General features: G+C 44.9%; 47 protein-coding genes, 1 pseudogene and 2 riboswitches (2 of these 50 running past the window's edge). Of the genes and pseudogenes, 17 read left to right on the top strand and 31 right to left on the bottom strand.

What is annotated here, in order from left to right; translation table 11 throughout:
* Positions 1-2,039: the 5' portion of a DEAD/DEAH box helicase gene (locus EBO34_RS14960; RefSeq protein WP_122899941.1), read on the bottom strand. The gene continues 1,111 nt to the left of window position 1, outside the view; only the first 2,039 of its 3,150 coding nucleotides appear in the window; the start codon lies at positions 2,037-2,039; its stop codon lies off the left edge, out of view.
* 238 nt (positions 2,040-2,277) lie between these two features.
* Positions 2,278-2,772 carry a hypothetical protein gene (locus tag EBO34_RS14955; RefSeq protein WP_122899939.1) on the bottom strand — a complete coding sequence of 165 codons (495 nt, stop codon included), beginning with the start codon at positions 2,770-2,772 and terminating at the stop codon, positions 2,278-2,280.
* A gap of 41 nt (positions 2,773-2,813) precedes the next feature.
* Positions 2,814-2,898: riboswitch (cyclic di-GMP riboswitch) on the bottom strand.
* 292 nt (positions 2,899-3,190) lie between these two features.
* Here EBO34_RS14955 and EBO34_RS14950 point away from each other — a divergent pair.
* The 4 genes from EBO34_RS14950 to EBO34_RS14935 all read left to right on the top strand — a co-directional run bounded on the left by EBO34_RS14950 (position 3,191) and on the right by EBO34_RS14935 (position 6,132).
* On the top strand, positions 3,191-3,940 hold the full coding sequence (locus EBO34_RS14950; RefSeq protein ID WP_122899937.1) for a methionine ABC transporter ATP-binding protein: 750 nt from the start codon (positions 3,191-3,193) through the stop codon (positions 3,938-3,940).
* Complete coding sequence (locus tag EBO34_RS14945; RefSeq protein ID WP_122899935.1) at positions 3,933-4,595, top strand: methionine ABC transporter permease; 663 nt, start codon at positions 3,933-3,935, stop codon at positions 4,593-4,595. The genes EBO34_RS14950 and EBO34_RS14945 overlap by 8 nt, the downstream gene beginning before the upstream one ends.
* Positions 4,596-4,613: 18 nt before the next feature.
* On the top strand, positions 4,614-5,444 hold the full coding sequence (locus tag EBO34_RS14940; RefSeq protein WP_122899933.1) for a MetQ/NlpA family ABC transporter substrate-binding protein: 831 nt from the start codon (positions 4,614-4,616) through the stop codon (positions 5,442-5,444).
* A 292-nt stretch (positions 5,445-5,736) separates the two neighbouring features.
* Positions 5,737-6,132, top strand: a complete 396-nt coding sequence (locus tag EBO34_RS14935) for a GNAT family N-acetyltransferase (RefSeq protein WP_122899931.1) — start codon at positions 5,737-5,739, stop codon at positions 6,130-6,132.
* A gap of 383 nt (positions 6,133-6,515) precedes the next feature.
* Here the strand turns inward: EBO34_RS14935 and EBO34_RS14930 are convergent, their stop codons facing one another.
* The 5 genes from EBO34_RS14930 to tenA form a co-directional block, all read right to left on the bottom strand.
* Entirely contained in the window at positions 6,516-7,412 is an 897-nt protein-coding gene (locus EBO34_RS14930) for a DUF899 family protein (protein ID WP_122899929.1), read from the bottom strand.
* A 165-nt stretch (positions 7,413-7,577) separates the two neighbouring features.
* Positions 7,578-9,008, bottom strand: coding sequence for an alanine/glycine:cation symporter family protein (locus tag EBO34_RS14925; RefSeq protein ID WP_122899927.1), 1,431 nt, complete (start codon positions 9,006-9,008; stop codon positions 7,578-7,580).
* A 201-nt stretch (positions 9,009-9,209) separates the two neighbouring features.
* A complete protein-coding gene (locus tag EBO34_RS14920; RefSeq protein WP_122899925.1) occupies positions 9,210-9,425 on the bottom strand; it encodes a hypothetical protein in 216 nt (71 codons plus the stop codon).
* Positions 9,426-9,544: 119 nt separating this feature from the next.
* Positions 9,545-9,922 (bottom strand): VOC family protein, encoded by a 378-nt coding sequence (locus EBO34_RS14915; RefSeq protein ID WP_122899923.1) that lies wholly within the window; start codon positions 9,920-9,922, stop codon positions 9,545-9,547.
* Positions 9,923-9,990: 68 nt separating this feature from the next.
* On the bottom strand, positions 9,991-10,656 hold the full coding sequence (gene tenA, locus EBO34_RS14910; RefSeq protein WP_122899921.1) for a thiaminase II: 666 nt from the start codon (positions 10,654-10,656) through the stop codon (positions 9,991-9,993).
* A gap of 109 nt (positions 10,657-10,765) precedes the next feature.
* Positions 10,766-10,869: riboswitch (TPP riboswitch) on the bottom strand.
* Between the two features lie 203 nt (positions 10,870-11,072).
* Here tenA and EBO34_RS14905 point away from each other — a divergent pair.
* A complete protein-coding gene (locus tag EBO34_RS14905; protein WP_122899919.1) occupies positions 11,073-11,300 on the top strand; it encodes a DUF1761 domain-containing protein in 228 nt (75 codons plus the stop codon).
* A 145-nt stretch (positions 11,301-11,445) separates the two neighbouring features.
* Here the strand turns inward: EBO34_RS14905 and EBO34_RS14900 are convergent, their stop codons facing one another.
* Entirely contained in the window at positions 11,446-12,306 is an 861-nt protein-coding gene (locus EBO34_RS14900; RefSeq protein WP_183163893.1) for a tetratricopeptide repeat protein, read from the bottom strand.
* Positions 12,307-12,438: 132 nt separating this feature from the next.
* Between EBO34_RS14900 and EBO34_RS14895 the strand changes: the two genes are divergently transcribed.
* Entirely contained in the window at positions 12,439-12,681 is a 243-nt protein-coding gene (locus EBO34_RS14895) for a glutaredoxin family protein (protein ID WP_236784645.1), read from the top strand.
* A gap of 249 nt (positions 12,682-12,930) precedes the next feature.
* Entirely contained in the window at positions 12,931-15,450 is a 2,520-nt protein-coding gene (locus EBO34_RS14890) for a DUF2339 domain-containing protein (RefSeq protein WP_122899913.1), read from the top strand.
* Positions 15,451-15,510: 60 nt separating this feature from the next.
* On the opposite strand, the gene EBO34_RS14885 is transcribed toward EBO34_RS14890, so the two are convergent.
* The gene (locus EBO34_RS14885) at positions 15,511-16,212 is read right to left on the bottom strand and encodes a DUF421 domain-containing protein (protein WP_122899911.1); all 702 of its coding nucleotides are present in this window, start codon (positions 16,210-16,212) and stop codon (positions 15,511-15,513) included.
* Positions 16,213-16,599: 387 nt separating this feature from the next.
* The gene (locus tag EBO34_RS14880; protein ID WP_122899909.1) at positions 16,600-17,811 is read right to left on the bottom strand and encodes an MFS transporter; all 1,212 of its coding nucleotides are present in this window, start codon (positions 17,809-17,811) and stop codon (positions 16,600-16,602) included.
* Positions 17,812-17,906: 95 nt separating this feature from the next.
* Here EBO34_RS14880 and EBO34_RS14875 point away from each other — a divergent pair.
* A pseudogene (locus EBO34_RS14875) lies at positions 17,907-18,228 on the top strand (antibiotic biosynthesis monooxygenase family protein).
* A gap of 60 nt (positions 18,229-18,288) precedes the next feature.
* Here EBO34_RS14875 and EBO34_RS14870 read toward each other — a convergent pair.
* Complete coding sequence (locus EBO34_RS14870; RefSeq protein WP_122899906.1) at positions 18,289-18,735, bottom strand: DUF421 domain-containing protein; 447 nt, start codon at positions 18,733-18,735, stop codon at positions 18,289-18,291.
* 63 nt (positions 18,736-18,798) lie between these two features.
* Here EBO34_RS14870 and EBO34_RS21100 point away from each other — a divergent pair, with 63 nt between their 5' ends.
* Positions 18,799-18,933, top strand: a complete 135-nt coding sequence (locus EBO34_RS21100) for a hypothetical protein (RefSeq protein ID WP_283234593.1) — start codon at positions 18,799-18,801, stop codon at positions 18,931-18,933.
* A gap of 77 nt (positions 18,934-19,010) precedes the next feature.
* Here the strand turns inward: EBO34_RS21100 and EBO34_RS14865 are convergent, their stop codons facing one another.
* The 3 genes from EBO34_RS14865 to EBO34_RS14855 form a co-directional block, all read right to left on the bottom strand.
* Positions 19,011-19,733: an amino acid ABC transporter ATP-binding protein gene (locus tag EBO34_RS14865; protein WP_122899904.1), complete on the bottom strand. Its 723-nt coding sequence runs from the start codon at positions 19,731-19,733 to the stop codon at positions 19,011-19,013.
* Positions 19,733-20,389: an amino acid ABC transporter permease gene (locus EBO34_RS14860; RefSeq protein ID WP_122899902.1), complete on the bottom strand. Its 657-nt coding sequence runs from the start codon at positions 20,387-20,389 to the stop codon at positions 19,733-19,735. Before EBO34_RS14860 ends, EBO34_RS14865 begins: the two co-directional genes overlap by 1 nt.
* Positions 20,390-20,477: 88 nt before the next feature.
* Complete coding sequence (locus EBO34_RS14855; protein ID WP_249414108.1) at positions 20,478-21,281, bottom strand: glutamine ABC transporter substrate-binding protein; 804 nt, start codon at positions 21,279-21,281, stop codon at positions 20,478-20,480.
* Between the two features lie 290 nt (positions 21,282-21,571).
* Between EBO34_RS14855 and gltB the strand changes: the two genes are divergently transcribed.
* Both gltB and EBO34_RS14845 read left to right on the top strand, forming a co-directional pair.
* The gene (gene gltB, locus EBO34_RS14850) at positions 21,572-26,158 is read left to right on the top strand and encodes a glutamate synthase large subunit (RefSeq protein ID WP_122899900.1); all 4,587 of its coding nucleotides are present in this window, start codon (positions 21,572-21,574) and stop codon (positions 26,156-26,158) included.
* A gap of 21 nt (positions 26,159-26,179) precedes the next feature.
* Positions 26,180-27,667 carry a glutamate synthase subunit beta gene (locus EBO34_RS14845; protein WP_122899898.1) on the top strand — a complete coding sequence of 496 codons (1,488 nt, stop codon included), beginning with the start codon at positions 26,180-26,182 and terminating at the stop codon, positions 27,665-27,667.
* 505 nt (positions 27,668-28,172) lie between these two features.
* Here the strand turns inward: EBO34_RS14845 and EBO34_RS14840 are convergent.
* Positions 28,173-29,411: a dicarboxylate/amino acid:cation symporter gene (locus EBO34_RS14840; RefSeq protein WP_122899896.1), complete on the bottom strand. Its 1,239-nt coding sequence runs from the start codon at positions 29,409-29,411 to the stop codon at positions 28,173-28,175.
* Between the two features lie 418 nt (positions 29,412-29,829).
* Entirely contained in the window at positions 29,830-30,069 is a 240-nt protein-coding gene (locus EBO34_RS14835) for a flavoprotein (RefSeq protein WP_122899894.1), read from the bottom strand.
* A 329-nt stretch (positions 30,070-30,398) separates the two neighbouring features.
* Here EBO34_RS14835 and EBO34_RS14830 point away from each other — a divergent pair, with 329 nt between their 5' ends.
* The 4 genes from EBO34_RS14830 (at position 30,399) to EBO34_RS14815 (ending at position 36,350) form a co-directional block, all read left to right on the top strand.
* Entirely contained in the window at positions 30,399-33,143 is a 2,745-nt protein-coding gene (locus EBO34_RS14830; protein ID WP_122900150.1) for a bifunctional diguanylate cyclase/phosphodiesterase, read from the top strand.
* Positions 33,144-33,156: 13 nt separating this feature from the next.
* Positions 33,157-34,800: a thiamine pyrophosphate-binding protein gene (locus EBO34_RS14825; RefSeq protein ID WP_122899892.1), complete on the top strand. Its 1,644-nt coding sequence runs from the start codon at positions 33,157-33,159 to the stop codon at positions 34,798-34,800.
* A gap of 127 nt (positions 34,801-34,927) precedes the next feature.
* Entirely contained in the window at positions 34,928-35,605 is a 678-nt protein-coding gene (locus EBO34_RS14820) for a hypothetical protein (protein ID WP_122899890.1), read from the top strand.
* An 85-nt stretch (positions 35,606-35,690) separates the two neighbouring features.
* Positions 35,691-36,350 (top strand): phosphatase PAP2 family protein, encoded by a 660-nt coding sequence (locus EBO34_RS14815; protein ID WP_183163892.1) that lies wholly within the window; start codon positions 35,691-35,693, stop codon positions 36,348-36,350.
* Between the two features lie 59 nt (positions 36,351-36,409).
* Here the strand turns inward: EBO34_RS14815 and EBO34_RS14810 are convergent, their stop codons facing one another.
* On the bottom strand, positions 36,410-37,516 hold the full coding sequence (locus tag EBO34_RS14810; RefSeq protein ID WP_122899886.1) for a metallophosphoesterase: 1,107 nt from the start codon (positions 37,514-37,516) through the stop codon (positions 36,410-36,412).
* A gap of 215 nt (positions 37,517-37,731) precedes the next feature.
* Between EBO34_RS14810 and EBO34_RS14805 the strand changes: the two genes are divergently transcribed.
* Positions 37,732-38,439 carry a DsbA family oxidoreductase gene (locus tag EBO34_RS14805; protein ID WP_122899884.1) on the top strand — a complete coding sequence of 236 codons (708 nt, stop codon included), beginning with the start codon at positions 37,732-37,734 and terminating at the stop codon, positions 38,437-38,439.
* A 147-nt stretch (positions 38,440-38,586) separates the two neighbouring features.
* On the opposite strand, the gene EBO34_RS14800 is transcribed toward EBO34_RS14805, so the two are convergent.
* The 10 genes from EBO34_RS14800 to ilvE all read right to left on the bottom strand — a co-directional run bounded on the left by EBO34_RS14800 (position 38,587) and on the right by ilvE (position 50,494).
* Positions 38,587-39,054 carry a hypothetical protein gene (locus EBO34_RS14800; RefSeq protein ID WP_122899882.1) on the bottom strand — a complete coding sequence of 156 codons (468 nt, stop codon included), beginning with the start codon at positions 39,052-39,054 and terminating at the stop codon, positions 38,587-38,589.
* Positions 39,055-39,680: 626 nt separating this feature from the next.
* On the bottom strand, positions 39,681-40,625 hold the full coding sequence (gene ilvA, locus EBO34_RS14790; protein WP_122900147.1) for a threonine ammonia-lyase: 945 nt from the start codon (positions 40,623-40,625) through the stop codon (positions 39,681-39,683).
* Between the two features lie 52 nt (positions 40,626-40,677).
* On the bottom strand, positions 40,678-41,259 hold the full coding sequence (gene leuD, locus EBO34_RS14785) for a 3-isopropylmalate dehydratase small subunit (protein ID WP_122899878.1): 582 nt from the start codon (positions 41,257-41,259) through the stop codon (positions 40,678-40,680).
* Positions 41,260-41,273: 14 nt separating this feature from the next.
* A complete protein-coding gene (leuC, locus tag EBO34_RS14780) occupies positions 41,274-42,695 on the bottom strand; it encodes a 3-isopropylmalate dehydratase large subunit (protein WP_122899875.1) in 1,422 nt (473 codons plus the stop codon).
* A gap of 386 nt (positions 42,696-43,081) precedes the next feature.
* On the bottom strand, positions 43,082-44,188 hold the full coding sequence (gene leuB, locus EBO34_RS14775; protein ID WP_122899873.1) for a 3-isopropylmalate dehydrogenase: 1,107 nt from the start codon (positions 44,186-44,188) through the stop codon (positions 43,082-43,084).
* Between the two features lie 15 nt (positions 44,189-44,203).
* Positions 44,204-45,748 carry a 2-isopropylmalate synthase gene (locus tag EBO34_RS14770; RefSeq protein ID WP_122899871.1) on the bottom strand — a complete coding sequence of 515 codons (1,545 nt, stop codon included), beginning with the start codon at positions 45,746-45,748 and terminating at the stop codon, positions 44,204-44,206.
* Complete coding sequence (ilvC, locus tag EBO34_RS14765) at positions 45,735-46,775, bottom strand: ketol-acid reductoisomerase (protein ID WP_122899869.1); 1,041 nt, start codon at positions 46,773-46,775, stop codon at positions 45,735-45,737. The genes EBO34_RS14770 and ilvC overlap by 14 nt, the downstream gene beginning before the upstream one ends.
* 141 nt (positions 46,776-46,916) lie before the next feature.
* Positions 46,917-47,441 (bottom strand): acetolactate synthase small subunit, encoded by a 525-nt coding sequence (gene ilvN, locus EBO34_RS14760; RefSeq protein WP_122899867.1) that lies wholly within the window; start codon positions 47,439-47,441, stop codon positions 46,917-46,919.
* Positions 47,438-49,159, bottom strand: coding sequence for an acetolactate synthase large subunit (gene ilvB / locus EBO34_RS14755; protein ID WP_122899865.1), 1,722 nt, complete (start codon positions 49,157-49,159; stop codon positions 47,438-47,440). Before ilvB ends, ilvN begins: the two co-directional genes overlap by 4 nt.
* Positions 49,160-49,582: 423 nt before the next feature.
* Positions 49,583-50,494, bottom strand: coding sequence for a branched-chain-amino-acid transaminase (ilvE, locus tag EBO34_RS14750; RefSeq protein WP_122899863.1), 912 nt, complete (start codon positions 50,492-50,494; stop codon positions 49,583-49,585).
* Between the two features lie 532 nt (positions 50,495-51,026).
* Here ilvE and EBO34_RS14745 point away from each other — a divergent pair.
* A complete protein-coding gene (locus EBO34_RS14745; protein WP_122899861.1) occupies positions 51,027-52,703 on the top strand; it encodes a glutamine--tRNA ligase/YqeY domain fusion protein in 1,677 nt (558 codons plus the stop codon).
* A gap of 52 nt (positions 52,704-52,755) precedes the next feature.
* On the opposite strand, the gene EBO34_RS14740 is transcribed toward EBO34_RS14745, so the two are convergent.
* The 4 genes from EBO34_RS14740 to EBO34_RS14725 all read right to left on the bottom strand — a co-directional run.
* Positions 52,756-53,925: a Ger(x)C family spore germination protein gene (locus EBO34_RS14740; RefSeq protein ID WP_122899859.1), complete on the bottom strand. Its 1,170-nt coding sequence runs from the start codon at positions 53,923-53,925 to the stop codon at positions 52,756-52,758.
* Positions 53,922-55,427, bottom strand: coding sequence for a spore germination protein (locus tag EBO34_RS14735; protein ID WP_122899857.1), 1,506 nt, complete (start codon positions 55,425-55,427; stop codon positions 53,922-53,924). Before EBO34_RS14735 ends, EBO34_RS14740 begins: the two co-directional genes overlap by 4 nt.
* Entirely contained in the window at positions 55,424-56,515 is a 1,092-nt protein-coding gene (locus EBO34_RS14730) for an endospore germination permease (protein WP_183163891.1), read from the bottom strand. The genes EBO34_RS14735 and EBO34_RS14730 overlap by 4 nt, the downstream gene beginning before the upstream one ends.
* Positions 56,516-56,872: 357 nt before the next feature.
* Positions 56,873-57,671: the 3' portion of a M14 family metallopeptidase gene (locus EBO34_RS14725; protein ID WP_122899853.1), read on the bottom strand. Its footprint extends 344 nt past the window's final position; only the last 799 of its 1,143 coding nucleotides appear in the window; the start codon falls outside the window, past its right edge; it ends in the stop codon at positions 56,873-56,875.

Below are 57,671 nucleotides of genomic sequence, written 5' to 3'. Positions count from 1 at the left end.
TCTTCATAGGAATAGTTCAGGTGAGCTTGTCCGACGAAGTCCAAAACAGTTAGACACTCTTTATCTTCATGAAGCCGAAGACCACGGCCTAGCTGTTGAAGGAAGACAGTTAAGCTTTCGGTTGGCCTGAGAAACAGGATCGTATTAATTTCCGGTATGTCGACGCCTTCATTGTATAAATCAATGACGAAAATAAAATGAATTTTCCCGGATACAAGCATCCTTTGCGCTTCTGAACGAACCTGATGTTTTGAGCCTCCATGCAACGCGATGGAATGGATACCCGATTTGGTGAAAAAGTCAGCCATATACTCTGCATGAGTAATTGAAACACAAAAGCCCATTCCTTTTACATCACGGACATCGGTCACATATTTCTGGAGACTTTTGATGATCTGGCTGCTTCGTAAATCATTTGACGTATACACGTGCTCGAGAGCTTTTGTGTCGTATCCTCCTCTTGACCATTTGAGATCTGATATATCAACAGTGTCTGTTACACAAAAGTATTGGAAAGGACTTAAAAGTTTCTGGTTTATGGCTTCCGTCAGCCTCATCTCAGCAGCAATATGGTGATCGAAGTAAGGCAGAATACTTTTTCCATCCATCCGTTCCGGTGTTGCGGTCAGTCCCAGGAGAATGTCCGGTTTAAAATGAGTGAGCAGTGTTTGATAGGAGTCGGCAGCTGCATGGTGAAACTCGTCGACAATGATCATATCGTAAAAATCATGCGTGATGTGCTGGTGAAGCTCTTTACTGTTTAAACTTTGGATACTCACAAAGAGATGATCAAAGGAAGCAGGGTGGTGGGAGCCTGTGAGCATGTCACCAAAGTCCGTTTCCCGCAAAATCGTTCGAAAGGTTGCGAGACTCTGTTTCAATATTTCTTCACGATGAGCCACAAATAATAGTTTAGCAGGCCCGTTGGTTAACTTACGGTACCGTTTATAATCAAAAGCAGAAATCACCGTTTTGCCAACACCGGTAGCAGCTACGAGAAGGTTTTTATACCGGTGATGAACCTCACGCTCAACGTGAAGCTTCTCCAGGATCTCTTTTTGATAATAATAGGGCTGGATATCAAACAAGTATTGAACAGCGGATTCAGCAACAGAGGTGCATTTTTCCAGGGCCAGCTTCAATGTTTTTTGATCTTCCTTATTTTCATGATGAAATGCTTTAAACTCCCGGTCATTCCAGTAGCTTTCAAAAGTGGCTTCACATTTTTTCAGTACATCAAAAGAATCCTTTTCTGTTATTTTCAGATTCCATTCCAAACCAGAGGTGAGAGCAGGATTTGAAAGGTTGGAAGAACCGATATAAGCTGTACTGAACCCCGTTACTCTTTTGAAATGATAGGCTTTTGCATGAAGTCTCGTTCTTTTCACGTCATAGGAGATTCGGATGTCTGTGTTTGACAGCCGGCTGAGCTCCTGTATGGCTTTATAATCCGTTGCCTCCATATAGGAAGTGGTGATAACTCTGAGGCTTCCTCCATTTTCAGTAAAGGTCTTCAGTTCATCCAGAATAATACGGAGACCGCTCCATTTAATAAAGGAAACAAGCATGTCAATCGAATCAGAAGAGAGGATTTCTTTTTTCAACTCACCTAGCATATTTGGCTCATAGCTGGAACCAGTGAACAAAGAACTCTCAGATATCGGTGTTACTGGACGAACGATGGACTGCTTCTTTATACTTCTTGTGGTGTTTAATTTTAAATAAACATGAGTCAGCACTTCACCTTCTTCAGCGATCCGTAGAGATTCAAACTCCTCTTCATCCAGTCTTTCACTGAGAAGGTCAATCACTTCATTACAGGTTTTAATCTGCTTAAGTAATGCGTGGTTATCATCTTGTTCTTGCTCACGGACATGCTTCAAAGCTTTTCTAGTAACAGTGCTTATGTAAGAAGATAAGACTTTTCTTGCCTCTTCCACATCCAAAGGCATTCGACCGATATCAAAATCTACACTTGTATCAGTTAACTCTCTTTGTAGTTTCTGACTAATGATTTCCTCATAGATTCCTGGTTTCATTCTGGCAGTCCTTTCTATGAGTATGGATTTAATTGGTATCATTGTACCAGAAGTAGCATACTGTTCCAATTGGGGATATGGGAGATTAGCTTAAATAGAGTAAGTAAAGTAGCTTACCAAACAAAAAGACCTCATCATAGTTCAAATGATAAGGTCTTTTCTATTTTTATTTATTTATCGTTTTTCAAAGTAACAAAGTCAGCATCTCAATTAAGTTACATGATTTTATGATTGGGACTTATTGAATTACTTTTCCATTTACGTATAGTGTACCGGTACTTGAAACATGCTCGACACTTTTAACTGTATGGCCTGAATTTCCAGGGAATTCATCACCATATTTTGGAACGTTTCCTTTCGTAGAGACATTATCGAAACCAATTAAATTAAACCCAGTAACTTGTTTCGCCTTTCTAGTGTCGTAATCAACATCACTTGAAAAAGTTGAATTTCTTGTGTGTTCAACAGTGTGAGTTTTTTCCCCTTTTGTTCCTTCACCGGTGGTCCACTCAACTGTAATTTCATACGTGTCTACAGATTCATAGGTGAATTTTAGATTTTCAGCATTCTGCTGTAATTGTGCATTATTGTACCCTAAAACAGACTGGACATCTCCTTTACCGACAAAGCCCTGTCCATTAGAATAATCGATTGTTCCACCTGCAAATGCTGAACCGATAAATAATGACATTGCCAATGCTCCTGCTGTTAATCCCGATAAAATCTTTTTCATGATCATTTCTCCTCTTAAATAAATTGTTATTTATAAAACTTAAGTAAGAGGGCCGGTTACACCACTGGCTTCATATAACCCAAGGTGTCCAATTAAGGGCTATACTTCATCGCTTCCCCTATATAATGCCTAAGACTTTGATCCTTCTTTTCTGTGGCCACTGAGAAAATAATGGTGCAATGTCTCTAATTTGAATTATATATGGGTGTAATGAAAATAGGTACAAAATGTTATCGACAATTAATTACACTAAAGATCATTGAAATCGAATGTTGGTTTAACCTGAAAAGATGTCTAAGGTTTAAAAACCGTTGTGCGAATGTTTATAGATAAAGCTCCCACAGTGACAACCCCCACCAAAATAAGCTATAATAAGGACCGTTGTGATCACCTTTCAACTGAAGAAAGGGGTTTTTTTATGATTCAATTGCATCACGTAAATAAACGGTTTGAACAGTTTGAAGCGATCAAAGACGTGTCGCTTACGATCGATAAAGGCGAGATATACGGTATTATCGGCGCGAGTGGGGCGGGGAAGTCGACGCTCCTTCGGTTAATCAATCTGCTGGAGGTTCCGGACTCGGGAGCGGTGGAAGTGAACGGTCGGGATTTGACCAAACTTCGCGGGAAGAAGCTTCGTGACGCCCGGAAATCGATTGGAATGATCTTTCAAGGGTTTAACCTGGTAGCCAATAAAACGGTCTATGAAAACATCGCTGTGTCACTTGAGCTCTCCAACTACCCGCGAAAAGAACGGCGGAGCAGGGTGGAGGAGTGTCTTCGCTTTGTCGGGCTTGAGGACTTTATGAAAAAGTACCCGGCCCAGTTAAGCGGAGGACAAAAGCAGCGTGTGGCCATTGCTCGGGCACTGGCGAACAAGCCCGAGTTTTTGTTGTGCGATGAGCCAACGTCGTCACTGGACCCGAATACGACGGCTGAAGTGCTCAAAGTACTGGAAGACGTGAACAAGCGGCTTGGTGTAACGATTGTGATTGTGAGTCACGAGATGGACGTGATTAAAAGCTTATGCACGCAAGTGACCGTCATGGCGAACGGGGAAGTGTATGAGACGGTGAGAACAAAGCCCAAAGGCATCCAGCATATCGACAACAATCCAAAGTACTTCGTAGACCAGCTCGCCAAGGATGGAGAAGTGGACCGTGCCTGACATTTTCGTTCAATATGAAGCTCAAATATGGCAGGCCATGGGTGAAACGTTCATTATGGTGGGCGTATCCATCCTCGCCGCGGTCTTGCTTGGCTTACCGGTAGGAACGCTGTTGTTCTTATGCAGAAAAGGAAATCTTCTTGAGAACCGAGTGGCCTTTTCCACGCTAAACCTGTTGGTCAATATCATCCGGTCGTTTCCGTTTTTGCTTTTGGTCGTGTTCTTGATTCCTTTTACCCGGTTCATTATCGGAACGGCGATCGGAACAGCGGCGGCGACAGTCCCGCTGGCGATCATTGCGATTGCCCATTACTCCAGGCTCGTGGAACAAACCCTGTTGGACGTGCCAAAAGGGGTATTGGAAGCGGCCGTTTCCATGGGAGCATCGGTGAAGTCTGTGATTTTTAAGTTTTTGTACGTGGAGGCCCGCTCTGGGCTTGTGGTTGGACTGACCACGTCCACAATCAGCTTTATTTCCTACTCGACGATTATGGGTGTCGTCGGTGGCGGCGGGATCGGAGACTTTGCGATCCGCTTTGGCTATCAGCAGTTCAAAACCGAGTTAATGATGTATATGATCGTGATTATGGTTATCCTTGTACAGACCATTCAATTTACGGGGATGACTATAGCAAGAAAGATTGATAAAAGGTAATACACAGGAGGAAATACGATGAAAAAGCTATTTTTACTCATGACGATGAGTGTGTTCTTTTTGGCTGCTTGTGGTGGTCAGGAAAATGAAGGAAACGATACAGAAGAAGCGCAGGACGAGCCCGAAGAAGAAGTGACATTAACGGTGGCTACTTTGATCCCGCCAATGACTGAAATTCTTGAGCTTGTTGAGCCAATGCTGGCAGAAGAAGGCATTGAGCTTGAAATTGAAGTGCTGGGGGACAATGTCCAGCCAAACACGGCTCTGGCGAATGAAGAAGTGGATGCGAACTTCTTTCAGCACGTCCCTTACATGGAAGAATACAACCTAAACAACGATGCAAACCTAGTCGGCATTGAAGAGATTTATTTTGCCAACTACGGGGTGTATTCCGAGCAGTATGATGAGGTCGATGACATTCCGGAAGGCTCTGTTATTGCGATTGCCAATGACGTATCAAACATCGACCGTTCACTGGCTATTCTTGATCAGCACGGAGTGATTGAGTTGCAGGAGAAAACAGGTAACTATTACACGAAAGAAGATATCATCGATAACCCGAACGACTATGAGTTTGAAGAAGTCGATCTTCTGATGCTGGCGAGAACGTACGATGATGCCGATGCTGTTGTCATGACACCGGCCTATGCGGCACCTCTCGGGCTTACTCCAAAAAGCGATGCCCTTCTCACTGAAGGAACCGATAACGAGTTTGCGATTACTCTGGTGGCCCGTGAAGACAATGCGGACTCCGAGGCCATTCAAAAGCTGGCTGAAGCCATGACAAGTGATGAAGTACGTGAATTTTTAGAAGAAAACTACGATGAGACTGCCATTCCGGCGTTCTGACTATCATCGTAACAGGGCATTCGTGTTGTGTTTTACAGCGAATGCCCTGTTTTTTTTTGAGCAGGGTAAGCAGGTGTGAAAATATATTCTTATTTGATAGAAGTTAACAATCTCCCAGGTACTGTCCTAGCGTCGGGTTTATCTGCTTTATCAATGAAAACATCAGTAATAAAAGAATCATACTCATTTTCGTTAGCTCCTTAAAAGGATCTGAAGTTAACTGTCCATACCATTTTCACATCTCAGAATATACTATTAAAAAGGTTCTATATTCCAAGGGGTGAGCTCGTAAATGGAGATCGTGATTAAAAGAATTAACTATAAAACGGCTCTCATATTAAAAAATGCCTATAAAGCAGAAGGTCTGAAATTAAGAGATTTTATAGGAATGTCCTGGCTGGGAGCTTACGATAACACTACATTAATTGGTGTTGTTGCCTATCGCAGAACAAAGAAAGGTATTGTTTTTAAAAGTGATATAGTGCTGAAAGAATATCGGGGTATGGGTGTTTATAGAAAGTTGTTTACTGAAAGGTTGAAGAGAATAAAGAAAATAAAGGGAACTGGATCCAAAAGGATGTACGCTTATTGTACCCAAAGCAGTCTATCGCTCTTTCTGGAATATGGATTTGTAAAGAAACGTACAGTAAGACGATACACCTATGTAGAATACAATAATATAAAGTAATAAAGACTGCCCCGACTTCAATTGAGGGCAGTCTTTCCTGTATCATATAAGATGATTATGAATGCTCCTTTATATTCAGCATGTTTTCTATTTCATGCTCCATTTGAATAATCTCTTCCTTTGAGTTTCCTATAAGAATGCTGCTGAGAATGATAGGATTATCAGCAGTGATGCGCTGAGGTTTATAAATACTCAGATGAAGAATTTTTTTATTAAAATGTTCAGTGTCTTTTCAAACTCAGGAAATTCAATTGTTGTTTTAAAAGTACGCAGCTTCATTGTGTTTACGTCAAAGGTCTTCATGATGTTATTCTATAACAACGTCTTTTTTACAGGGATGAATTTAATTTTACAACTGAAGAGGGTTTCTCAGGGTATCCCACTTATCCTGCTTCAAACACGTGAAACGCCATACCGTAGGGGTCTTCAATCATGACGCTGGTTTCGCTGTATGTTTTAGTGACCTTGCATCCTTCTTGAATTAACAGGTCGATAGCCGGTTGGAAGTCATCGACAGCAAATTCAAAGAAGGTACGTGATTGTGAAGGGTGGTTTTCTAAAAAGAAATGAGTTTGATTAATCGAAAGTTTTGCTTCGTTTTCGTTAATAGTATTGAGTTTCATGCCAATCACATTTTGGTAGAAGTGAAGGGCGTTTTCATAATCATTAACTTGTATCGCAACATTATTGGTAAGTTGGAAAGGTGATTTTTTATTTATTTTTTTCTCAGGATGATAGCCTTCGGACTCTGTAGGGAGGAGGTCGAATAATGACCAGACAACGCAGTACTCATCTCCCGGTCCAAACCTGGAGGAGGTGTGGTGAAAGAGGTTTTGATCCTTATCCTTTGTAAAAACAGAAACCCCGGGGGAGGTAAGGTCATCTTTTTTAAAGCCTGTATCTTCAGTAAAGGTGTTGTTTGTGGTTGAAACCATGGGAAAAATCCAGCTCCGTTCAGCTGAGATGTCTTCCTGCACCGAAGGAAGATCAGGAGAGGCAACGACAAAGGCGGCTCTTTTTCGAATATGGTGATAGATACTGTTAAACCCATCAGCCCACATCGTGCAGTATGGACAGCTTTTTCCCATATTGTGAATCACAATTAATTCATCGTGGTCACCAAACAGGTCGAGGATGGTAACTTCCTTATTATTAGAGGATAAAAAACAGTAGTTTCGGACAGGCTCTCCCTGGATCTGCCTGCGTAACTGCTTTATTTTCCGCTTCTTCTCCAGCAGTTCTTGTTCCAGCTGCATGATTTCATTTTTAATGGTCTCCATTATCTTCCTCCCATTTTTGCAGTTTACAGGAATGTCAATTTTGGTTTATTTGCTAATACCATTCAACGCTGATGTGTTATCACCTTTATTTTTACAAAAAAATGCAAATGAAAAAAGCTGCACGTGAGACTTGTCCCAGTGCAACTTTTTTATATCTAATGTAAATTAAGACACAATCCGCTCTTTCTTTTCTTCTTTCTCCTCCCAGCACTCCGTATTTTTAATACCGAGTCTGGAAGCGTTGAAGGTCGGATTGAGGCCTTGTTTCCGTTGTGCTTGATAGTCTTTTAGTGTTTTAACCGCAATTCCGCTTAAGAGGGCGATAGCCGCAAGGTTAATGATGGCCATCAGACCCATGAAGATATCCGCAAGCTCCCAGACAAACCCGAGACTTGCAACGGCTCCGATCATCACAAAACCCATCGTGGCGAAGCGGTACAAATTAAGAACCGTTTTGTTATCTTTAATAAACTGAATGTTTGTTTCCCCGTAATAGTAGCTTCCGATAATGGAACTGAAAGCAAACAGGAAGACGGCAACTGCGATGAAAATGCTCGCCCAGCCGCCGATTTGCGTACTCAGTGACGTCTGGAGAAGATTAATTCCTTCCTCATTTCCTGCCTGGGAAAGGTCGGTTGAAATGAGAATGATAAAGGCAGTAGCGGTACACACAACTAACGTATCGATATACACACCCAACGTTTGAATAAACCCTTGCTTGGCAGGGTGGGAAACATGTGCAGTCGCTGCTGCGTTAGGGGCACTACCCATACCAGCTTCATTCGAGAAGAGTCCCCGTCTCACTCCGTGCATAATGGCAGCTCCGATACCACCGCCGACAGCCTGCTCAAGACCGAATGCACTGTTTACGATCAGGCTCAGCACGGCTGGAAGCTGGGAAATGTTCGTTACTAAAACAAAAAGAGCGACAGCAATGTAAAGAACAGCCATAATCGGTACGACCACACTCGTTACGTTTGCGATCCGGTGCACACCGCCAAAAATGACGATACCGGATAGAATGACAAGGACAATACCTGTTGCTGTTGTATTGAATCCGAAGGCCCCTTCAAAAGCTGCGGAAATCGTATTACTCTGGACCGAGTTAAAGATAAGTCCGAAGGTAAAGGCGATAAGAACCGCAAAGATTACACCAAGCCATTTTTTGTTGAGGCCTTTTGTAATGTAGTAGGCAGGTCCGCCCCGGAATGTCCCGGGCGTGTCTTTGTCTTTTACTTTATAGACCTGCGCGAGGGTGCTCTCAATAAAGCTGGTAGCGCCTCCGAGCAAGCCTACAACCCACATCCAAAAGACAGCACCGGGACCGCCGAGCGTAACAGCTACAGCCACACCGGCAAGGTTCCCCGTCCCGATTCGTGTAGCCGATCCGATACAGAAAGATTTAAATGATGATATCGATTTTTCTCCCTTTTTAGCTTCAGGGGATTTCTCGAAGATGACTCTTACCATTTCTTTTAAGTAACGAAACTGAATGAATCCTGTTTTATACGTAAAGTAGAGACCAAGACCCAATAAACCGTAAATTACAAAGTAAGACCAGATAATGTCATTTAACATATCCATGACGTTTTGCATCCCTCCTGTATTTTCAGAAAATTATTTATTTATCATAGAATACTTTGTGTATAAAATCAACGCGATTCGACAAAAAACTACATAATTCTAGTTAATCACTTTTGTAAACAACCCACACATGACCGTCTTCACCTATCAAAACGTCTATTTCTTTCCCTTCTATTTCATAAGGAAATTGCAGATCCTCCAGAGCATCTGAGATCAGTTCACTTTTATAGCAGTGCCTTCCACTGGGCATTTAGTTTCACTTCTAAACTCGAGCTGTCTTATTAAATCCTTGATTTTTGCCGCCATTGGGCCGTCCCATATTACCAATGTATACGCCGTCAGATGCTGTTTTGAGATTATTTTTCTCGCAATCTTGTGTTTCCATTTTTTTATTGACTTGCCGTTGAAAAAATCTATGACATTGTCCATTTATTTACTCACTCCTTTATTTTGTGGCAACATACATATGGATAACGTAAACATCTATAGAGACAAAAAGAGAGCAACACACAGGGATTATCCCTTATGTGTTGCCCTCATTGACGACATTACTTCGCTTTAATTTCACTTATAAAAGCATGTGTATTTCCTTCTCCGTCCTTAAAAAAAGTCATCCATGTCTCCGTATTTCCCATTTTAGCGACCACATGCGGCTCATCAATAAATACAACGCTCTTTTGCTGTAAATCTTCATAAGCTTTTCGGATATCTTTAACCGTGAAATAGATAACCGAGCTTGGATGACCAAACGCTTCTTTTTCCGGCAAGGTCAGCATGAGCCTCAAGCCTTCACAGTCAAAAAAGGCCATGCTGCCGGTGCTGAACAAGAGGGGGAGACCGAGTTTTTCTTTGTAAAAGCGTACAGCCCGTTCGATTTCTTGAACAGGGATGCCGATCTGTCCTACCCTTTGAATGGCTGATTCCATAGGGGACCGCTCCTTTCCAATCTACCGTTAATGGATTCGCCAGGGAAAGAAGATATCCTTTTATATTATTAAATCGGCCAATCGTGTTTGTGATAGGCCATGTCAAAAAACATGTATTCAAGGCGGCAGGCAGTAAGGAAGTGGGAGCGCATTTTCTCACGCTCCTCGTGACCGGCTTTTTCAGCGAGTTCATCGAGCCATTCGGTTGTCTGGTTAATCCGGGGCATCTCCTGAGCTCCGTAAAAGGCGATCCAGTCAAAAAAAAGGTGGTTTTTGTTATGATTGATTTCTTTGATCATCCGCTCACCGATATCGAGGTAAATCCACGGGCAGGGAAGGGCTGCGGCCAAAGCCTCTCCCAAAGTGCCGTTACTGGCTGTCTGCATCATAAACTGGCTGTAGTGGTGGGCGACGGGAGCTAATGGCTGCCCTTGAAGATCTTCAAATGACACACCGGCCACGGAACAGAAATTATTGTGTGGATGGGTTTCATCGTTAAGGATAAAGCCGATGCCCTCGTTTAGCAGCGTCATCTCTTCTCGGGTTGTACATTTCGCCATTGTCAGCGCCCTTGTCTGAATCATGGCATTTAAATACTCATAATCTTGCTTTACATAGTGAATCAGCTGTTCTTTTTCCAGTGTTTCGTTACGAATTCCCTGAACGAAGGGATGTTCGTAAACCTTTTGAAATAACGGGTCTGCTTCTTCTCGCAATTGTTTTGTAAAACTCATCGATAATGCCCTCCTTTATATTTTACAAGCTCCAGTTGTAAGGAAGGAGGTAAAAAAACGCCCTTCTCATAAAGATAAGAAGGGCGAGGATCGCAAATAGGCATGCTGAAGTACTGCGATACCACTTCCCTACGCTAGTATGAACTAGATCAGGTTCAAAGGGATCAAGCCATGCTTGTCTCAGCCCTTGCCCGGGCACCCCTAGTGGAACTTGTATATGAAACTACTTGAAGCATAAATGAACAGAGGTGGAAAATCAAGCCATCAGGTTTCTTTAAGAACGAATAGTCAGACTGACAGGAACAAAGGGCTAAATTACTAGATGATCACTGCATTTTCAAGAATAAATGATAGTAGGTAATAAGAACCAACCGTAAAGAAAGGGGGACATGGGAGCTATTTTCGGGTGAGCCTTTGTGCTGTCCTTTGTCATTGCCTGGGTGCTTGTTGTGTTTCTTGGTCCTGAGAGGAATGCGGCGATTGGAGCTTCGGCAGGATTTATGGCAGGGCTTTTCTGGGTGGCGGCTGCTATGGGTATTACCTATTTGTTTGAACGAAAACCGGTAAAATTTTTTCTTATTAATGCCGGGTACCATGTTGTGACATTTACGCTGATAGGCTTTATTTTAGATGTTTGGCGTTAAAGGGAAATTCTCCTTTTGATGTGGAAAGAAGGGCTGTCTCCACTTTGGGTGAGACAGCCCTCCTTGCTTTTAGTCTTCCTTTTTGAACCCTTCCGTAAAAATCCGAATAGGTCTGGTAAGTCTCCAGGACCTGCTGTTCAATACATCATCCAAACGTTTTCATATAACGCCGTTCTTCTTCAAGCACTTCAATGCGATGTTCAAGCTGCTTGATATCGTTATAGGAAACACGCGTAAGTTTGTGTGAAGCCCTCACGGCCTGCTGTGCATGCTTTTTATCGCTGGGGGTGGCATTGATCATCTCAATCGTCAGATAGCTGAGACCGTCAAGATGCCGGGTGTTCACAAAACCCGGCACCAACGCTTTAAGCTCAGGGAAATCGGAACACACCTCCATATAAAAAGACTCCTCCCTGGCAGCTCCGTTCTTTTTCCCGGTCAGGCTTGAAATTTTCGTGAAATAGCGATGATGCGCATTTTCATGAAAAATAGCGCCAAAGTTATTTATACCGTCTACATAGCGGTAATGGGATGTGTATGAAGAAGACGAGTCAGGAAAACTGTCCTCAATTTTTTCAATTAATGAAGAAAAGGATGTAAGGTGCTTTCGTTCAAGTGCCTTTTTATATGTTTGTCTTGCTTTGGAGTAGTCATCAAGAAAGGAGTAGGTCCGTCCCATGCGAAAGAGGTAATCAGGTTTCCCGGGGTCTGATTTCACCAGTTTCTTTGCAACTGATTTTGCTTTTTTCCATTCAGCGGTAAAGTCATAATGCTGGTGCAGCTCCACTAAGAGAGTTTCGCTTTCCGGAAACTGGTTTAACCCCTGTTGAATAACAGTAAGGGACCTTTTCGGGTGTCCGTTAAAACGCAGTGCCCGTGCCAGGAGTTGAAACACCTGATCAGGAGCGGTACCTTTAGATTCTTTTATGTATGTTTCGTAGCACGCAATGGCTTTTTTCCATTCCCGCATACGGTGGTGCTGCTTCCCTTCATCAATCTGATTCACGTTCGTCACTTCCTTACATCTGTAATTTAACCGGAAGGAAGAGAGGCTGTCAATTAGAAGGTGGAAAGACCTTGGACAAAGTATATCCATGCCTTTACAATGGAAGAAAGTAAACATAACGGAGTGATAATCATGTCTCAAGTGATCGTTTATTCAACGCAAAACTGTGTGGAATGTGACATCGTCAAGCAAATGCTCAAGGAAAACAACATTGATTTTGAAGTGCGTGATGTGATGAGCAGCCGTGAGTATCAAAAAGAAGTAGAAGGGTTCGGCATTATGGGAGTACCTGTAACGGTCTTTGAAGGCGAAGCGGTTAAAGGGATGAACCCTGAACTTCAAACGCTGGTTGAAAAGATCAAACAAACACAATAGAACATTATCAAAGAGGACTGACCAGACTACTGCTGGTTGGTCCTTTTTTTGTCTTTGTTTCACGTGAAACAGAATTGAGATAGGCTTTCAGGCATATATTTGATTGGATTTGTCTTTCATAACTGAACAGAAGAGAGAAAAATAAAATATGTTTATGAAGTGGATAAAATTCAGAATAGTCAAACGTATTAGGCTATTTATGAAGTATAATGGAAAAAAGTAGAACTTTTCCATTGGGAGGATGCGGGGATGGAGCGGTTTGAAGCACAGTTAAAGCAGATGAAGTTGGCACAGGAGCAACTGACGAAAGAGTATGAAGCGCTTCTAATTGAATTCGAATCCAACGACGTCATTGGGGAAAATACGAAGCTTCGGGAAATGGCAAGTGAGTATAAAGGACGGGCGGACCGCTTAGGCAAAGATCACGAGAAGCTTAAAGAAGAAAACCAAAAAATGCGAATGGCTTTGCAGGAACAGATGTTAAACGAAAAGTGGAACATTGTGAACATCTCCAAAAAGAAGGTGCAAACCTATTTTGGCGAGGGAATGAAACCTCACGAAAACAGGCTCACAAACCTTGAACATGAGTCCCGGAGTAAAATAGCTGATCTCCGTAAGCGTGCCGAACATGAACTCGATGGTTTGAGCCTGGAGCTCTCAGCAAAAATGAAACAGCTTTCCAGGGAAGTTGAGGAGAATATCAGAATCCATAAAGAAGCCCTTCTTTTAAAGGAAAGAGAATGGAGGCAGGAGAACAGCGCGGCTTTCAATGCGATTGGAAATGAGCCGGTTTCAGAAAAAGTAATGCAGAAAAGAATGAAACAAAACCAGCTTGAAATGCTGATCGGTCTCAATTGGATTAATAAGATCGGGATTATTCTGATTGTACTTGGGGTCGCTGCGGCTTTCAGGCATTCTTATACAAACTGGTTTACAGAAGAGCTGAAAGGGGCAACGTTTTTTGGGCTGGGACTGATGATGCTGGCCGGGGGAGAGTGGTTTATTCGTAAACACAAGAAAACCTTTGGTTTGGGCCTTATAGGCGGAGGGACAGCTGTTCTGTATGGTTCGGTTTTCTTCAGTTATTTCCTCCTCAGTATTATCGGGCTGTACACAGCTCTTGGTCTGTCAGTTGCCGTAACTGCTGCAGCGGTTTTACTTTCTTTGCGTTACAGCTCAAGAACGGTGATCTCCCTGGGACTTGTGGGAGGCTACATTCCTTTTTATTCTTATATGTCCGCATTCGGGCTTGAAGTGTTTTCGGTCTATGCAGCGATGCTGTACCTGATTATTTTAAATGGTGCTATACTATGGATATCTTTTAAGAAGCGGTGGAACATTGTCAGCTATATCAGCTTTGCCTTCCACATTCCGGCGTTTCTTATCCTGATTGCGCTGGCGGGAAGTGCGGGAATCAGCATGATTTACGCTGTGCTCACATTTGCGGTCTATACAGTGGTGACGCTCGGGTATCCGTTCATTCACAAGCAAAAGCTCAGGTGGATGGATGTGACGATGCTCGGATTAAACACAGTCCTTGGATGTTCTGTGATGTATTATTTGTTTTACGATCTTAATTGGGGCAGTTTTACGGGTATACTTGCCGCTCTCTTTTGTGTTCTTTACGCAGGGTTGGGCAAATTTGTTGAGAAGAGAGTGCCCCGGGAAAAACAAGCCAGGATTTTGTTTTACGCTACGGCGGTTACATTTGCTGTGCTCGTGATCCCGTTCCAATTTGAAGCAGAATGGTTCGTCCTAGGGTGGTTAATTGAAGCCTTTGTCTTAATCGTTTATGCGAACCGGGAGAAACTTCCGAACCTTGAACGGGCGGGCTGGGGTATCCTTTTCTTAACAATGGCGGCGTTTATTATGGAAGTGCTGTATATTACGGCTTCACAGTGGGGGATGTCTGAGTCCTTTAATCTTCGCTATTTTGCTGTAACTGCCGGACTTCTCACGTTAGCTGTCTATTATGCACGTAAACGTCTGGAAGGAGAAGGAGTATTCAATTGGATGAAACAGCTCCCAAGGGCTGTAAAGTACCTGGCGGTGTTTAATCTTTGGGTTTATGTCATTTATCAGAGCAGCTACTATTATCATGAGTGGGTTCCCATGACGTTCAGCTACCTTACTTTTTATCACACTCTGATAGTCGCATTCATTACAGTTGGGACCGGCTACGTCCTCTCCCGTTGGAAAGTTCTTTATGATCGGGTAATCGGGTATTTCAGCACATTTCTTTACGGAATTGGAAGCTTTATCGGATTTATCATTACCCTCACAATGCCGGCACTGGAGCCGGTGATGACGGAAAATACGATTGTGAACGTGATGGCACTGGGGCTTTTGGTTGCGTTTAATATTTTGGTCTTCTTGATAGGACGGGAGTTGCTGGGAAGATTTCTGCGTGACCGTTACTCAGGCCTCTTTCCAACAATACTGGCTGTCTATTTCCTCATTGTTCTTGGCGCATTCGTAACTGTCCAATTCCAGCTCGGGGACGTTGGTTTTGTATTCAGCTCCATCTTTTTAGTGGTAGCGGTGGGTTACATTCTTTACGGGTTTAAAAAGAAGTACGTCTATATACGCCGGATCGGTCTTGGGTTGACCCTCTTTACTACGGGAAAGCTGTTTTTATACGATCTGTCGTTTTTAACCGAAGTAAGCCAGATTGCTGCCTACTTTGGTTTTGGAGTAACCTTGCTCGGGATCTCGTATATCTATCAAAAAGTATCAAGCAGCTATCAGGATATGGGGGAAGGGATATAAATAAATATAGGAGCCGTGGCAGGGAAAGAATTCAAGCCACGGCTTTTTTTGATAAAATCATCAGGAATTTTCTTTTACTCCCGACATTTTAACCACAAACAATCCGTCCCCTTCAAGGTAATCGGCGTACATGACGTTGCGGGGTTCGTAGATTCCCCGGGCACTGAGTTCGTTTGTGAGCCAGGGACGGGTCAAGCCCAGCTCCTGAAGGTTATCCTCAAGAACCTCCCCGTCTAAAATGACGCTCACAGGGAGGTAGACAGGAGGTTCCTGAAGCTTCAAGTCTTCAATGGTGACTTTTTGATACTTTGATTTTTTCAGTATGCTGATGCCGCCGTTTGATTCAAGAATAGCAAACGCGACCTCTCTCACAGAGAAAACTTCGCTCTGTCTAAGAAGGCTCATAAGCTGGTTGAGGTTCATCCGGTTTTTCTTCAGCTCTTTGCGGTCAATCTTCCCATCACGAATGACAATCGCAGGCTTTCCTTCCAACGGTCCCCTCAGCCCCTTCAACTTCAATAGTCCTTTTTCCATAATCACAAGGAGAATTCCCCATAGGAAAATCGAGTAGACGACGAAATAAACAGGAACGTTTTGTTCAAAGACGGCATTCCCAAGAAGCTCAGACAATACAATTGCTGAAACAAAGTCAAAAGGAGTGAGCTGGTTGATAGTCGTTCGTCCAAGCAGTCTTGTAATGAGAAAGAGAAAGAAGAATCCGAGAATGAGTTTGAATGTCATATCAAGAAAAGAAGGCTCCATGAGATGTTCTCTCCAAACGGGAAGTTTTTTCTAGTATTCTCATTTTTGGAGCATTTTATTCGCAAGAATGATAGATATGCATGACTAAATGTTTAATGAGTATACCCTTATGTCAGTTTATGTGTGATGAAGCTCCGCTGAACGCCATCCGCTCGCTTTCTGCGATGGTGCCGGCAGGGAGAAAGAACCTTGCTTTTTCCTCTAAAAGTAACGCTTCGAAGTGTTATGCGTCGAAGCAACTCGCAGAGGACTCACGATGTTTTGCTAGTCACTGTCGCAGGAGTCTCGCTGCTGGCGTTCAGCTGCTGCCCATTACACTTCCGGTTTAGTAAAAGAAATTTACTGACTTATAGGGATACTCATTAAATATTTTAACTGATCTGCTGTTTAGCCTGCCCTGCTTACTTCCATATTCCCCTCTTCCTTATTTCTTCTGAATACAATCAGGAACATGACGGTAGTCATAATCGAAACGATACCAATAATAACTGCCATATGTGATAAACCAATAATATCGAGCATGGCTCCTGTCATGATCAAGACAACTTGAAAAATAACCCTGTCCAACATATTTCTAAATGAGAAGAACCGGCCGTGGAACTCTTTCGGTACTTTCGTTTGGAAGATAGTGGCTGCCGAAGGGAAGAAGCATCCTACCGCAAATCCAAAAAGAATGAATGCAAGAATGGTAATCACAGGAATATGAGCAAAGTAGAGGAGCAACTGAGAAGCCCCGACTAAAAATGAACAAAAGAATAGAATGTGGTAGTGTGATTGCTTTTGACTGATCCATTTCACAAAAAAGGCACCAAGCATGAAGGCAGTACCTTCAGCAGCATAGAGTACCCCTTTTATTTCTGCACTGTTTTGGATTTCACTTATATTTATCACCATTAAGTTAAACCCTCCTAAAAAAAGGAGAGGAATAACGGCCATTGTGAGTGTCATATAAACGATTGGCATTCTTTTTATGACCGGGAAGACGTCTCTAAACGATGTTTCCATTTCTTCTGTGCTGTTGTGTTTTTGTCTCGGGTTCTCTTCTTTAATGGTCAGAAACAACGTCAATATAAATAGGGCCATGTATGCGATTAATGACGCTAAATAGAGCATAGTCAAGGAGATGACGACGAGGAGGGCACCAGCTGCAGCTGTTCCTCCTATCCGTGACAGGGTAGACACGTTCATATATACACCATTGAGTTCCATCAGGTCTTTTTCCTGCACAACAAGGGGGATCGCTGCTTGCAGTGCAGGAAAATAAAAAGCTGCTGAAAGCTGAATAGTAATAAGAAAAACGACCATCCATAAGACGGACTCATTATGTATTGCAACAAACATAAAACAAACGCTGATGGAACGAACAAAGCCTGCAGCGAGCATCACCGTCTTTTTCTTCAAGCGATCTGTTATCCGTCCGGCCCATGGTCCTATAGCTATACCTGCCACAAGACCGGAAGCAAGAATGAGAGACTTCATAAAATCAGAGGGAACAAGAGCCTGCATAAACTCCAGGTTTCCTATAATCCCTAACCATAATCCCACACCTGCGACGAACTCTCCTATTAATAAAATCCATACGTTTTTATTTTTCCACATGGTTCCATCCTCACAATTCTAAAACTTTGTTGATAGTGATAATCGTTATCAATTATAATAACAGACAATCTTATATGGCGTAAGGAGGAAAAGTAATGTTTATTCAATTGAAAACAACCACAGTAGTAGAGGGTCACAGTGAGAAAATGGTAGAGAGGTTTGCCGGGAAGGGAATTATTGAAGAACAGCCCGGATTTCTCGCTCAAAGTGTACTTAGAAAAAAAACAACGTCGGGGAAATGAAGAAGTGATTGTTATGATCCGGTAGGAGTCTGAAGAGGACTGGAAAGCCTGGGAAACAAGTGATGTACACCTTGCAGGACACAGGGAAAACCGCGGTAAACCAAAACCCTCTTTTATCGTCGAAAGCAAGCAGGATGTCTATCACGTACTCAGTCAAAAGGGAGCTTCTCTATAAATTGTTTGAGAGGAATAGGAGGAGAATCAATTGAGTGTGTTTCATGTTTCATCTTTTTCTCTAAAGCAGGGAGAGCAAAGAAGAATCAATCTTTGGCTGAGCTGAGAAGAGTAGAGTAGAGAAAATTTCACTCTGTATCAGAAGGCTCATAAGCTGGTTGATGTTCATCCGGGTTTTCTTCAGCTCTTTGCGGTCAATCTTCCCATCACGGATGACAATCGCAGGCTTTCCTTCCAAGGGTCCCCTCAGCCCCTTCATCTTCAATAATCCTTTTTCCATAATCACAAGGAGGATTCCCCATAGGAAAATGGAGTAGACGATAAAATAGACAGGAACGTTTTGTTCAAAGACGGCATTTCCAAGAAGCTCAGACAATACAATTGGTGAAACAAAGTCAAAAGGAGTGAGCTGGTTGATGGTCGTTCGTCCAAGCAGTCTTGTAATGAGAAAGAGAAAGAAGAATTCGAGAATGAGCTTGATGGTCATATCAAGAAAAGAAGGCTCCATGAGAGATACTCTCCAAACGTAAAGGGTTTTCTTTAGTAATTACAGATTTAGAGAGTTGTATTCTTGGAGATTGATAGAAGGGGAGGTTTTTATGGAGAGCTTTTGTGGATTTATGGAGAACTTTGGACGATTTATGCAGACTTAGCGGAAGTTTATGGAGAATTGCTGGTTTATTATGCAGACTTTCAGCCGATTTAAAGAGAATACGACATTTTTCGATACAAACTGGAAGAAGCACGAGTACCTCTGCCGGCCCCCGGGCTTCTTCTAAAATACTACAACACCATCCTCAGGAAATCCTGAGTACGCGGGTTCTGAGGGTTATCAAAAATCTCCTCCGGTTTGCCTTCTTCCATGATTTTTCCCTGGTCCATAAAGATTACACGGTCGCCCATCTCCCGGGCGAATCCCATTTCGTGTGTAACAACGACCATGGTCATTCCTTCTTTGGCAAGATCTTTCATGGCTTCCAGAACGCCGCCGACAAGCTCCGGATCGAGAGCCGAAGTAGGCTCATCGAAGAGCATTACTTTTGGATTCATGGCAAGAGCACGGGCAATGGCGACACGCTGCTTTTGTCCGCCGGATAAGCTTCCTGGATACACATGAGCTTTATCGGAAAGACCGACTTTTTCCAGTAAGGCAAGAGCCAGTTCTTCGGTTTCGGCTTTTTTCATTTCCTTCACTTTTAACGGCCCAAGCATGACGTTCTCAAGGACAGTCATATGAGGGAACAGGTTAAAATGCTGAAATACCATACCTACCCGGGATCTGAGTTTATTGATGTTCACTTTTGGATCGGTCAGCTTCTCTCCATCAATGACAACTTCACCTGAAGTAATTTCTTCAAGCATATTAAGACAGCGGAGAAACGTACTTTTACCTGATCCGGAGGGGCCGATAACACAGACCACTTCTTTTTCTTTCACATCTGCATCAATGCCTTTTAATACTTCCAGGTCACCAAACGACTTATGTAAATCTCTGACTTGTATCATTATACGTCCAACTTCCTTTCAATACGCCTCAGTATTACCATGGCCGGTATTGTAATTACCAGATATGCAAGACAAAGCATGATATACGGTACGAACGGACTCGCTGTGGTGCTTACGTACTGTCTGATGAGATAGGTTACTTCATTTAATGAAATAATCGCAAAGATTGATGTATCTTTCAAACTGATGATGAACTGGTTTCCAAGTGGCGGGATCATGCGGCGGAATGCCTGCGGCCAGATGATATACCGCATCGTCTGGGAAGAACTCAGGCCGATTGAGCGGCCGGCCTCGGTCTGTCCTTTATCAATGGATTCGACACCACCGCGGACAATCTCAGCGATATAGGCACCTGCGTTAATCGCGATGGCAATAATACCGGCTGTGACAGCACTGAAGTTAATACCGACAAAATCAGATATACCAAAGTATAAAAAGAGTGCCTGCACGAGAATCGGTGTCCCGCGTACAAGCTCGATATAAACGGTCGCAATGCCGTAAATGATTTTGTTATTGGACAGCCTCATCATTCCGGTGAGGGCTCCGATAATAAATCCGAAGAAGAAGCCGGAGAACGTGATGAAGATGGTTAATTGTAACCCTCGGTAAATAAAAGGGAGGGTACCTGAAATATGCGGGCTTAAAAAATCGAACATCCTGTTTTAACCTCCCGTATGAAAGTAAACGGCGCAACAAGCATGTTACTCGTTGCGCCGCCCTTAAAACTTTATTGAGCTATCATGATTATTCCTCGTTAGATGGGCGCTCACCGAACCATTCTTCATAAATATCACCGTACGAACCGTCTTCCATCATTTCAGCCAGAGCTTCGTTTACCTGCTCAGTAAGCTCGGAGCCTGATGGGAAGGCAATCCCGTACTGCTCACCTGTCAATGTGTCACCAACGGTCTTCATATCGCCAAGGGCTTCCGTTTCGATGTAGTAAAGGACGTTTGGCAGGTCATAGATAACTGCGTCCACACGGCCTGCAGTAAGGTCCTGATACGCATTCACGATATCCGGGAATGTCTGGATCTGAGCGTCCGTATTCTCTTCCAGATAATCGTAACTTGTTGTAGCAGCACGTGTGGCAACAGGTCTGCCGTCTACATCGTCAACAGACTGAATTTCCTCTTCATCAGCACGGACAGCCAGGATAAGACCTGCATCATAATAAGGGTCAGAGAAGTCGAAGTTCTCCGCACGCTCTTCTGTAATCGTCATACCGGCAATGCCGATATCGTAACGGCCTGTTCCCATTCCAGAAACAATTCCGTCAAACTCTACCGTTTCAAGGTTAATGTCAAATCCAACCCGGTCGGCAATAGCATGGATGAGGTCGATATCAAACCCTTCCATCTCGCCTGTTTCTGTGTTGAGAAACTCAAATGGAACGTAGTTTGTGTCTGTTGCGACTGTGTACTCGGGACGATCTTCTTCTGCCTCTGCTTCACCGGCTTCGTCTCCGCCTGTTTCATCGGCTCCTCCACAGGCTGCAAGTACGGCAGCTGCCATAAAAAACGGCAGACCAAATAGTCTTTTTTTCACGTCGTAATCCCCCTCTGTTTTTATTTGTAAATTAAAATTCTCCCGAATGAATAATCTTAATTTACAAAAAATTCTCACCTAACCTAAATTCTTCAAAAAACGACGAATTCCTCTGACTATTTCAAAAAAATTTTTAAACCCTTGTCATTTCTGATGAAAAAACAGATGTAAGCGCTTTATTAAAGGGTTTCTGAGTGTGTAAAGTTTTATGACACAGGTTTTTCATGCTATACTATTTGAAATTATAGAATTGACAAAATAGACTTACGATTTAGAAGGAGGGCGTTTCCATGAGAAAACACGGATATCCTGTAAAGCAGGGATTATACGACCCGGTGAATGAACATGAAGCTTGCGGCATTGGAATGATTGCGAATATTGATGGTAGTAAATCTCATGCGATCGTCCAGAATGCGATTAACATTTTGAGTAATCTGGAACACAGGGGAGGTCAGTCAGCAGATGTAAGTACCGGTGACGGGGCTGGTATCTTGACCCAGATCCCGCACCGTTTTTTTGTGAAGCAATGTGACAGAGAAGACATTGTTCTCCCTGATGAAGGGGAATACGGTATCGGTATGGTCTTTCTGCCTGAAGATCAGGATACACGGATGAAGTGTAAAGCGATCTTTGAAGAGATTATTAAAGAGGAAGGACAGACATTCCTTGGCTGGCGTACTGTTCCTGTTAACGATTCGTTTGTGGGAATTGAAGCGAAAAAAACGAAGCCTGCCATCCGTCAGGTGTTTATCCGCTGCTCACAAAAGATAAATGACCAAGACGAGTTTGAACGTCGTCTGTATATTATCCGAAAGCGTACGGAGATTGAAATTTCAAAACGCCTGAAAGGGCAGGATGCTTTTTACATCAGCAGTCTGTCAACCCGTACGATCGTTTATAAGGGAATGCTTGTACCTGAGCAGCTTGACTCCTTTTATATCGACCTGAACCATCCGGAGTTTAAGAGTGCTTTGGCACTTGTACACTCCCGTTTCAGTACAAATACGTTCCCAAGCTGGAAACGGTCGCACCCGAACCGTTATACGATCCACAACGGAGAATTCAATACCCTTCGCGGGAATGTAAACTGGATGCGTGCCCGACAGCAGCTTTGTGCGTCTGAATATTTTGAAGAGGAAGACCTCAAGAAGATTCTTCCGGTTATTGATAAAAACGGCAGTGACTCGTCCATGTTTGACAACTGCTTCGAGTTTTTACACCTTTCCGGACGTTCTCTTGCCCACACTGCCATGATGATGGTGCCTGAACCTTGGGCAAATGATGAAACAATAGATGAAAGAAAACGGGATTTTTATGAATACCACAGCACATTGATGGAGCCGTGGGACGGTCCTGCAGCCCTTGTTTATACAGATGGGAAGCAGATTGGTGCCACCCTTGACCGCAATGGTCTCCGTCCGGCACGTTACTATGTGACGAAGGACGGCATGATCGTCCTCGGATCAGAAGTTGGTGCTCTTGATATTTTTGCTGACGATATTGAAATCAAAGACCGCCTCACCCCGGGGAAAATGCTCCTTGTTGATCTGGAGAAAGGCCGGATTATTCCTGATGAAGAGATTAAACTTGAAATAGCAGGCGAACAGCCGTATAAAGAGTGGGTCAATGACAACCTGCGTAACCTGGAAGATCTTCCTGAGTCTCCGATTCAAGCAGGACCAGTTGAGAATCTCCGGGAGCAGCAGCTGGCATTCGGCTATACACAGGAAGAGCTTAACAAGATTCTGAAGCCCCTTGTATCCGGGGGAAAAGACCCCGTCGGCTCAATGGGTTACGATTCACCGCTTGCGGTGCTGTCAAAGAAACCACAACTATTGTATAACTACTTTAAGCAGCTGTTTGCCCAGGTAACAAACCCTCCGATTGATGCCATCCGGGAAGAGATTATCACGATGGTGCAGACAACAATCGGGGCAGAAGGAAGCCTTGTGAATCCGAAACCTGAAAGCTGCAGACACATTCGCTTAAAGACACCGGTTCTCGCCAATTCCGAGCTGGAGAAGCTCCGTGTTCAGTCAGAAGAGGGCTTCAAAGCCGAAACCCTCTCCATCCTTTTTGACGCAAAAGGGGAAGGAGAAATGGACGCGGCATTGGAATCACTCTTTGAAAAAGCCGAGCGTGCCTATGAGGACGGCGCCACCCTGATTATCTTATCGGACCGTGGTGTCTCTCAGGAAAAAGCACCGATTCCGGCACTTCTTGCTGTATCGGGTCTGCACCACCACCTGATCCGTAAAGGGATCAGGACAAGAGTCAGCATTATTCTTGAATCAGGTGAGCCGAGAGAAGTCCATCACTTTGCGACCCTTCTCGGTTACGGAGCAGAGGGTATCAACCCTTACCTTGCTTTTGAAACCCTCGAAGATATGCGTGAAACAGGGCAGATTGAGCTTTCTTCTTATGAAGAAACTGAAAAACGCTTTGTTTCCGGTGTAACCGACGGGGTTATTAAAGTACTTTCCAAAATGGGGATTTCAACAATTCAAAGTTACAGAGGAGCTCAGATCTTTGAAGCAGTAGGTATTCACCCGGATGTGATTGAGAAGTACTTTACACGTACAGCCTCACGTCTCGGGGGAATCAAGACCGACATGATCGCAAAAGAAGTGCTCATGCGCCATTCCCGCGCTTTTGAAGAAAAGAGAGGCTCTGATGAGCGCCTTGAGGTAGGGGATGAATTCCAATACCGTGAGAAAGGCGAGGATCACCAGTACAATCCAAAAACCATTCATATGCTCCAGCACGCCTGCCGTTCAGGAGACTATGAGCTGTTTAAGCAGTATTCAAAACTATTAACCGATGAAAATAATAACCTTCAGTCTCTTCGCGGACTGCTGTCATTTAAAAAGCGCAAGTCAATCCCGCTTGAAGAAGTGGAATCGGTTGAAGCAATCTGTAAGAGATTTAAAACCGGTGCCATGTCCTTCGGTGCGATCAGCCAGGAAGCTCACGAAGCTCTTGCTATTGCCATGAACCGTATCGGCGGCGCCAGCAACTCCGGTGAAGGCGGAGAGAACCCTGAGCGTTTCACAGCGGATGCGAATGGAGACCTGCGCCGAAGCTCCATTAAACAGGTGGCTTCTGGACGCTTCGGTGTAACGAGTCATTACCTTGTGAATGCCGATGAAATTCAGATTAAGATTGCCCAGGGTGCGAAGCCCGGTGAAGGGGGACATCTGCCAGGTAAAAAAGTGTACCCGTGGATCGCAGAAGTTCGTGGTTCCACTACCGGCGTAGAGCTTATTTCACCACCGCCGCACCATGATATTTATTCGATCGAAGACCTGGCTGAACTGATTCATAACCTAAAAAATGCCAATCCTCGTGCGCGTATCAGCGTGAAGCTCGTTTCTGCCGTCGGCGTTGGAACGATTGCTGCCGGAGTGGCCAAAGGTAGGGCAGACCTCGTTCTGATCAGCGGCTACGATGGAGGAACCGGGGCCGCACCACGCTCCAGCATTAAGCACACAGGACTGCCTTGGGAAATCGGTCTTGCCGAAACGCATCAGACCCTTCTTTTGAATCATCTACGCGACAGAATCGTCGTAGAGACAGACGGGAAACTGATGACGGGAAGAGACGTTGTCGTTGCTTCCTTACTGGGTGCCGAAGAATTTGGTTTCTCAACTGCACCTCTTGTTGTTTTAGGCTGTGTAATGATGCGCGTCTGTCACCTGGACACATGTCCGGTCGGTGTAGCAACCCAAAACCCTGAGCTTCGTAAAAAGTTCACAGGAGAAGCGGATCACATCGTAAACTTCATGCGCTTTATTGCTATGGAAGCCCGGGAATTGATGGCAGAGCTTGGCTTCAGATCGATCGAAGAGATGGTTGGTCATACAGAAGTTCTCGAGGCCAATAAGGCCATTGATCACTGGAAAGCTAAAGATGTAGATCTGACGGCTCTCCTTCACAAGCCTGATGTTCCGGAATCTGTAAGCCGTTTTAAGACAATCGACCAGAATCATGGTCTGGATAAAGCCCTTGATAACCAGGAGCTTATTCCTCTTTGCCGCAATGCCCTAGATAAAGGAGAGCCTTTTGAGGCTACACTTGCGATCCGGAACATTAACCGTGTAACGGGGACGATTCTCGGCAGCGAGGTGACCCGCCGTTATGGTCGCGAAGGATTGAGTGAAGATACGATCCGCCTTACGTTTAAAGGTTCAGCCGGACAGAGCTTCGGTGCCTACATTCCTAGAGGGATGACTCTCCGTCTTGTTGGAGATGCGAATGATTACGTCGGAAAAGGTCTTTCCGGCGGGAAGGTCATCGTCCATCCGTCGAACCGGGCCACGTTTAAAGCAGAAGATAATATTATTATCGGTAACGTGTGTTTCTATGGTGCGTCAGGCGGGGATGCCTATATCCAAGGGATTGCCGGTGAGCGTTTCTGCGTAAGAAACAGCGGTGCAAATGTGGTTGTAGAAGGTGTCGGTGATCACGGATGCGAATATATGACTGGCGGTAAAGTCGTGATTCTTGGCGAAACCGGACGTAACTTCGCTGCCGGTATGAGCGGCGGTGTGGCATATGTTCTTGATGAAAAAGGGACGTTTGCCCAGAAGTGTAACCGTGACGGGGTCCTTCTTCAGCCTGTCACCAGTGCCGAGGAAAAAGAAGCCGTCTTCAAGATGATTGAAAAGCATCTTCACTATACAAACAGTTCGAATGCCCGTCGCATTCTTCATAACTGGAATGGGATGATCCAAAACTTCGTCAGAGTTATTCCGAAGCACTATGAGGAGATGAAAAACCGTATTGAATACTTCGAAAATACGGGACTCGAGAGAGACGAGGCAGAGATGAAAGCTTTTGAAGAAAGTCAGAAACCAAAAGTGTCGGCATTAACGTAATTTGATAAGGAGGGTGAGAGGATGGGAAAGCCAACAGGATTTTTGGAATACAGCCGAAAAACCCAGCATGAGCGCGATCCAAAGTCGCGGATAAAAGACTGGGATGACTATACAAAACCGATGCCGGAAGAAGAACTGAAGCAACAGGGCGCACGTTGCATGGACTGCGGCGTGCCGACCTGTCACACAGGCATGGAACTGAATGGTGTAACGACAGGATGTCCTGTCTATCACCTTATTCCGGAATGGAACGACCTGGTGTATCAGGGACAGTGGAAAGAAGCACTGAAAAAAGAACACGAAATGAACAACTTCCCGGAGTTTACCGGATTTGCTTGTCCGGCTCCTTGTGAAGGGGCCTGTGTACTGGGAATTAATGAGCCTCCTGTAGCAATTCGTACCGTAGAGCGTTCCATTATTGAGAAAGGCTTTGCTGAAGGATGGGTCGTTCCTGAGCCCCCTGAAAAGCGCACAGGAAAACGGATAGCTGTAGTAGGATCCGGCCCGGCCGGTCTGGCCGCTGCCGCCCAGCTTAACAAAGCAGGCCACTCTGTTACGGTATATGAGCGGCATGACCGTATCGGCGGACTTCTCACGTACGGAATTCCTGAAATGAAGCTTCCTTACGAAGTTGTTGAACGCCGTGTGAATATTCTTCGTGAAGAGGGTATTGAGTTCGTGACCAATACTGAGATTGGCAAGGATATTACGTCCGATGAACTTGAAGCAGAACACGATGCTGTCATTCTCTGCGGAGGTGCCACGGTTCACCGTGACGTTCCTGCTGAAGGCAGTGACCTGAAAGGCATTCACTATGCAATGGATTTCCTCCATGCGAATACTAAAAGCCTTCTGGACTCAAACCTTGAGGACGGCAACTACATCAGCGCAAAAGACAGAGATGTGATTGTTATCGGGGGTGGAGATACAGGGACGGACTGTCTCGCCACATCGGTAAGGCACAACTGCAGAAGCTTGACTCAGTTTGATATTTACGATAAGAAAGTGGATACACGAGATGCGGTAGGGAACCCGTGGCCGCAGTACCCGATTATTCACCGTATTGAATACGGCCAGAAGGAAGCGGAAGCAGTGTTCGGCCGCGACCCTCGTGCCTACGCTGTCATGACGAAGAAGTTTGTCGGGGATGAGAACGGCCGCGTGAAGGAAGTTCATACTGTTAACGTCCGTTTGACAAAAGACGAAGACGGTAACCGTCTGCGTGAAGAAATTCCAGGGACAGAAAAAGTATGGAAAGCCGATCTTGTTCTTCTTGCTATTGGCTTTAGTGGTCCTGAGCAGGAACTTCTTGAGCAAATGGAGATTGAAACAGACGACCGTACCCGAGTGAAAGCGGAGTATGGCAAGTACAAAACGAACAAAGACGGGGTGTTTGCTGCGGGTGACATGCGCCGTGGTCAGAGTCTGATCGTCTGGGCGATCAACGAAGGCCGGGAAGCAGCCCGGGAATGTGACCGTTATTTAATGGGATCAACGCAACTGCCGTAGCAGATATAGGTGAAAGCACTCGCTCCTTTTTGGAGCGGGTGTTTTTAGTGTGTGGTTTTTTCCGGGGAAGGGGGGATTTTTGGCTAAACCGTTAATAATGAAAGTGAAGCCGTTAAATAGGAGGGCAAAACCGCGAATCCGAGTGACCAAGCCGTTAATCGAGCACATGAAGCCGTTAATCCCCTCTCAATGCTTCAGCCACATATTATGCATCCATTACTAATTGCAAATCTATTGCTAAAGCCAATCATTCTACCAATATTGGTTATAATTCTACCCGAAAAGCTAATAATTCTACCGAAATCCTCTTTTATTCTACAGATCGGTTGAAACTAGCTACGATAACTATGAAGGGTTTATGAAGTGGGCGATTGAGAAAGAGAAGCTATTAACCTTTGAATTTTTCATCTCTTCGGAACAAGCAAGCTGGGAGTAGGCCGAAACAATAAAGCGAGAAAAAAGCCATGGATCTCAGATCCATGGCTTCGTTATAGCGGTCGACTCTCTATGACGCTTTCGCTCCTTCTCCGTCATCCTCACGTTTTTCCTCTGATTCTGACACCATGACGGCACATGTAGCGTCTCCGGTAATGTTAACCGCTGTACGTAGCATATCTAGAATACGGTCTACACCGAGAACAAGGGCAATTCCTTCGACAGGAAGTCCAACGGATGTAAGGACCATAGCAAGCATGATCATTCCGACTCCAGGCACACCAGCCGTACCGATACTTGCAAGGGTAGCAGTCAGGATAACAGTCAGCAAATCACCAAAAGAAAGACTTTGAGCGTATACTTGAGCAATAAAGACTGTTGCCACTGCCTGCATAATCGCTGTTCCATCCATGTTAATTGTTGAACCAAGTGGCTGTACAAAGCTGCTCACAGGTTTGGAAACCCGTAAATCATCCTGTGCCACACGCATGGAAACAGGAAGCACAGCACTGCTGCTTGACGTACTGAACGCCACAATCATGGCAGGGAAGAACTTTCGTACAAACTCAATCGGGCTCCGCTTTGCAATAAACGCTATAACAGATCCGTAGGTGATCACCGCATGAAGGAGAAGGGCCAGAATAACAGCAGCCATATACAAAAGCATCGCCTGAAGGGCGGACATACCCAGTTCTCCAATCGCAGAGGCGATCAGGGCGAATGCACCGACCGGCGCAAGATACATGACGATTTTTACGAGAAACATCATGATCTCGTTTCCTTGTTCTATGAGCTTTAATACACCGGCTGTTTTGTCACCGAGTCTTGCAAGGGCAAAGCCTATGAGCACGGCAAAGGCGATGATTTGAAGCATTTCTCCGTCAGCCATTGCCTGGACCGGATTTTCCGGAATGATATTAAGAAGCGTGTCCATAATAGGCGGCGCTTCTTCTGCCTCGTAGTCGGCTGTTTCTGTCTCGAAACCGCCGCCGGCCCCCGGCTGAATAAGAAAAGCCATTGACAGCCCAATACCGAGTGCGAGAGCAGTCGTTATTAAGTAAAATCCGACAGTCTTACCACCGATCCGGCCGAGTTTTTTCGGATCGCTCACACTCGCTGTACCTAAAATAATTGAAAAGAGTACGAGTGGCACAACAAGCATTGTAATCGAATTAATAAACAGTGTACCTAGTGGTGTAAAGGCATAATTATCTGCATATTGAAACAATTCAGGAGCGAATAAATTAAACCCTATTCCAGTGAATAATCCCAGAATTAAAGCTATGATGATATTCCTGGTTAACTTCATAATTTTTCCTCCTACAAATACTAGATTTTTAGACAAGATTTCTTTTATTATAAAACTAAACAACACCACACTTCCCACGCGAGAATTTCGTTTTTTATAAAAAAGTATGTATTTTTGAAACCATTAAGGTGAAAATCCCCTTTTTTCATAAGAAAGAAACCTTAAACACAAAAAAAGAAGAGCCCATTATATGGAACACTCTTCATTGCTTGTGAGACCTATTTAATTTTATATTGGCAGCGATTTTCCTGCACTGAGGACGTATTTTACCGGGACGCCAGCCTCTATGTAACTCCTCGCAATCTTCCATTCTCCGTCACTTGAATCTTGTTTAAATGTTTCATAAAACAAATTAGCCCCCTTTAAAATACTCTTCATCAATTATGAGTGAAGCTGTTAGTGTAACGATAGCCTCATCCTAGCGAATCTGAACGGAGTGAAGCACACGAACATCCCATATGGCATCATTTTCCCTAACAAATTGAAATCCCTGCCGCCAACCTTCCAAACATTCTCTATATTCAAAGTCAACCAACTTCCCGCCCATCATTTCTCTGCCCTGATATTCAGAGGAGATAAAATGAGACAACTCTTCTAAAGATGATTGCTGCCACGCACTGACAAACCTTTCAATACTGCTTTTTAAAGATTCTTCCATATCTTATGCGCCTCCTGTTTGTCCCTTAATCGGGGAGTTTTTATTGAGAAACAAAGTTGCTCATTTAACATCTACCTGCTTCGTACCGATAAAAAAGATAAGCAAATGAAGGATATTACTAATCTATAAATAACATTTAATAAAATATTTTCCATTTATTATACCTCACCTATCCCCTGGCTTAAAGACAGGATTTTCTCACATTATGTCGAATAAAAATAAACAACAGCAGGGATCTTGGAAAAAGGAACAATCTAAAAAGCGAGGTGATCGTCGTGGAAGAGCAATCAAGGTATTCCCGTCTGGCTCAAATTACAAAACTCATTAATATGAAACTTGAATTACGTGAGGTTCTCCAACAGGTAACTACGGCTATATCTGAAGAAATTGTCCAGTGTGATTCGGTAGGTATTTATTTGCCACAGGAAGATGGTTCTTTCAGAGGGTTTGTGGGCAAACCGGAGACGATAGCGGGCATGACCCTGGATCAGCACGTCATTGAAACCGAACATGATTTGCTGGCAAAAGAAGTGATAGAAACGCAAAGGGCAATTTATATTCCTGACACGTCACAGGATACACGCCCGGATCAGCGTGCGGTACATGCATTCAAAATTAAATCATTACTCGTTTTGCCGATCTCTTACGAAGGGAAATTGTTCGGCCTCGTCTTTTTGTTTGACTATGGAATCCCGATGAATTTAACAGAGAATGAAATCCAAACGGTAGAAGCCTATGTGAACATGGCTGCTGTAGCGATTCAAAATGCAGAAAACCTGTCCCGCAAGGAGGAACTGATAAAGCAAAAGCAGCTCCTTTTGGATGTGACCAGTGAGCTTTCCATGTGTTCGGAAATGCAGGAAGCGTTGGATATCTGTTTTCACTACCTTGCCCTCGTCCTGAATAATACAAATATCGGCCTTCATATGCTGGATCCAATGGCTGAGAAAAAGATCAAACCACAAAGCTTGAGCAAAGACAGTGACTGGACAGAAGAAGCTTGGAAGAAGACACATAAGAAGGCAAATATCGATATTTACAAAGACAAGGCACTTGGGGAAGTGATCCGAACGAAAAAAGCCCTCCTTATCCCGGATGTGATGGCGGACCCTCGTCCAAACCACGATGTATGCCGACAGTTTGGGATTAAAGGGATGTTTGTCCTCCCCGTCGTGACTACCGGTAAAGTCCTCGGTCTTATTCCAGTGGTGAATCTAAAAGAAGCGGGTTACACCTATACAGAGACCCAGCAGAAGCTGGCACAATCGGTTGTTGATATCACGGCCGGTACATTATCCAATTTGCTGTTCATGGAAAGACAAGAACTGATTATTCAGGAAAGAACGGCGGAAATAAGCAGAAAGAACGAAGAGCTGAACAATGCTGTAGAAGAATTGCAGCATTTAAGCCGGGAAAAAGAACTGATTTTAAACTCTGCCGGAGAAGGAATCTTCGGACTTGACCGCAATGGCAATATTACGTTTTGCAACCCGGCGAGTACAGACATGCTTGGCTATGAATCAGCAGAGGAACTCGTCGGCAGACCATATACAGTTATATTCAAGAGAAAAGGAAGCACTGCAGATGAAAGGGGAAAACTCAATTCTGAACGGCATGACCACGATTCAGTAGAAACGTTTTTTCGGAAGGACAACAGCTCTTTTCCGGTAGAATACGTCATCTCTTCTATAATAAAGGAAGGGGACATTATCGGTGATGTCGTTACGTTCAAAGACATTACAAGAAGAAAAGAGCTTGAAGAAGAAATTAAATATCATGCTTATTATGACAGTTTGACAGATTTGCCTAATCGGCTGCTGCTTCACGACAGGCTTACCCAGAGTATTACGTACTCCAAGCTTCACGAGGAACAACTGGCTGTCCTTTTTCTCGATCTCGACCGTTTTAAGGTGGTCAATGATACGTACGGACATAGTTTTGGAGATGCCCTGTTAAAGGAAGTGGCTGAACGGCTCTGCAGTTCAGTACCTTCAGGAGCCACCGTTTCAAGACAGGGGGGAGATGAGTTTACGGTCGTGATTCAAAATGTCCAGTCAAAAGGAGAACTTGTAAGTGTTGTTGACCGAATGAATCTCGCTTTCTCAAAGCCGATTATTATTGAAGGCCATGAAGTGAATGTAAAAAAGAGCATTGGAATCAGTTTATATCCCGAACATGGAGAAACAACAGAAGAGCTCATTAAAAATGCTGATGCAGCCATGTACAAGGCAAAAGAATTATCCGGAAACAACTATCATTTTTATCAGGAAAAAAACGATACACCGGCTGTACAGCAAATGGAGCTCGAAAACGCCCTCTATAAGGCACTGGATCAGGAAGAACTTGAAGTTTATTATCAGCCCCAGGTGAATTATAAAACAGGAGAAGTGATTGGTGCTGAAGCGCTTCTTCGCTGGCATCATTCCGAAAAGGGGCTTATTTCCCCGGCTGACTTTATTCCCATCGCTGAAGAAACAGGACTCATCGTACCCATCGGTGAATGGGTAATAAAAACGGCGTGCAGACAGTTGAAATCCTGGCAGCTGCAAGGAAGCAGGCAGATGGGCGTCTCAGTAAACCTGACCGTGCGTGAGTTTGAACAGGCGGACTTGTTCTCTAAAGTGAAAGACATTATTGAAGAAACCGGACTCGATCCATCATGCCTGAAACTTGAAATTACAGAAAATCAAATTATTAAACATACAGAATCCACCTTAAATAGGCTGGAACTGTTTAAAAACTACGGAATCGATGTTTCCATTGATGATTTTGGCACGGGCTACTCCTCTTTATCCTACTTAAGAAGGTTTCCAATTCAGACGTTAAAAATCGATAAAACCTTTGTCCAGGATATTAAAAGCAGTGAAGACGAAGCTCCGATCGCAAGTACGATCATTACTCTGGCACAGAATTTAAACATGGATGTCATTGCAGAAGGGGTGGAAACAAAGGAACAAGCTTTATTTTTAAGTTCGAGAGGCTGTTACCTCATGCAGGGTTTCTACTTCAGCCGCCCTCTTGGGGCTCTGTTATTTGAGGAAAAATACATTACCAATTGTGAAGCAGTCAACTAGAGGAGGAAATAGAATGAAAGCTGTAAGGGGTGTACTGGATTATTTGAAATCCGGCGGAGTGGAATATATATTTGGAATTCCCGCAGGTTCTGTAAATGCTTTCTTTAATGAACTGTATGATATGCCGGAGCTCATTCCTGTTGTGACAAAGCATGAAGGGGCAGCGGGGTACATGGCTTGCGCTTATGCCAAATATAAACAGGAGCTTGGCGTGTGCATCAGCTGCAGCGGTCCGGGTGCCACGAACATGGTAACCGGAGCAGCCAATGCCATGCGCGAACATCTGCCCGTGCTGTTTTTAACAGGAGCTGTACCTGTAAGGACGATGGGGTTAAATGCTTCTCAAGAGCTCGATGCGCATCCTGTGTTTGAACCTGTGACCAAATACAGTGTGACAGTGACAAGGGCGGAAGACTTACTTACAGAAGTAGCAAAAGCAACAGACATCGCCCTCTCGGGAGTCCCGGGTCCCGTTCATGTGGCGATGCCCATTGACGTGCAGCTGGGTGATATTGAGGAGATGAAGCTTCCTGAATTCCCAGCCGGACGAATGCCGGTCGTCCCTCAGGCAGAAACGATTGCTCAAGTGGCAAAAGAGCTGAGTATGCGTGAAAAAGGTATTGTTTTTGCGGGACAGGGAATTCGTCATGTGAGCGAACAAGTCATACAAGTGGCCGAGCTTCTCGGCTGGCCGATCGTCACTTCCCCTCAGGCAAAAGGGTTTATTCGAAGCGATCATCCTTTAGCAGCTGGTGTTTTTGGCTTTGCCGGTCACGAAAACGTGTCTTCCTTGATTCATAGGAGTGGTGAAGAAGAGGGATTGCTCGTGCTTGGTTCAAGTTTGGGTGAAACAGCAACGAATAATTGGAACCCAAACTTAACGGAAGGACGATTTACAATCCAGATGGACTTTGACGAAACGGTGTTTAACCGAAAATACAATGTAAATATTCCGGTCCTCGGGGATCTTGACCTGAGTCTGTTGTTTTTAATTAATGAATTGAAGGCATTGGGCCTGGAAAGAAAAGAGACCGCTTGTGTAAACAATGAGTTTAATCTTTATGGAACAGATGAATATACGACACGTAATGTCATGCTTGCTTTGCAGGAGAAGGTACCTTCGACCACCCGCTACACCATCGATATTGGGGAGTTCATGGCCTATGTGATCCACGATATGGGTGTGAAAGAACCAGCGACATTTGATATCAACGTCCATTTTGGAGCGATGGGAAGCGGAATCGGCTCGGCGATCGGATCCGCTCTTGCTGAACCGGACCGCCCTGTGGTGAACATTACCGGGGATGGCTGTTTCTTCATGCACGGCATGGAAGTACTGACTGCGAAGGAATACAAGCTTCCTATTTTGTTTGTGGTCATGAACAACGCACGCCTTGGGATGGTCTATCACGGTCATACTTTACAATACAAACGTTCTCACAAGGCCTTTGAACAAATCCCCGTTGATATTTCTGCTATGGCAAAGGCGATGGGTGTACCAGGCATCAGAATAAGGACGATGGAAGAGTTAGTGAACGCTGATCTCCAAAAGCTGATGACCGGTAACGGTCCATCAATAGTGGAGATCGATCTGGTTGACAACGCGGTCCCCCCGATGGGCGACAGGGTGAAGTTTCTTTCGTCGTTCGGTAAATAAGTTTGTTGAGTTGCCGTTAGGATACAGCATGGAGGCTTTTAACAATAAAATTCTAATTATTTCATAAAAGAGGATTTTCCCCTTATAATTGGCAGTAGAGCAAATTTAAATGAAGAGGGGACCTATTGTGAAAAACGTAAAACTGTTAGCTGCGTTGGTTTTTGTTTTATGTATCGGAGGAGGCGTGCTCTTTTCGTTCCTTCTAGGTTCTCACGGACAGGATGCATTTGGTCATGAAGCAGGGGACATCGGCTATCTGACAGAGTATGGGGAAACAGACGAAGTCATGTTTGACCTGGCTTTTGATACAACGTTTACTGCACGTGTGAACATAACGTCTCCTGAAGAAGTCGGCTACATTTATTCAGCTGTCAATATCTATGAATACGGAGAAAGAGTGGCTCATCATTTGATTGCGTCCTGGAGTTTTGATGAGCATTTTCCTTTTGAATCGAACGAACTCAGCCTTGCTGCAGGAGGACTGAAGGTGGAAGGAGAGGATGAAGGTTTACTCTGGAGTACCGTCATGCATGGGAAACACGAGACGGGAACGTATTCCCTGAAAAGTTCACTTGACCTGAGAGAGGAAGGCAGCTTTCAGGTGTGGAATTCAAATTACTCCGCACCTGTGAATGAAGGAGAACCGGTTATATACGGTTACGGTGTGGTGGAAGGGAACATGTCCTTGTACTCACACCTGCCAAACCGCGACCGCTTTTTGGAATGGGCCAAGGATCAGGAAAAAGTCATAACGTTTGAAATAATGATTACTTCCGATGAAATTGAGATGGGGAACTGGGAATAAAAAGAGACCTCTTGAAGGAACCGGGCCTGTGGGTTCGGTTCTTTTTTACCTTTTTGGGGTAAAAAAAGAAGAGGAGGTGCAGAAGATGGGCGATATCCGTATCGGAAACCAGAAACGATTACTTATTTCCATTACCCTTCTTATACCCTTTATCCTGCTGTTTAGCGGCCCTGTCAGGTCTGGAACAGCAGAATATTTCAGAGGGCTCGATTATTTAATTATAAGTATGGTGCAGAGTCTTCACAATGAAACGTTCACGACAGTCGTTTTAGCTGTTACCTTTTTAGGCGGTATTCCTGCATTAACGGGCGTTGTTGCATTGGGGGCTGTTGTATTTTTGTATTACAAGCGTTGGATAACGGCTCTTTTTTATGCGGGGGCAGTCGCTCTTGGCGGAGGATTAAATGCTTTATTAAAATGGTTGTTTCAAAGAGACAGACCGGATTTTAATCCTCTTGTCATTGAACAGGGGTTCAGCTTTCCCAGTGGGCATGCGATGGGAGCAACCATTACATATGGACTCCTTGCTTACTTTGTCGTCATTCATTTACAGGAGAAAGGAGCAAAAGCAACGGTCATTTCTGTTGCAGTGACGTTAATCCTTCTTATCGGACTTTCACGAATATATTTAGGTGTTCATTACTTTACAGACATTATTGCCGGTTTTTTAGCCGGCGCTCTTTGGATTATGATCTCGGTCTTTGTTTGGAAACGAATAACGAAAGGAAGTACGGCAGGTGTATGAAAAAGCTGTCCAAAAGGTGTTGGAACCTTTCAGACAGCTTCGGAAGCCGTATGCTCGTTTTAATCCTTAAACGTGACTACAATCTCCACAACCTCTGAGCGGCTTCCAAGGCGGAGAGGGGGTCCCCAGAAGCCGAACCCGCTTGAGACAATCGTGTGAAGTGTATCTTTTTTCAGATAACCCCAGTCCACCTCGTACATCCGGCGGGTGATCCAGTTGTTCGGATACATCTGTCCCCGGTGGGTGTGGCCGGAAAGCATGAGGTCTGCTCCGGCTTTTTCAGCACGTTCCAGCTCAAACGGCTGATGATCCAGAAGAATCACCGGCTTGGACAAATCCAATCCCCCGATCAGCTCTTCTACAGGCTTCCGGTTTTTTTCCGTCCTATCCCGCCGGCCAATAAGGTAAAAACTGCCGGCAACCTCAGTAACTTCATCGGTCAGCATCGTCACACCAGACCGGCCGAGTTCATTTAAAATCTCATTAACTTTACGCCCGTAATACTCATGATTGCCAAGAATCCCGTAAACACCATAGGTGGCTTTCAGCTCTTTCATCAAAGGTCCCATGTTCTTTTTCTGAAACACATCCGGGGAGTCATCAATAATGTCTCCAGGCAGGACAATCACATCTGCCTCCATCTTGTTGAGTTCATTTATAAGCCTGCGTAAATGGGTCTTACCTGACAGGGTGCCAAAATGCATATCTGAAGCCATACCAACCTTCAGTGATGTAAGAGAGCCGGTACGTTTCGGTAAAGAGACGGAATACGTCTGTTTTACAGGGCTGTAGGCATTAAATGTCCCTGTCAGAAAGATGCCAGCTAAGGCGGTCAAGGTAACCAGCCCTGTATATAAAACAGCTGCATCCTCGTCCACCCCTCCAATAAGAAGGGCGATGACAACAAGATTCGCAAAAGGAAATAAAAGCAGTCCGTACTGAAACAATCCAACCCAGTAAGCCCCCACCACTTTAAAAAACGTAAGGTTCACCCGGCCGATGAGGTACGCATAGGCGAGCAGAGCTGTTGCAGCTGTGTAAAGCCATACGTGTTCAAAGCCGAATGCTGTGTTCAGCCATATCCAGCCGTTCCAGCCAATATAAAATGTAAGTACATTATAGATAAGTAAGAAGATTCCAAAATTCAAAATGGCTTTTCCATTCATCGGCATTCATCCTTTGTTCTCCGGCTAGATAATCGTATCACCATTGAACCTGATCTGCTATTTTAACGTCTTAAAAACGTCCTTGGTTAATCGGAATATAACATATAAGGAAAAAGAGGGAGGGGCAGTCTCTCCGTTTCTTAAATTCAATTCAGTTGAGGTTCAGCTGACCATGGGAGATAATACTGCTATACAAATGGATTGGAGGAATTATCATGAACGTTGATGTATGGTCGGACATTGTCTGCCCGTTCTGCTATATCGGCAAGCGTCGGTTTGAGCAGGCTCTTGACCGCTTTGAACATAAACAAGACGTTACTCTGGCATTCAAGAGCTTCCAGCTCGATCCGAATGCCGAGAAAAATTCAGGTAAAACAATGCACGACATTTTATCAGCAAAATACCAGATGAGTCTTGAACAAGCACGTCAGACAACGAATAACGTAGCTGCTCAGGCAAAAGAGGTGGGTCTGGACTACGACTTCGACGCTATGGTTCCGACCAACACCGCAGATGCCCACCGCCTCAGCCACTATGCGAAACAGGAAGGGAAAGTGGACGCCCTGATGGAGAAGATTATGCACGCCTTTTTCACTGAGGGAAAGAACATCGGCGATCACGAAACCCTTGAGAGTCTGGCTGAAGACGCAGGTCTGGATAAACAAGAAGCGTCCCGCATACTCAAAGGAGATGCGTATGCCGGCGAGGTGCGCTCTGACCAGGAAGAAGGGGCGAAACTTGGTGTACAGGGAGTCCCGTTCTTTGTTTTTAACGGGAAGTACGCCGTATCCGGTGCGCAGCATGCAGATGCTTTTCTTGAAGTCATGGAGAAGGTGTGGAAAGAAGAGCAGGAACAAAAGCCTCTTACGGTGCTGAATCAGAAAAATAATACCAACTGTGATGACGGTTCCTGCAATATATGAACCTGAAGCTGTCTGTTTTTAAGCAGGCAGCTTTTTTTGAATGAGTCGAAAAAAATGAAAAGAGTAAAGAGGGAGGGGGTGGAGTGGTAATCGCATAAAAAGCAAAAAAAGTGACACGGCAGGAGCTGGTCCGCCGCACCACTATTTTTAGTCCTGGCTGTTGACTGAATCGAGCTCTAAAAGGAAATAGTCCCGGTCCTCCATTTTTTCGATGTGATCTGCCGCTTCCTTTGCTTTTTCAAAGTAATAGTTACATTTCCTGCGATTATTGCAAGCATAATATGCCCGTGCCAGCGCTTCATAGGCAAAGGCCAGATCAAAACCTCCAATCTGATTGTCTGTACAGATCTCAAGACAGTGCTTAGCGTGATAGACGGCACTTTCTGCCATCCCTGTCAGAGCGTAAACCCTTGAAATCTGCCATTCTCCCCGGGCAAACTCAACAGGAGTTCCAATCTCACCCCAGTGAAAACGGGAAGCGTGTGCGGTATGGATCATCAGTAAATCATCTGCCGTTGTCCGCTCGTTCTTTTCAATCAGGTCCCAAGTGGCATTAAAGTTGTGTACGGCTTGCTTTTTATGCCAGTCGTGGACGGACAGCGTCTGGTCTTTCATATAAATACCTCCGGAATTTCAGTAGTTTTTATACAGATTCCATAAAACCATGGAAATTCCTGCTTCAAAAATGAGTGCTGCAGTAGTAGAGAAACTTCCTGCATGCTCTTTACTTTGGATACCCTGAAAAGACAATTTTGGGGCATTCTAAACCTCTTATCGATGTTCTAAGCTTCGTTGATAACCAGAGGATAAGGATAACCTTACCAAAAAGACCGCATGCCTATTTTCATACACCATGTTGTGAATAATTAGCATGGGTGTCTGTTTTCGTAAAGATTGCTGCTTTTACTGATAAAGGTAATGAAGCCGAAGTGCCTGAGACTCCTGCGGCAGTGACGAGCATTTACATCTCGAATGAGCTTCGAGTTGCTTCGACGCAGATAGCTGCGAAGCGTAACCGGAAGAGGAAGAAGCATGGTGATTTCTCCAGGCTTGCCGGCACCGCCACGGAAAGCGAAGGGCACATAGGCTTCATCTTCATTTTCTGTACAATGATTGAAGTGAACTATGCAAAAACAGTGAGTGGAAGATGTCCCTGCGAAAGAATCATTTAAATAAATATCCGGTTTTTACGGCAAAAAAAATCCGCCACTTTTACAGTGACGGATTGAGTTGAGCGGGCATCAGGCGAGACAGGACAAAAAATTGTCCCTCGCCAATGCTTGTATAGCTGGTAATTTTGCAAGATCCACATTGCCGCCGCTCACGACGACACCACAATGTTGGGATGAAAGTTTCGCCCCGTGAACGAGAAGGGCAGCAATTGCTGCAGCTCCCGCTCCCTCTACGAGGGTTTTCTTTCTCTCAAGCATATACATCATGGCAGTTGCAAGATCGTTTTCTGACACAGTGACGATATCATCCACATACTCATGAATGACCGGGAGCGTATTAGCACCCGTTTTTTTAACAGCGATTCCTTCAGCAATCGTTGAAACCGTCGTTAAAACTTTTGGTCCCTGCTTGTGAAACTGATTGTAGGCAGCGCTTGCGGCCCGTGCCTGAACACCTACAATACGAATATCAGGCTTGATGTGTTTGGCAGCAACCGCAATTCCAGAGATAAGACCGCCGCCGCCGATCGGGACGATGATGGTATCAAGATGCGGCTGGTCTTCCAGCATCTCAAGAGCAATCGTTCCCTGGCCGGCCATAACATCGGCATCATCAAAGGGGTGAACGAATGTTGCTTTCGTTCGTGCCTGCTCTTTACAAGCAGCTTCGTAAGCTTCCTGAAACGATTCACCAGTCAGAACAGTCTTTGCTCCGTAATTTTGTGTAGCAAGAACTTTGGCATTAGGGGTTTTCTCCGGCATAAAGATCGTTGCCTGAACGCCTCTTTTCGCAGCGGCAAGAGCAACGCCCTGGGCATGATTTCCTGCTGACGCGGCAATCACACCTCTTCTGCACTCTGCATCAGTGAGACGGGAGAGTTTATAGCATGCTCCCCGTAATTTAAATGCGCCTGTTTTCTGCTGGTTTTCCATCTTCAGGTACACGCTTTTTCCGGTCATTTTATTCATGGTATTGGATGTGGTGAGTGGCGTACGGTGTACATTCTCTTTCACGTACTTGTGCGCCTCAATCACCTTTTGTCCTGTTAAGCAATTCCCAACGTCTTCACGCTCCTTGTTCAAATTGTGTGATTTTTTCTTCAAGTGTTAACGTAATCGAGATATCGTCCCAGCCATTTAACAGCATTTCTTTATGATAGCCGGGGATGGAGAAGCCTGCTTCAAAGCCGTCGTCATCACGAACGATCTGCTTCCCAAGGTCTACAGTAATGGAACACGTATGATTTTCAGCTTTCTTTAACACCTCCTGGACTTCGTCTTCCGTGAGCTGAACCGGTAAGATGCCGTTCTTTACACAGTTGTTGTAAAAGATATCGGCAAAGCTTGAGGCAATGACTACTTTAAAACCATAGTCCTCAAGCGCCCATGGTGCATGCTCACGGGAAGAGCCGCAGCCAAAATTTTCACCGGCCGCCAAAATACTTGAACCATCATACTTTGGGTTATTTAATATAAAATCCGGCCGGGGATTACCATCATCGTCAAAACGCCAGTGATAAAAAAGAAACTGGCCGAAGCCCTGACGCTCAATTCGTTTTAAAAACTGTTTTGGAATAATCTGGTCTGTATCTACGTTGGCCCGGTTTAGAGGGGTCACAACGCCTGTGTGTATACGAATCGGTTCCATTGTGTGTTACCTCCTTAAGATGATACGGGCTCGCTCGTAAGTGTTCGTACATCTACAAAGCGTCCCTCAATGGCAGCAGCAGCGGCCATCTCCGGACTTACAAGGTGGGTTCTTGCCCCATTTCCCTGTCTGCCCTCGAAGTTTCGGTTTGATGTAGAGGCACATCGCTCGCCAGGAGGGATGACATCATCGTTCATCGCGAGACACATACTGCATCCTGCTTCCCGCCATTCAAAACCTGCTTGTTTAAAAATGACGTCGAGCCCTTCTTTTTCAGCTGCGGCTTTCACGCTTTTTGAACCAGGTACGACAAGTGCTGTAACAGATGGCTTCACTTTTTTCCCTCTAACGACCCCGGCAGCTTTACGTAAGTCACCAAGCCTGGAGTTTGTACACGATCCGATAAACACGTGGTCCACCGTAACAGAGGATATCGGTTCATTTGCTTCAAGACCCATGTACGTAAGAGCACGGCTGATCTCATCTTTTTCTCCGCTTTTTTCACAAGCTTCAGGGTCAGGAACATTGGCACTGACCGGTATACACATGCCGGGGTTTGTACCCCAGGTCACCTGAGGCTCAACTTTTTCTGCGTCGATTTCTACAGTAGCATCGTACTTGGCTCCATCGTCTGTAGCAAGAGTCTTCCAATTCTCTACAGCTTCGTCAAAAGCCTCATCCTTTGGTACATGACGGCGGCCTTTCAAATACTCAAATGTCGTTTCGTCAGGAGTGATTAAACCGGCACGGGCGCCTGCTTCAATACTCATGTTACAGACGGTCATCCGTTCTTCCATCGTAAGGTTCCGGATCGCTTCACCTGTGTATTCAATCACATAACCGGTGCCAAAACGAACACCGTATTTTCCGATAATGGCAAGGATAAGATCTTTTGCAGTTACCCCTGTGCCAAGCTTTCCGTTTACTTTAACGTTCAGCGTCTTTGGAGGGGCCTGCCAGAGTGTTTGTGTAGCCAGGACGTGCTCGACTTCACTGGTACCGATACCGAATGCGAGGGCACCAAAGGCTCCGTGGGTAGATGTATGGCTGTCACCGCACACAATGGTCATGCCAGGCTGTGTAAGGCCAAGCTCAGGTCCGATTACGTGAACGATCCCTTGGTCAGGGTGGGTAATGTCCGCAAGCCGGATACCAAACTCGTCACAATTGTGCTTCAATGTTTCCATTTGCTTTTTTGAAACAGGATCATTCACTACGAGCTGATTAATGGTAGGGACGTTATGGTCCATCGTAGCGTAGGTCCGGTCGGGACGGCGTACGGTGCGTCCTTTCATCCTGAGGCCCTCAAACGCCTGTGGAGAAGTGACTTCATGGATGAGGTGAAGGTCGATGTAGAGAAGGTCAGGCTTTCCTTCTTCCTGATGAACCTGGTGCTGTTCCCAGATTTTCTCGACAATGGTTTTTGGTCTGGTCATTGTATCAACTCCTTGATTTTTGACTTTTGCGTAAAGGTGTTTTCGTGTATATTTTTCAGCCAGTTGTTGATTTCCGCTCCTTTGCGCTCCCTTTCCGCGGGCGGCTCGATCCTCGACGCTTTGGATTTGCGTCTTCGGGGTCTCCCCGGAACTCGCTTTTCCCGCAGGAGTGTCGCGCAATCGCTCCAATCAACGCTTTTTTAAACAAGTGGACGTTTACCTTCCTGCTTCGAGGTCTCATTCTGAGGCCTAAACCTGAAAGAGAAAGAGTCTCGGATGCTTCGGCTTCTTCCTTTTTTAATAAAATGACCTATAACTTCGAAAACAGCCTTTAGTTATGAGAAGGGAAGGGGGGAGGGGGTGACACCCGGTCCCTCCAAAATTCCTTATGCGTAGCAACTCATGATGCAATTAGATGTGCTTTCTGATTTGATATATTCGACTACTTTTTCGGTCATTTCTTTTGTTCTGAGCTTCTGACCGCCATGTACTTGAAGGTCAGCTGTATGATAGCCGCGGTCAAGAGCTTCTTTAACGGCATTTTCAATAATCTGTGCCTCATGATCGAGGCCGAATGAATGGCGGAGCATGAGAGCAGTGGATAAAATCATTGCCAGGGGATTTGCAATCCCTTGACCGGCAATATCAGGGGCTGACCCGTGCACCGGTTCATAAAGCCCTACACCGTCTTCGCGGACGCTTGCCGAAGGGAGCATTCCAAGAGATCCTGTAAGAACCGAGGCCTCATCACTTAAAATGTCCCCGAACATGTTTTCCGTTACGATAACGTCAAACTGGGAAGGGTTCGTGATCAGCTTCATGGCTGCGGCATCAACGAGAAGGTGTTCTACCTCAACATCCGGGTACTGGGCTTTTTTCTCTTCTACCACTTCACGCCACAGCTTACTCGATTCAAGAACGTTTGCTTTATCAACCGATGTGAGCCGATTACGGCGGAGCTGTGCACTTTCAAACGCCTTATCAACGATACGTTCAATTTCATGACGGGTATAGGACAGCGTATCTACAACGGATTGACCGTTATTCTGCCTTTCACTCGGGGTGCCGAAGTAAAGGCCTCCGGTCAATTCCCTAACGATTAGCAGGTCGCTGTCTTTTACGACTTCTTCTTTTAATGGAGAAGCGTGGAGGAGCTTTTCAAACCCTTTAACCGGCCGCAGGTTGGCAAAAAGACCAAGTGCTTTCCGGATACCGAGAAGGCCTTTTTCGGGACGGAGGTGGGAGGGATACGTATCCCATTTCGGACCTCCAACAGCGCCTAAAAGGACAGCATCGGCTTTTTTGCACGCTTCAACAGTCTGATCGGGGAGGGGAGTGCCATGTTCATCCACGGCACTGCCTCCAATCGATTCAGTCTGATAGGAAAACGAATGACCATATTCTTCACTGACAGTATCCAGGACAGCTTTTGCCGCTTGAATGACTTCCTGCCCGATCCCGTCACCGGGTAAAAGTACGATGTTTTTTGTCATTGCAGTTTCCTCCTTTTATAGTTGAGCTGCCTTTTTTGGCTCGTGTGATTTGTTAAACAGATAACGGTTAACAGCGTTCAGAAATGCTCTGGCTGAAGCTTCAAGAACATCCTGGGCGGTACCGCGGCCGCTCACATCTTCTCCGTTAACATACATTTTCACGTACACATCAGCCAGTGCATCCCGGCCTTTGCCAACAGAGTTGAGCTGAAAATCCGTAAGGTTAATTTTTTCTTCCATTAATGCCTCGAGTGTATTGTAAAGGGACTCAACACTTCCCTGACCGGTTCGGGCCGTTTCAACATGCTCACCTTCCGGAGTGTGAAGAGCAACGGTTGCCGTTGGCAGGTTAGAAGAACCGTACTGAACCTGGAAAGCGTGAAGTTCGTATTTCTTCACATTCGTCACGGCTGTCTGAATGTCTGTAAGAATCGTTGCGAGATCCTCGGCTGTGACTTCCTTTTTCCGATCAGTAAGTGACTTGAATGTTTTAAAAGCTTCATTGAGTTTCTCATCTGACAGTTCGTAACCGAGCTGCTCGACTTTATCTTTAAAAGCACGGCGTCCGGAGTGTTTCCCGAGGACGAGATTGTTAGACTCCACACCTACAAGAGCAGGGGTGATAATTTCATAGGTAGAAGCATTTTTCAATACCCCGTCCTGGTGAATGCCTGATTCGTGAGCAAAGGCATTGCGGCCGACAACTGCCTTATTGCCTGGAACGACCATGCCAGTAAGTTTGGAAACAACATCGCTCGTTCGCTTGATTTCTTTTAAAACAAGGTTTGTTGTATAAGGGTATTGATCTTTTCTAATGTTTAATGCTACCGCCAGTTCTTCCAGTGCGGCGTTGCCGGCCCGTTCACCGATGCCGTTGATTGTGCCTTCCACCTGAGTTGCGCCATTTTCCACTGCAGCAATCGTGTTGGCTACAGCCATCCCCAGGTCGTTATGACAGTGTGCGGAGAGCTGGACACGAGCGATGTTTGGCACCCGCTCCCGGACCGTCTTGAACAACCGGCCGTATTCCTGCGGCGTCGCGTAGCCCACAGTATCTGGAAGGTTAATGACGGTAGCTCCGGCATCAATCACTCTTTCAATAATGTTGACGAGAAAGTCCATGTCGGAGCGGGTAGCATCCTCTGCGGACCATTCTACGTGAGGGAACTTTTCTCTGGCGTATTTGACCATTTCAACGGCCTGCTGTGCTACTTCCTCCGGTGTTTTCTTGAGTTTGTAGGTCATGTGGATAGGGGAGGTCGCAAGGAAAATGTGCAGCCTTGGCTCACTTGCCCCTTTTAGTGCTTCCCACGCTGTATCGATATCCGATTTTTTCGCTCTTGCAAGACCTGTTACACTAGCATTTTTAACCGTGTCGGCTACCGCTTTTACCGCTTCAAAATCACCTTGGGAGGAGGCGGGAAACCCAGCCTCCATAATGTCGACCCCAAATCGTTCCAGATGTTTCGCAATTTCAAGCTTCTCGAGCTTGTTGATATTGACTCCCGGAGACTGTTCGCCATCGCGCAAGGTGGTATCAAAGACGTTAACGTGGGGCATTCGAGACCACTTCCTTCTTGGATTTTTTAGGCTGCTGTGCCGCTTTGACAAATGGCATCAATTCACGAAGCTCGCGGCCGACTTTTTCAATCTGATGTTCGCTTTCCCGTTTATTGACTGCGTTGAACTGCGGACGGTTAACCTGGTTCTCAAGGATCCAGCCTTTCGCAAATTCACCGTTTTGGATATCAGAGAGTACTTCTTTCATTCGTTCTTTCGTTTCTGCATTTACAACGCGTGGTCCTGAAACGAAGTCTCCCCACTGAGCTGTATCAGAGATGGAGTAGCGCATGCCTTCAAGCCCGCCTTCGTACATGAGATCAACGATAAGTTTGAGTTCGTGTAAACATTCAAAGTAAGCGACTTCCGGCTGGTATCCAGCTTCGGTTAACGTTTCAAACCCTGCTTTTACAAGGCTTGTCAGCCCGCCGCATAATACAGCCTGCTCTCCGAAGAGGTCTGTTTCTGTTTCTTCCTGGAAGGAGGTCTCAAGAACTCCTGCACGCCCGGCTCCGATTCCTTTAGCGTAGGCAAGTGCCAGTTCTTTTGCCTGACCTGTGTAATCCTGCTCGATTCCGTAAAGGGCAGGTACCCCGGCTCCTTCTGAGTACGTGCGGCGTACGAGGTGCCCCGGTCCTTTTGGTGCAACAAGAAATACGTCAACGTTGGATGGAGGCACGACTTGGTTAAAGTGAACGTTAAATCCGTGTGCAAAAACAAGAGCGTTTCCTTCGTCCAGGTTTGGCTTGATGCTTTCCTCGTAAACTTTCGGCTGGTGCTCGTCAGGGAGAAGGACCATTACAACCTCCGCCTGTGCTGTCGCTTCGGCTACTGTTGCCACCTGAACGCCGTCTTCTTTTGCTTTGTCCCATGACTTTCCTTTTCTTAGTCCTACAACGACGTCAAATCCGGATTCTTTTAAGTTTAGTGCGTGGGCGTGGCCCTGTGATCCGTATCCGATTACTGCTACTTTCTTTCCTTTTAGAAGATCTTCCTGAATGTCGTTATGATAAAGTACTTTTGCCATGAGTGGTCATCCTTTCAAATTTGGGTTGTTTGGTTTGGTCTCTTCTAATCTCTGCTCAGCTTTTTTTGCTCTGTTAAATATGAATGTTGATTCATCGTTTCAACTCCAACATCCAGACGAAATCATCTCTTTTAATCTCTTTTATTTCATCATTGCAGAGTAGGAGTTGAGTTCTGCCACCTGGGGCTGCTGGCCCCGGAGGAAGGCGGTCATTCCGGTTCTTGCAATCTCCTTGATTCCGTAAGGGCGGAGGAGGTCAATCAGTGCCTCGATTTTATCCGGCTTTCCTGTCACCTGGATGGAAAGGCTGTCTTTACTGACATCGATAATGGATGCTCTGAACGGTTCAATAATCCCTTTCATCTCGTTTATGAGATGTCCGTTACTTACCACTTTAATAAGGGCAAGTTCCCGGGCCACGATCGCTTTATCTGTTATATCAGATACTTTCAACACGTCAATTTGCTTGTGAAGCTGTTTTGTAAGCTGTTCAAGCTTCTGGGAGTCGGCAATTTCAACGACAAAGGTCATTTTGGAGATTCCTTCTGTTTCTGTTTTGCCGACAGATATGCTTTCGATATTGAACTGTCTTCGCTGCATCAGTCCTGTGAGACGGTTAAGAACGCCACTTCGATCCTGGACGAGTGCAGTAATAATTCGTTTCATGGTCTCACCCCTATCATTTCGTGGAGGCCTTTGCCTGGTGCGATCATCGGGTAGACGTTCTCAGCCTGGAGTACTCTGGCGTCTAGAACGACCGGCCCGTCGTAAGCAAACACTTCAGGGAGTACTTGAACGAGCTCTTTCTGGCTGTCGACTTTCATTGCTTTCAGGTAATAGCTTTCGGCCAGTTTTACAAAATCAGGCTGGCATCCAAGCAGGGATTCTGAGTAGCGTTTATCATAGAAGGCTTCCTGCCATTGGCGTACCATGCCGAGTGCTTCGTTGTTAACGATGATGACCTTAACCGGAAGCCCCCGCTCCTGAAGCACGCTCAGCTCCTGCATCGTCATCTGAAAGCCGCCGTCACCGACAATGGCAACGACTGTCCGGTCCGGTTTCGCAAGCTGGGCGCCGATTGCGGCAGGGAAGCCGAAGCCCATTGTGCCAAGGCCTCCTGATGTTACCCACCGGTTTGGCTCATTAAAGGAATAATATTGAGCTGCCCACATCTGATGCTGTCCAACGTCCGTAGTAACAATCGCTTCGCCGTTTGTCATCTCGTGAACCTTTTCCATCAGCCACTGGGGACACATTTCCTGGTCCGGTTTGTTGTACCAGAGAGGATAGCTTTTTTTGTTGTTGTTCAGTTTTTCCATCCACTCTGTATGATTTGGATGCTTTGCTGCCTGACGGTTCAGTTCAGCCAGTGCTTCTTTTGCATCCGAAACAATCGGAATATGAGTGGTGACGTTTTTACCGATTTCAGCCGGGTCAATGTCGATATGAGCGACCGTGGCATTCGGAGCAAAATGCTTAAGGTTTCCTGTTAATCTGTCGTCAAACCTAGCACCTACATTGATAAGAAGATCACATTCATACAGGGCCATGTTTGCTGTATAGGTTCCGTGCATTCCCGCCATCCCAAGTGACAGTGGACTTTTCCCCGGGAAGCACCCGAGCCCGAGAAGGGTAGTTGTCACAGGAAGGGAATGGTGCTCTGCAAAAGCTCTCAGTTCCTGTGAAGCTTTTCCGTGTATGACACCTGCACCGGCTAATATGACTGGCTTTTTTGATTGTGCAAGGGCGTCAGCCAGTTTTTTAACCTGCAGCGGATTCGGCTTTATTGTCGGCTGGTAGCCGGGAAGGTAAAAAGATGCATCATAATGGTCATCACACATGTTTGCGCTGATATCTTTAGGCACATCCACTACAACAGGTCCCGGTCTGCCGGTACTGGCTATGTGAAAAGCCTCTTTCACGATTCTTGGCAGATCCCGTACATCTTGAACCTGGTAGTTCTGTTTTGTGATCGGAGTTGTAATTCCCATCACGTCCGCTTCCTGAAAAGCGTCCGTTCCAACAACTGTTCTGGCAACCTGACCGGTGAAGACGACGAGAGGGAGGGAGTCCATCATGGCATCTGCAATTCCGGTGATTAAGTTGGTAGCGCCAGGTCCTGATGTGGCAATCACAACGCCCGGCTTTCCGGATACTCTTGCGTACCCTTCAGCTGCATGAATAGCACCTTGTTCGTGCCGCGTGAGGATATGGGAGAACTCATCCTCGGCTCTGTAAATGGCATCATAAATCGGTAATACCGCACCTCCCGGGTATCCAAAAATCGTGTCCACCTTTTCCTCAACCAATGTCTGGATGAGAAGGTCTGCTCCGGTTTTCGTCTGAACAACCGCTTCACGGCCTGCCTTTGCATCTAAATTCACGTTTCTATCCCTCCTGTAATCAGAATTATCAGGTAATTATTTGTGCAACGTTCCCGTGGAACGAAACTTTCGAGTTTAAAACTGAAAAAGTCCCTTCCTCTCGCGCTAAACCACACGTATGCGGTTTAACGGGGAGAAAAGGACTTCCTTTTCACGGTACCACCCGGATTTGCAGCATTTTCGCAAATACTGCCTCAAAGAGCTGGCGAATCTTCTTACCAGTTCCTTTTTGATAACAGGTAGTTTTGATGCTACCTGATTAAGCCTACTGCCAAAGGGTTCAGCTTAACACTCAGGGACGATGTCGAAGCAGGTAGCATTTCCGGGCTTCCAGCAACCCCGGCTCTCTGTAAATGCAACGTATCTGCTTCTTTATTCCCTTCAACGTTTTTAACACTATTGATTTTTCAAATGCCGCTTGTCTTAGCTTACATGTGATTGTTTTTCTTCTTGGTCGTAACATTTCACGCCGTCCTGAGTGACGAGTTTTCGGAACTCAGACAGTAAGTGGTTCGTAACTTTACCCGGCTTACCATCCTGAATCTTACGGCCGTCAACTTCTACAACAGCGATAACTTCAACAGCTGTACCCGTCAGGAAGACTTCATCGGCCACATAGACATCGTGTCTTGTAAACGGTGATTCCTTCAGCTCGTAACCTTTTTCACGTGCCAGATCGATAATGGCGTTCCGTGTAATACCTTCAAGCGCTCCCAAATAGACAGGAGGTGTATAGATGGTGCCGTTTTTTATGATGAAGATATTATCGGCAGAGCCTTCGGTTACATATCCCTGATCATTTAACATTAAGGCCTCGTCAACCCCTGCCTGGTTGGCTTCGAGTTTTACGAGGATATTATTTAAATAGTTAAGTGATTTAACCTGGGGACTCAAAACGTCCGGTCTGTTCCGGCGGCTGGCAACACTGCCGACCCTGAGTCCTTTTTGATACAGTTCCATAGGAAAGAGGGCCAGCTCTTCAGCTATGACGATAACCCGTGGCTGTGAGCAAAATGCAGGATCCAGTCCGAGGTTTCCGGCACCGCGGGAAACAACCACGCGGATATAAGCACTCTCTAATTTATTTCTTCGCACAGTCTCGACAATAATCTGTTCCATCTCCTCCTTTGTGTATGGAACATTTAACATGATGGACTGAGCGGAATCATATAGCCTGTGGATGTGTTCGTCGAGTTTAAAGACGTTACCGCTGTAAACGCGAATCCCTTCGAACACCCCGTCTCCGTAAAGAAATCCGTGATCGTAAACCGATACAACGGCATCTTCTTTTTTGACAAATTCGCCACTCAGATAAATCCATTGAGTATTACTCATACATAACCACTCCTTTCCTTTAATGATTAAACGCTTTAATTTGTTGAAACCTGGAATAAAAGAAAGAACCTTGCATGATCTTCATTTGTTTGAAGTTCAAAAAGGCCGTTCATCAATAAACCGTTGGATAATGCCCGCCAGTACCTGTCGGAACGTTTATCTTGTTTGTGATGTTGACGATAATCTTACAACCATAAAAAACTCAGGTCAACAGGTTTTTTTAAATAAATCAGACAATTTTAAATAATAAAATTTAGAATCCTCCTGTAACCCTTGAGGCAAGTGACTTGGAAAGTTTTCTATTTCACAATGTAAATTTTTTCGAAGCGCTTACATGAGCGGTGGCTCAGTGCTTTATAGGTGGAATTTTTATTAGGAACTGGAACATTTAAGGAAAGGATAGCGGAAGATGGAAAGTCATTACCTGCAGCTTATGTCAGAATCTATATCTTAAGGTTTAAACATGTTACTATAAGTACATAGTAGAGGTATCCCAGATGCCATATAAGAAGCGATAGAGAGGTTGAATGCTATGGAGAATAAAGAAACTTCTTCTAACTTTATAAAGACAATTATGCAGGAAGACTTGCTCTCGGGAAAGCGCGATGAGATCATTACCCGTTTCCCGCCGGAGCCAAACGGATACTTACATATCGGTCACGCCAAGTCCATTGCCTTGAACTTCGGACTTGCAGATGAATTTAAGGGTAAGACAAATCTCAGGTTTGATGACACGAACCCGTTAAAAGAAGATCAGGAATACGTAGATGCAATCAAAGAAGATGTGAAGTGGCTCGGGTTTGATTGGGACGGTTTACACTTTGCATCCGACTACTTTGAGGAAATGTATGAGCGGGCGATTGTTTTGATCAAGAAAGGTCTCGCTTATGTAGAAGACCTCTCCATTGACGAGATTCGCGAATACCGCGGTACTCTTACAGAGCCGGGTAAAGAAAGCCCTTCACGTTCCCGAAGCGTAGAAGAAAACCTGGCATTATTTGAACAAATGAAGGAAGGCAAGTTTGAGAACGGAGAAAAAGTCCTAAGGGCTAAGATTGATATGAGTTCGGGCAATATGAACATGCGTGATCCGGTATTATACCGTATTTCTCATACGACTCACCACAATACAGGAGATACGTGGTGCATTTATCCGATGTACGCATTCGCGCACCCGCTGGAGGATGCGATTGAAGGGGTAACCCACTCAATTTGTACAACAGAATTCGAAGAACAGCGGCCGTTATACAACTGGGTCGTTGAAAATACAGATATGCCGGTTCAGCCGCAGCAAATCGAGTTTGGCCGTTTGAATTTGACAAATACAGTTATGAGTAAGCGAAAATTGAAGCAGCTTGTGGACGAGAATGTTGTCGACGGGTGGGATGATCCCCGTCTACCGACGATTTCCGGCCTTCGCCGCCGCGGATTTACACCTGAAGCCATTCGGGAATTCATTTACGAAACCGGTGTCTCAAAGGGGAATGGTGCTGTAGATGTACAAATGCTCGAGCATTACATTCGTGAAGACCTGAAATTAAAAGCTCCACGTACAATGAGCGTAATCCGTCCGTTGAAAGTGGTTATTACGAACTACCCTGAAGGAGAAAGCGAGATGCTCGAAGCGGAGATCAATCCGGAGAACCCGGAGATGGGAACCCGTCAGATTCCATTCTCCCGTGAGATTTACATCGAGCAGGAGGACTTTATGGAAGACCCTCCTAAAAAATACCACCGCCTTTATCCGGGTAATGAAGTGCGCCTGAAACATGCTTATTTCATTAAGTGCGAGGATTTCGTTAAAGACGAAGAAGGAAATGTTGTTGAGCTTCACTGTACGTACGACCCTGAAACGAAGAGTGGGTCCGGCTTTACGGGACGTAAAGTAAAAGGAACGATTCACTGGGTGGATGCCAACGACTCGAAGCCTGCTGAATTCAGGCTTTACGACAGCCTTATCCTTGATATGGAGGACGAAGAGGAACTTGAAGGAGCGGAAGAGAAAACATTTATGGACCTTGTGAATCCCAACTCTCTTGAAGTGCTTCAAGGGTTTGTGGAGTCAAATATGAACGATGTAAAAGCTCAGGATAAGTTCCAGTTTTTCCGACACGGCTATTTTAATGTTGATCCGAAGCACACAACCGAAGAAAAGCCGGTATTTAACCGGATTGTTTCTCTGAAAAGCTCATTTAAGTTTAAAAAATAATTGTTAATAAAAGCCTGTGTCCTAAATGATTTCTTTAGGAGACAGGCTTCTTTCATTTCTTATTCAGGTGAAGCTTTTCCGCACCTGAATGAATGATCGTGGCTTCAACGTTAATTTCTGTCAGCAAATCCTTAGTAAGTTCGAGTTCTCCTGCCTCGTTTGTGAATTCTCTCCATTTTTCAGGGTCTTTTCTATACAGGCTGTGTGATAGGTTGTAGATATCGGCACCTATTTCGACACCTTTTTCAAACGTACGTCTGATATGGCCTTCCACCACTTTTTCGGTGTTTTCAATCAGGAACTGTTCGTCTACCTCTTCCGTAATCTCGATAACCGTTGCTGTCACAGCCAATTCAATGGAAAAAGCAACAGAATCACCGGTAATCTCAGGCACTACTTTTAGTTTAGGATCAGTAACAATCTCTGTGACAACAGGCCTGTCATTCTTACGAAGAATAGTCGCATTTCTTCCGGCTTCATCATCAATATAAACCAACCCGTTAATGTCTGCTCCTGCAAGACTGCCTTTGTAGGAATCTTTTGTTAGAAAGCCTGCCTTGTTTAAGCTGAGGTTATTTCCGTAATCCAGCGGGTCGTACCATTTTTTTCGGACGATGTTGACAGACGGGAGGCTGACAGTTCTTCCCGGTTCGTACAGTTCAGCTTCAAAACGACTTTTACGAATAGGTTGGACCCGTGAACTTTGCTCATAACTTTCGCCAGGTTCGCCTAAAAAAGAGTAGAGAATGCTTGTCTGCATAACAGGGAAGGTTCCTAAAATTTCGTTTACAGGGTCTGAAGTAATAAACATCCATAGGGTGGGCCTAATTTCATAGTACCTGGAAAAGTCATCGAGTACATTTTTAAAGGCTTCCCCCATTACCCGTTCATGAAAGACAACGGAAGAAAGGTGCCCCCAATAAATTCTCCGTTGTGTTGACACGTATAAATTATGAATTGCTGCCACCACCGACTCCCCTGTTCCTTTGGCAATACTCACATTTTCATGCTGGTTACCAATAGTTCCTCCACTGTCCCCATCTTCCCCCCCTCCGGCAAAGTTAATAATCTGTCCATAGACAACATATTTTTCATCTACATAATCTACACCAATGGAGTGGATGTAGTACTGTCCTTCCAGTTCTTTTGAATCCCAGCATCCCCCCAGTGTGAGACAAGAGAGGCAGAGGAGAAGAACGTTTGTGATGATTCTCAGCTTCATTGTGATTTTCCCTGCCTTTCATCATCATCCGTATGGAGAATAGCAGGTCTTCTCGTCTGTATTTTCCTGGGAATTCTTAAAATACTTGATAGCCATTCTCTCGCCCTGAAAGGTCCAAGTGGTGCCATATACGGAATTGAATAGGAGCGCAGATTACTCACATACAGCAGGATAAAAAAGGCACTGATAAAAAAGCCGAACAGGCCCAGCGCAGCGGAACTTAGCAGAACAAAGAAACGCAAAATGGTTATTGTTCCCTGCAATGCCTGGCTGACGAGAGTAAAGGTAGCTACTGCAGAAGTGGCTACGATAACAACCATGGCAGGGTTGGTCAGGCCTGCATTAATCGCAGCATCCCCTATAATTAACCCACCTACAACGGCGAGTATTTGCCCAATAGCCAGGGGAAGGCGCAGTCCGGCTTCGCGGAATAATTCAAAGAGGCTAACAAGAACGAAGGCTTCCAAAGCTGTCGGTAAAGGGACTCCCTGCCGCGTTTCAGCGACACTTGCCAATAAAATAAACGGAACCTGGTCCTGATGAAAGGCCGATAAGGCAACCCAAAATCCAGGAAGAAAAGTGGCCACCGACAGACCTGCAATTCTCAGCACCCTCTCGAGACTGTTGTAATGCCAGCTGTACTCTGCATCTTCAGCTGTTTTTAAGAATAAGGTGATGGTCACAGGTGCCACAACAGCCTGGGGAATACCGTTAATAAACATCACGAATCTTCCCCTCAGCAATGCGTCACACACGTAGTCAGGTCTTCCGGAATTCTGATACATAGGAAACAGTCTGAAAGAGGATTCAGTAAGCAATTCTTCAAGCTGTTGAGAGTTTAAAATAGCGTCAGTTTCGATTTCTTCAAGAGACTTACGAATGTGTTCGATCATTTGAGGTCTCGCTATATCCTTCATGTACAGGAGGGCGACTTTTGTTTGACTTCTTTCTCCAATAACAAACATTTCACATGACAAGGAAGTTGTTTTAAGCCTTTTGCGAACGAGTGCAAGGTTTATGTCAAGTTCCTCAATAAAGCCGTCTCTTGGCCCCACTACAGATATTTCATTGTTGGGCTGCTCTGGACGGCGTTGGGGGCGTTGTGAGATTTCGATCGTGTAGACTTCTCCGCTGTTTTTCTCAAAAAGGATTAGATCACCGTTAAACGCACTGTCTATAACCTGATTCATGCCGGTTATCCTTTTAAACGTTGAGTTTTTCCTGTATGTCTCCAGGCTTTTTTCATTTAATAGGTGGGTTTCAATGGTAGGAATAACGGTTTTGTTCAGTAATTCGAGATTTGTAAGTCCTTTTGTATAGATTAACAGGACCTGGGAAGAAGGCTGTTCATTAAATTGATAATCTTCCACTACAACATCGCTGCAATGCTTAAATGCTTTTCTGAGTTTTTCCTCCGACACAGCATGATCATTTTCATGAGGAAGGGTCGGATTTGTTTTGTTCTCAGGTTGCGTTTTTTTTCTTTTTTTGAAAAAAATCATTTCTTGGCACCTCCTTTCGTTTTAATCAGGGTAATCATGAGCAGGAGCAGGGAACTGCAAAACAAAAAAGCCAGCGAGAAAGGAAGGAAGTATGTCTGCATAAACTTTATAAACTGCATATCTGAAAAAGGTAAATAGAGGGAACAAACAATAATCACAGAGAGAAAAGCAAGCCCGATTACCCGGTTCTTACCAGGTTTTATGTCGAGCAGGTCCACCACAATAAACAACATCAGCGAAATCCTAATAAACGCCCCTGAAAGCCATTGGTAAATAGAGAGAAAATCCACGTGTTCAATATAGCGGCCCATCGTTACAAGGCCCCATTGCTGATAGGCAGGGAAACGAAGCTGCTTCATCTGCTCTACACCGAATGCAGCGATACCCCCGGTGAGGGGGCCAAAGGAGAGACCGCCTAATAAAATGACGATCAATGCCACTTGCCAATATTTATAACGGAATTTTACACGGTGCTGGATTAGAAGGAGGAGAAAAAGCTCTGCCAGTCCTGCTCCTGGATAAATCATTCCCCGAATGACTGGCTGGAAGCCATGTTCCAATACAGGGGTTAATAAGGAGTAATCTTTCACCGGTATATTAACAGATGCGACAAAAATGCCAAATATAATGATGATTGGCAACAGGAGAATGTTTAAAATCGCCAATGTCCGGATGTTGGTAACAGCTGTGCAGAAGCACAATAGGATGTAAGTGATTACAAGGATGAGCTTCGGTGTCTCCGGTAAATACGAAACTTTTGTCCAGGTGACCAGGTCATTCAGAGTGACAACTGCGAGGGAAAGTAAAAAGAGGATAAGGACGAATACCACGATATTTGCTGTGACACTGCCGGCATGATCAATTAACCATTTGTATATATTCTTTTGATTGCTCTTTTTATTTATAAAGACAATAATATAAACCCACAGGAGTGCAATAGCGTTTGCAAGGGTTATTGATATCCAACCGTCTCTTCCTGCGGTTTCTACTAATGGCGGAAGAATAATGACGTGGTTTAGAAGCCCTATTGAAGTGATGAAAAGAGCCAGGGTATGAAAAACATTTATTCGTTCATTTTTTCCATGCATGGTTAGACCCCATTTAGTGTTATTACTTGTAGCATCTACTGTAAGTACACAAATATGCATATTTTGGAATAAAAGCTGTTAACCAATGAAAGAGGTCAAATGGTGTAAATGTACCTGTAAGTCTGGGATTTTAAGGTTTATTGGGGAGTAGTCATCATGGTCTGTAGGAAAAGAGGGGTTCTTGAAGAAAACAGAATTGGAGTCTAACGAAATATATTTACCCTAAGCGAAGAGCAGTTGGTTATGTTCCCGATAGAAGGAGTATGTCTGTATAAACATACAGCAGGCTGTCCCTGAGGTTGTTGGCCTTTTGGGACAGCCTGTTGCTGTGCAATGTGGTTATTCACATGTGAATAACTAAAGTGAGGAGGATCGAGTCGATGTTCCTTTCAGGAGGTTTTCTTTTGAGAGGAGGTTCTCAAATCCTTCTCTAAGTCTGATGATCGCAGATTCCTTCCATTCTTTTTCTTTAGGGTAGTATAAGTCTCTGAACGAATCAAAAATCCTCTGTGCGTCTTTTTCTTTTTCCGCTCCATACCAATAGAGCTGGTTTTCATTTATGACTGCTTTCATTACATTCAGCTGGTCGTCCATTCCTTCACCCATTGTTCCAATTTCAAACAGGCCGGTTATTAGGGAACGCTCCGGGTAATATTCCATCGCTCTCCTGTAAAAGAAGTTGTTTGATTCTCCTACACCGTCTTCCTTGCCGTTCTTTTGAACATTCTTTATGCCATAATAATCACTTACTTCATGTTCGCTGCGATCGTCATAGGCTGAAATGACGTAAGTCAGCTCCTGGGTGGGTCCAAGTCCTGTATGAAGGTCTATGTGGACAATGTGCTCGAAGTGTCTTAGGACCTCATCCTGAATGTTCATCATGACACTTGTGGAATCCTCATAACCGGCTCCACCGTAGTAGACCCCCTTTTCAAACTGGTACTGTCCCTTGGATTTTGCACTTTTCACGCCTTTATAGCCTTCTTTTATCAGGTTTTTAAGCAATTTTGAGTGAATTTTCGTATTTTGTTTTGTCAAATCGTCAATTTCTCCTGCAGGATTATACAAGTCCGCGTTCTTTTTATAGTCTTCGTTAAATGTTGCAGGATGGTTTAGCCAGTCTTGAATATAGTTGCGGTTCAAATCAATGTTGTTT

The sequence above is a fragment of the Alteribacter keqinensis genome (assembly GCF_003710255.1).
GTDB lineage: Bacteria > Bacillota > Bacilli > Bacillales > Salisediminibacteriaceae > Alteribacter > Alteribacter keqinensis.
The sequence above is the reverse complement of the archived record's forward strand: the minus strand, read 5'-3'. Positions and strand labels throughout refer to the sequence as shown.

What these genes read in the sequence shown, in the direction of transcription:
- EBO34_RS14955 (WP_122899939.1), bottom strand. Translation starts at nt 2,772, where the DNA reads ATGAAAAAGATTTTATCGGGATTAACAGCAGGAGCATTGGCAATGTCA.
- EBO34_RS14950 (WP_122899937.1), top strand. Translation starts at nt 3,191, where the DNA reads ATGATTCAATTGCATCACGTAAATAAACGGTTTGAACAGTTTGAAGCG.
- EBO34_RS14940 (WP_122899933.1), top strand. Translation starts at nt 4,614, where the DNA reads ATGAAAAAGCTATTTTTACTCATGACGATGAGTGTGTTCTTTTTGGCT.
- EBO34_RS14935 (WP_122899931.1), top strand. Translation starts at nt 5,737, where the DNA reads ATGGAGATCGTGATTAAAAGAATTAACTATAAAACGGCTCTCATATTA.
- EBO34_RS14930 (WP_122899929.1), bottom strand. Translation starts at nt 7,412, where the DNA reads ATGGAGACCATTAAAAATGAAATCATGCAGCTGGAACAAGAACTGCTG.
- EBO34_RS14925 (WP_122899927.1), bottom strand. Translation starts at nt 9,008, where the DNA reads ATGCAAAACGTCATGGATATGTTAAATGACATTATCTGGTCTTACTTT.
- EBO34_RS14920 (WP_122899925.1), bottom strand. Translation starts at nt 9,425, where the DNA reads ATGGACAATGTCATAGATTTTTTCAACGGCAAGTCAATAAAAAAATGG.
- EBO34_RS14915 (WP_122899923.1), bottom strand. Translation starts at nt 9,922, where the DNA reads ATGGAATCAGCCATTCAAAGGGTAGGACAGATCGGCATCCCTGTTCAA.
- tenA (WP_122899921.1), bottom strand. Translation starts at nt 10,656, where the DNA reads ATGAGTTTTACAAAACAATTGCGAGAAGAAGCAGACCCGTTATTTCAA.
- EBO34_RS14895 (WP_236784645.1), top strand. Translation starts at nt 12,439, where the DNA reads ATGTCTCAAGTGATCGTTTATTCAACGCAAAACTGTGTGGAATGTGAC.
- EBO34_RS14890 (WP_122899913.1), top strand. Translation starts at nt 12,931, where the DNA reads ATGGAGCGGTTTGAAGCACAGTTAAAGCAGATGAAGTTGGCACAGGAG.
- EBO34_RS14885 (WP_122899911.1), bottom strand. Translation starts at nt 16,212, where the DNA reads ATGGAGCCTTCTTTTCTTGATATGACATTCAAACTCATTCTCGGATTC.
- EBO34_RS14880 (WP_122899909.1), bottom strand. Translation starts at nt 17,811, where the DNA reads ATGTGGAAAAATAAAAACGTATGGATTTTATTAATAGGAGAGTTCGTC.
- EBO34_RS14870 (WP_122899906.1), bottom strand. Translation starts at nt 18,735, where the DNA reads ATGGAGCCTTCTTTTCTTGATATGACCATCAAGCTCATTCTCGAATTC.
- EBO34_RS14865 (WP_122899904.1), bottom strand. Translation starts at nt 19,733, where the DNA reads ATGATACAAGTCAGAGATTTACATAAGTCGTTTGGTGACCTGGAAGTA.
- EBO34_RS14860 (WP_122899902.1), bottom strand. Translation starts at nt 20,389, where the DNA reads ATGTTCGATTTTTTAAGCCCGCATATTTCAGGTACCCTCCCTTTTATT.
- gltB (WP_122899900.1), top strand. Translation starts at nt 21,572, where the DNA reads ATGAGAAAACACGGATATCCTGTAAAGCAGGGATTATACGACCCGGTG.
- EBO34_RS14845 (WP_122899898.1), top strand. Translation starts at nt 26,180, where the DNA reads ATGGGAAAGCCAACAGGATTTTTGGAATACAGCCGAAAAACCCAGCAT.
- EBO34_RS14840 (WP_122899896.1), bottom strand. Translation starts at nt 29,411, where the DNA reads ATGAAGTTAACCAGGAATATCATCATAGCTTTAATTCTGGGATTATTC.
- EBO34_RS14835 (WP_122899894.1), bottom strand. Translation starts at nt 30,069, where the DNA reads ATGGAAGAATCTTTAAAAAGCAGTATTGAAAGGTTTGTCAGTGCGTGG.
- EBO34_RS14830 (WP_122900150.1), top strand. Translation starts at nt 30,399, where the DNA reads ATGAAACTTGAATTACGTGAGGTTCTCCAACAGGTAACTACGGCTATA.
- EBO34_RS14825 (WP_122899892.1), top strand. Translation starts at nt 33,157, where the DNA reads ATGAAAGCTGTAAGGGGTGTACTGGATTATTTGAAATCCGGCGGAGTG.
- EBO34_RS14815 (WP_183163892.1), top strand. Translation starts at nt 35,691, where the DNA reads ATGGGCGATATCCGTATCGGAAACCAGAAACGATTACTTATTTCCATT.
- EBO34_RS14810 (WP_122899886.1), bottom strand. Translation starts at nt 37,516, where the DNA reads ATGAATGGAAAAGCCATTTTGAATTTTGGAATCTTCTTACTTATCTAT.
- EBO34_RS14805 (WP_122899884.1), top strand. Translation starts at nt 37,732, where the DNA reads ATGAACGTTGATGTATGGTCGGACATTGTCTGCCCGTTCTGCTATATC.
- EBO34_RS14800 (WP_122899882.1), bottom strand. Translation starts at nt 39,054, where the DNA reads ATGAAAGACCAGACGCTGTCCGTCCACGACTGGCATAAAAAGCAAGCC.
- leuD (WP_122899878.1), bottom strand. Translation starts at nt 41,259, where the DNA reads ATGGAACCGATTCGTATACACACAGGCGTTGTGACCCCTCTAAACCGG.
- leuC (WP_122899875.1), bottom strand. Translation starts at nt 42,695, where the DNA reads ATGACCAGACCAAAAACCATTGTCGAGAAAATCTGGGAACAGCACCAG.
- leuB (WP_122899873.1), bottom strand. Translation starts at nt 44,188, where the DNA reads ATGACAAAAAACATCGTACTTTTACCCGGTGACGGGATCGGGCAGGAA.
- EBO34_RS14770 (WP_122899871.1), bottom strand. Translation starts at nt 45,748, where the DNA reads ATGCCCCACGTTAACGTCTTTGATACCACCTTGCGCGATGGCGAACAG.
- ilvC (WP_122899869.1), bottom strand. Translation starts at nt 46,775, where the DNA reads ATGGCAAAAGTACTTTATCATAACGACATTCAGGAAGATCTTCTAAAA.
- ilvN (WP_122899867.1), bottom strand. Translation starts at nt 47,441, where the DNA reads ATGAAACGAATTATTACTGCACTCGTCCAGGATCGAAGTGGCGTTCTT.
- ilvE (WP_122899863.1), bottom strand. Translation starts at nt 50,494, where the DNA reads ATGAGTAATACTCAATGGATTTATCTGAGTGGCGAATTTGTCAAAAAA.
- EBO34_RS14745 (WP_122899861.1), top strand. Translation starts at nt 51,027, where the DNA reads ATGGAGAATAAAGAAACTTCTTCTAACTTTATAAAGACAATTATGCAG.
- EBO34_RS14740 (WP_122899859.1), bottom strand. Translation starts at nt 53,925, where the DNA reads ATGAAGCTGAGAATCATCACAAACGTTCTTCTCCTCTGCCTCTCTTGT.
- EBO34_RS14735 (WP_122899857.1), bottom strand. Translation starts at nt 55,427, where the DNA reads ATGATTTTTTTCAAAAAAAGAAAAAAAACGCAACCTGAGAACAAAACA.
- EBO34_RS14730 (WP_183163891.1), bottom strand. Translation starts at nt 56,515, where the DNA reads ATGCATGGAAAAAATGAACGAATAAATGTTTTTCATACCCTGGCTCTT.